We start from the raw sequence: 51,848 nt of genomic DNA, 5'->3' as shown, positions 1-51,848 counted from the left end.
TCCAGGACAACCTTCGGGTGCACGCCGGCCTGGGCGATCTGTTCGGTCAGCGCGGCGGGGCTGTTGTCGAACCGCGCCTTTCCCAATCGCTCGCCACTCTCGGTCATCCGGACGAGGACCGAGCGGTGGCGGTGCAGGTCCATTCCGACGATCTGTCGCCCGTCGTAGTCTTGGTTACGGTCCATCAGGGGCCTCCTGCCTGTGGACGGTCGAGGTTCTTTTCCCTGGACCGAGCATCGTCCGCGCCCGGCCGGAGCGGGAGGCCCCGCTCCTTCATCGCATCAGCCGGTGCGCGCTGAGTGATGGATTCGGGGCGTGTGGTGACGGCCGGTGACCGTGGCGGTCGTCGGCTGGCAGGGCGTCAGGCGCGGGCTGCGGGTGGGAGCCAGGTGGTTCCGGTGAACGCGTCCCGGAGCACGGCGAGGGGGTTGACCGCGTGCTTGACGGCGGTTGAGAGCACGCCGCGGATCAGGTAGCGGTCCTTGGCGCGGTCGGGGTCGGTGAGCCGGCCGGAGATGTTCTCCTGGATCTTCGAGGGCCGCAGGTCGCGTTCTGCCTGGTTCGAGGTGGGTGGGATGCGCAGGTCGGTGGTGAAGCGCAGGAAGTCGTCCTCGCGGTTGCGGAGGGCTTCCAGCAGCAGGCGGGTCTTGCGGGCGCCGGGCCGGGTGTCGTCCAGGTGCTCGGTCGCGGCGAGTCCGATACGGACGGCGGCGCGCAGGCCGCGCATGCCCAGGTCCTTGATCCGCTCGGGCAGCGTGGTCTCGCCGCGTGTGCGGCCTCATGAATTCACCGGGCGGGCGGCTGCTGGTGACGGAGTGTGAGATCGGCAAAGGAGGGTGCCTCGACCTGCGATGATTCAGCTTCTCTACGACTGGATCATGCTGGGAAGGAGGCACCCTCCGGGTGTCGAAGCTTACTGGGTGGGCGGAGGGCCTGTCGCTGTCGACGGGCGGGCGGAAGCTGGTGGGCAAGGCAGGGATCGTGACGGTGCGGCGTCTCGCGGACAAGGTCGGGCTGACCGACGCGCTGTCGTCGGCGCTGGTGCGGCGGGACTTCCATCCGGTGCATGACCGGGGCGGGGTGTTGGTGTCGGCGGCCTGCGCGGTGCTGCTGGGGTCACGGTCGATCGCGGGGATCGATGTGATGCGGCAGGCCGCGCTGGTCCTTGGCCATCCGGCCTCCGCCTCCACGCTGTACCGCACCCTGGACGGGATCGGCCCTCTCCAGCTCGACAAGATCGCCTCGGCGCTGGCCAGGACCCGCTCCAGGGTGCACGACCTGATCGACCTGCGCCCCGGCGGGTTCCCCTGGATCCGGGTGGACGGCCGGCCACTGACCGGCTGGACAGTCCTGGACATCGACGCCTCCTTCGTGCCCGTGCACTCCGACAAGGAAGGCGCCGAACCCCACCGCAAAGGCTTCGGCCTGCACCCACTGCTGATCTTCCTGGACAACACCGACGAGCATCTGGTGTGCCGGCTACGGCCGGGCAGCGCCGGGTCGAACACCGCCGTGGACCACATCGAGGTCGGCGCCGAGGCGATACGCCGGCTGCCCACCCGCCGACGCCGCAAGGTCCTCTTCCGCGCTGATGGTGCCGGCGCCACCAAGGAGTGGCTCACCTGGATCACATCAGGCGGCAGAAACAAGGCCAACACCTGGGAGTACTCGGTGGGCTGGACCCGCGATGACGACTTCTGGACCGCGCTGGCCAAGGTCCCCCAGAAGGCATGGACGCCCGCGCTCGACGCGAAGGGAACGCCACGCGAGGACGCCGCCCTGGTCGAGATCACCGACCTGCTCGACCTCACCGGCTGGCCCGGGAGTCTGCGGATCGTCGTGCGCCGCGAGCCCATCCACCCCAAGTACGAAAAGGACCTCAAGCCCTACGAAGTGGCCACCGGCTTCCGCTACACCGTGATCGCCACCAACACCCCAGGCCGTCAACTGCAGTGGCTCGACGCCCGTCACCGCGTCCACGCACACGTCGAGTCCGGCATTCGAAGATCAAAAGCGCTCACCCTGACCCGGCTGCCCTCGGCCAAGTTCGCCCTGAACCAAGCCTGGTGCACCCTGCTCGCCCTCACCATGGACCTGATCTCCTGGCTGCAGCTCCTCGCCCTCGACGGCAAACTCGCCCGCGCCGAACCCGCCACCCTGCGCAGCGAACTCTTCGACATCCCCGCCAAACTGGCCGACCACGCCCGCAGCCGAGAGCTCAAGTTCGACCCCGCCTGGCCCGCCGCCCACCGGGCCGTCGCCGCATGGGACCGCGTCCAGGCCCTGCCCGACACCGGCTGACCACCAGCCCGCCGCCCCAACAACCCGGAAGGAGAAGACCCGCAGCACCCTCGGACCGTGGAAGCCGACGCCCACCGCGACGACACGCGGCACACCGCCCTGACCGGCACCGATCACACCGCGAAACGAACCGCTAGAAACCGGACACCCCAGCCGACCCCCTCAGACCGGCGCGCGCACGTGAATGATCGAGGGCGGGCCTGGTTGGCGCGGTGGATCAGCTCGCGCAGTTCGTCGGCGAGCTGGACGGGCCAGGTGTGGTCGGGGTAGAGCTCGGCCGCGCCGGCCAGGTCGCGCAGGACGTGGGCCAGGCACAATTGGTGGTCCAGGTCGCCCAGTTGGGTGCTGTCGTAGGTGTGGTAGCGGTCGTGGACGGTGACCGCGCCGGGTTCGAGGTCGGCGAGCACGGTCTGCCGGAACGTCTTCATGGACCGGTCGCCGAGCAGGAAGTGGGTGTAGAGGTCGGTGCAGGCGACGTGCAGGTAGCCCTTGGCCTCCTTCTTCCCCTCGGCGGGGGTGGCCGGTCCCACCTTGAGCGGAGTCTCGTCCGCGCAGACGGCGAACGCGAGGGTGATCAGCGTGCGGATCGCGAAGTCGCAGGCGTGAAGCGCCCGCGCGGCGCGCCGCAGCAGGGAGTGGACGAACCCCGCGGACGGCTCGGCGCCGGTCAGACAGGTGAGGATCTCCGCCACGCGGTGCACCGGCACGAAGTGGACGACCAGCAGGTAGACCGCGTAGGCGCGCAGGTTCGGCCCGTACTCGACGCGGCCGCCGCCCGCGCCATCGGGCCGGGCGGCGGTGTGCACCTTCCCGCAGGAGCAGGCCACCGCGTGCTGGTCGTACTGGGTGACGGTCACGGTGACCAGCGGGATCTCGTGCTGCTGGTAGCGGTCCACCACGCCCAGATCGTGCGCCGTGGCGAGGTCCACACCGCAGACGCAGGGACCCTCGGGGTAGCGGTCGCGGCGATCGTCGAGCTCGTCCTCCTCGCGCCAGCGCAGTGCGGTGCCGGGCGCGCCGGGCTGCTTGCCCTTACCCCGCCCGGACGGCTTCGCCCGCTGCTTACGCGGTGGGATGCGGCCCGGCCCGTCATCTCCCGAGGGCGGCATCGACGAGTTCGAGCTGTTGCGCGAGACCAAGTGCCGCAGCCGCTCCAGCTCGGCCTGCTGCTTCTCGAACTGCTCCATCAGCATGGACAGTTGCGCGGCCATCGCCTGGATCTGGCTGTTCTGCCGCTCGATCACCGCGTCCTGCTCAGCGATCCGGGACGCCTGCTCGCGGGCGAGCTCGACCAGCTCACCACGCGACAGCGACTCCAGACCAGACACACCATGATCCAACCACAGGGCGCCACCAGGACGCTCACGGGGTGTCAGGAGACCAGCACTCCCCGATTACCCGGTGAATGTTTACGTTTTGTGATCTTCGTTCAGGCGGTGCGGCCGTGCTCGAGCTGGAGCAGGACGAGGGCGGCTCGGGCGATGCGGGTGATGGCCGCGGGGTCGAGGCTGACCCTGCGCAGGGCCTTGAAAGTGACCTTCAGCAGGGCGTTGGCGCGTTCGGCGACAGCGTGGACGCCTCGGATCACGGCGTTGAACGCCTGGTCGCGCTCGGCGAGTTCACCGCCCTTGGGCTTCTTGACCGGGTGGCGGAAGCCGGGCCCGGCGTTCTCGTAGCCGAGGTCGGTCAGGGTAGGGGCGCCCAGGGTGGCGGCGAGCCGGTTCAGGGCGTCGACCAGTCCGTGGGCCCGTGCGCAGGTGGTGTCGTGCTCGCGGCCTGGGCGGACCGGGGAGACCCAGAGGGGCCAGCCGTCCGGGGCTGCGATGACCTGCACGTTTCCTCCGTGGTGCTTGTGCTTGCCGGACCACCACAGGTCCGCGCCGTTGGGGCCGGCGGCGGCCACGCGGTCGGTGCGGATGACCGTGCCGTCCAGGTTGAGGTGGGTGTACCCGGCTGCCGCCGCCCTCTCCAGCGCGGTGGACAGATCGGGCGCGTGGTCGGCAAGTACTGTCAGTCCTTCGTGCAGGTAGCGGTAGGCGGTCGGTACCGAGATGCTGTTGTCCCGGGCGAGTTGGGCCAGCCGGGTACCGTCGACGAACCAGCGCAGCACGAACACCGCCTGTTTGAAGACGCCCAGCGCGCGAGTGCCCTTGCGGGTCCCGAGCTGATCGCGGTGCCCGCGCAGCAGCTTCGCGAGATGCTCGGCGGTCGCCCTGCGGACATCGAGCACGGCGGTGTAGGTGATACTGGACGCCACGTGGAGCCTCTGGTTGTACGGAACGTGATCTTCGCAGACCCGTTCCTACCAGGGGCTTCACTCATGTCTGACGCCGGGTCACCATCCCACCGTCCCGCGTCATCACACACCGCAACCGTCACATTGCCGAGAAGACTTCAATGAGCTTCTTCGAGCTGGCCTCCGATCAGGTGATGGTCCATGAAGCGCAACAGGCGGGGCCCCCGGGCTGTTGATCGAGATGTCTGACGTCTCAATCACGTTGCTCGGGGGCCTCGTTGGTCATCTATCCTGCCGCACTTGACCTGCCGCATGCACTCGTGGAGTGGGTCACCATGCTGATCGTCACTCGTGAGGGCGACCGGCGCTGCAAGCTCCGCCCGTCACAGCGGGCGATGGTGGCACTGGTGTACCTGCGCGAACACACCACCCTGGCGAAGATTGCCGCCGGGTTCGGGGTCAGCGAGTCCACCGCCCACGCCTACACCCGCGCGGTCGTCGACCTTCTCGCCGCCCGTGCACCGGGCCTGCTCAAGACGCTGCGCGACCACGAACCCGACTTCGTCCTGCTCGACGGCACTCTCGCCGAATGCGACCGGGTCGGCGACGGCCGGGCCGACTACTCCCACAAACACCGACACCACGGCGTGAACGTGCAGATCGTCACCGATCCCGGCGGTCGGCTGCTGTGGCTCTCGTCCGCCCTGCCGGGCCGCACCCACGACCTGACCGCTGCCCGCACCCACCGGATCATCCGGATCTGCGAGCGCCAGGGCGTTCCGATCGTGGCAGATCTCGCCTACCCGGGCGCCGGTCCGTGGCTGACGACGGGCATCAAACGCAAGCCCCTGCAGGAACTGGCCCCCACCGACAAGACCCGCAACCGTGCCTGGCCGCAGCACGCGCACCCGTCGAACGCGGCGTCGCCCGCCGGAAGTCCTGGCGGATCTTCCGCAGGGCCCGTTGCAGCCCCAACCGCATGACGTCAATCGCCAAGGCCGTCCTCACCCTTGAGCTGCAACGCTGAAGAAGCTCAATGAATCAACGGAACCGCCTGGGGCAGCGATCACACCAAGCCCGGTGGGATCTCGGCGACGAGGACAACTGCGGTCGGCACCATGTGCTCGGGCAGCCACTCCCCTGCGTAGCGCCGCAGCGCCTCTGGCAGGGCCTCGAACTCCCGCGCCGCCATGGGATCGTTCACCAGAGGCCGTTCCGCGTCGGCGGGGGGAGGAGGAAGGGACACAGAGACCGCCCTGTTCTGCATCGGTCCGTCCGGAAGTAGCACCACATCGAAGCGGTCGATCCCCTGTGCCGACCAAGTCAGCACCGCCTCCCAGCCCATGTCGACGGCAAGATCGCGCAGATGCTGCGGGTCCACACAGGTCGTGGTGCCGGCGGCCGCGGGGAACAGGGGCGGCAGTCCGGCCTCGTCGGCTTCGCTCGCCAGCCGTGCGTTGGGTACACCACAGATCCGTACAGGCCGCCCCGCCCGACGGGAAACCAAGTCCGCCACCTGGCCAAGACGCTCCAGGTCGCGGCCCCACGTCACACCAGGGGCCGCATCGTCGAGCGTCACCAATTCGGTCGGCTCCTTGTGGAGAACGACCTCGTAACGGTGCCTGGTCAGCTCGTTGTGTTCGTCGCCGGGTTTCAGCCGGATCTCTGCCGCACAGGTTTCGCGTGCCGCTGCCCAGCGAGAGAACCATTCCGGCTCGATGAGGAGTTCCTTCTCCGCAGCGATAGCTTGCTCGGCGCGGGCGCTGCGCACGGCCGGTGAGAGTTGCGGATGCCTCGCCCCCTGGACGGCGGTCTGCAGCAGGCGCAGCGAACCGTTCCTGCGCACATCGCCGACGATGACGCGCCCGTGAGCGGGCAGGAGATCCCAGGCCCGAGTGAGTACTCGGTCCAAATACGTTTCGCTAGGAAAGTACTGCACCAGCGAGTTGAGCACCACAGTGTCGAAGAAGTCGCGCGGCAATCCCGTCATGTCATCGGCGGCCTGGCACCGCAACCGCACACGGTTCGACAGACCGCTCGCCGCCACCTGGGACCCCAGCCGGTCGATGACCACCGCCGAGAAATCCGTGCCCCAGTATTCCTCCACACCGGAGGCCACGCGAGCTAGCAGCAGTCCGCTGCCGACTCCGAGTTCCAGAACCGTGCGAGGCGACCACCGCGTGACCTGGTCCACCGCGGCATCTCGCCAGGCGCGCATCTGCTCCATCGGGATAGGGGCACCGGTATAGAGCGAAGTCCAGACGCCAAAGTCCTCGCCCAATTCCACTTCTGGCGAGTCCGCGTATACCATGTCGTAGACTTGCTGCCACTCGTCCAGTTGCTCACCCGATGCCGCAGGCTCAGCGCTCCCGCTCCACGTTGCCTTCGGAACGACATAGGCGACCGGCTTCCTCTCACCCCGAGGACCCTTCCGTATGGCCACAAGGACTCGGCCGACGTTCGGATGACCAAGGAGCGTCTTTTCGATCTCTACGGAGTCGATGCCGCGGTGCTCGTGCTTCGGGCGGGGGCCGACAGCGCCTGCATTCCGGCCCGAGTACTGAAGTCCGTCCGATGACGATGAGTTCATCGCGTTCACCTCGTGCTCATCAGCGAGTATTCAGAGAGCGGACACAGTGTCTTGCTCTCCAGCGGTCAAGAAGGGAACGATCTGGGCGAGGACACGAGTGATTTCCGCTATTCGTTCCGGGCCAGCATCCGACGTGAATTCCGGTGCACGCGCGGGCCCGTGGACGACAGTGAGCGGTATCGGCGAGTGGGTGAGGTCGGCCACGATCCGACCCGATACTTCCGCGCCACGCGGAGGCGAAGGTTCAGGCGGCCGCATCGAGGGGAACCGACGCGAAGCCGGGCCAGTTCTGTCAGACCGTTGTCTCATTGCCGGCACCACTCCAGAACTGCCATCGCGCTGTGCATTTTGTTCGTTGCCTGGTCGAAGGCGATGCTTGCCGAACCGTCCAGCACGTCGGCACTGACCTCGTCCCCCCGATGAGCGGGCAGATCGTGCATGAACAGGGCCTTGGGCGAGTGCTGCCAGAGGTGGGTGCCCACGTGAAACGGCCGAAAGGTCTCTCGCCAGTCCGGGTCGGCCTTTGTGGTGCCCGTCGTCTGCCAACGCGTCGTGTAGATGACATCGACATCCGTAGGAAGCTCGTCCATGTCGTGACGTTCGGTCACAAGCGCCGAGTTCTGCTCGGCGTGGAGCAGTGCCCTGGCACGGACCGATTCGCTGAGGCCGTAGCCAGGGGGCGTACGAAGGTGCAGTTCCGTGCCTTCGAACCGGCTGAGAGAGAGCGCCAACGCAGCCGCCGTGTTGTTGCCCTCTCCGATGTAGAGCACCCTACGGCCCTCCAGGCATCCGAACCTGCAGAGCATTGTGGTGAGATCGGTCAGGGCTTGCGTGGGGTGTTCCTCGTCGCTCATGGCATTGACGACGGGCATCTGCCGGTGTGCCCCGAGAGCTCGCATCTCGGCTGGGTCTCCGGCGGTTCTGGCCACGAGGACATCCAGCATCCCGGAGAGGATGCGCCCCGTGTCCTCGTACGACTCACCGGTGTTGGTCTGCCAGTCGTCGGGACCATAGCTGATGATCCGGGCTCCGAGACGCAGAGCACCGCTGGAGAAGGCGGTGCGTGTGCGGGTGGACGTCTTTCGGAAGTAGATGCCGACAACGGTACCGTTCAGGGTGTCGAACTGCCTCTGCCGACTCTGCGCTATTTCGGCCCCGCGCGCGATGACAGATCGGAGATCCGCGGCTGAGAGGTCGTCGAGCGAAATGACGTTTCGGCCGGCGGATGTCATGAGTGAACCTTTTCTGTTGTGGGTGATGGGGGCGAACCAGTTCCGTGGCTGTTGCGGGTTTCGAGGGGGTCGCTCAGCGGAGACGGCGGCTCGTCGCGCCCGCCGGACCGATATGCGTATATGGCGGCTTCCAGGCGGTTGCGGAGCCCGAGCTTTCGGAGGATTTCCTGCACATGTGACTTCACCGTCGAACTGGACACTGTCAGGTGGCTGGCTATTTCCGAGTTCGAAAGCCCTCGAGCAAGGTGGGTCAATACTTCGTTTTCGCGGCGGGTGAGCCGACGGGCCGCCGGAGTCGTGTCCGTGCGCAGCGCCGCGACTTCGTGTGCAAGGTGCCGGGCCAGTCCGCTCTCTACAGGCAGATAACCTGCCTCGATCATGTGGATCGTCGCGGCAAGCCCTTTGGCACTCATGCGCGAACGCGCGACGACGCAGGCGCCCAGTTGGAGAACGCCCAGATCCAACTGGGGTTCCTTGTCCGCCAGTAATATGATGGGCTCCGCCGACCTCTCGTTCACTCCCCTGATCTGTCGAACAATATCCGCTGCCCCCCATTCTAGTCCCGTCATGTCGACGAGAATCACGTCGACTTTAAGGCGATGATCGAGTTGGCGAACCATGGCTGCGTTTGCTATTTCGGCGGTTACGCGTAGCGATGGATCGGAGTCCAGTATCAGCTTGATCCCGTCACGCGAAATACTGTCCCTAGCGACCAGCAGAACATTCGTCTCGGACATTACTCTCATGTTTCCCCGTTGTGTGATTTCAGATCAGATGATCGGGATCCTCAGCCATGTTCTGAATAATTTGCAGAATAGAGAAGCTCATTCTCTGCACGGTGGCCACCTTGAAGAGGGAGACGGGATAGGTCAACACCCCTCGCAGGTTGCCATCGGGTTCGTTGACCATCGACAGCGTGAGGTCGAGTTTGGCTCTGTGCCAGTCCAGATCCTCGTCACTGATTCGAATCGTTTCATCGAATGCCAGTCCGCCGTCCGAGACGTCCTGCCACTCGAAAAGAATCTGGAACAGCGGGTTTCTGTTGAGGGTGCGCTCAGGGCGCAGGTCTTCGACGAGTTTTTCGAAGGGGAGGTCCTGGTGGGCGTAGGCGTCGAGGCAGGTGGCGCGGACCTGCCGCAGGATGTCGCGGAAGGTGGGCTGACCGGCAAGACGTGCGCGGATGATAATGGTGTTGACGAAGAACCCGATGAGGTCCTTGGTTTCCGGGCGGCTGCGGCCGGAGGTGAGCGTGCCGACAGCGATGTCGTCCTGGCCGGTATGCCGATGGAGGAGCGTGATGAACGCAGTGAGGACGGCCATGTAGAGCGTGGCGTCGCTCTGGCGTGCCAACGCGGTGAGGGAACGGGTGAGGTGGGGCGGCAGGGAGAACTCCACCGTGTGCCCCTCGGACTGCCAGACAGGGGGGCGGGCAAGGTCGGTGGGAAGTTCGACCGGTGTGTGCCGATCGAGTCTGCCGCGCCAGTAGACCAGGTGGGCCTCCAGTTCTCGGGGGGTGAGGTTGGCTGCCTGCCAGGTCGCATGGTCGGCGTATTGACCGGGGAGCGCGGGAAGCTGTGGCGGTCGGCGGCCGACGGTGGCCCGGTACAGTTCGCCCAGGTCGCGGGCGAGGATATCGAGGGACCATCCGTCGCAGGCGATGTGATGGAGACAGAGGGCGAGGAGGTTCCGGTCCTCGGCCAGCTGGATGAGGGTGGCCCTAATGGGGCCTTGAGTCGCGAGGTCGAAGGGCTGGGCGAGCGATTCGGCGAGCACGTCCTGGACACGGGTGTCGGCGGGCCCGTCGGGTTCTTGGGCGAGGTCGACGACGCCCAGGGGCAGCTCAGCGGGGAGATCGGCGGTCGCAACGGGTATGCCGTCGGGGGCGGTGATGCGGGTGCGCAGCACCTCGTGGCGTGCGACGAGCTGGTGGAGTGCCGACCGAAGGACGTCGGTGTCGAGGTCGCCTTCCAGGCGCCAGACGACGGGCACCAGGTACTCGGCCCCGTCCTCCCGCAACTGGTCGATCAGCCACAACCGCTGCTGGCCGAAGGACAAAGGCCGTCCGGAACCCTCCTGGCGTTCCGACTCGGCGGGGGCGTACTCGATCCGCTCGTCCTCCAGCGCCCTGGCGATGCCGGCCACGGTGCCAGCGCGGAACACCAGGTGAGTGGGGATGTCTCGGTGCAGCTCTGTGGCCAGTCTGAAGGCCATGAGCGTTGCCAGCAGGGAGTTTCCGCCCAGAGTGAAGAATCCGTCATGCACACCGAACCGGTCGGTGTGCAGCAACGTGCGCCACACCTCCCAGATCGTCTTCTCCAGCGGGCTGCTGGGGGGGACGTGCGGTTCCTGCTCGTGGTTCTGTGGACCTTCCATCGCGAGCAGAGCCGCTCTGTTCAGCTTGCCGTTGGGCAGCAGCGGGAACCGGTCGACGAAGACGATGCGTGAGGGGATCATGGTTCGTGGCAGTCGAAACTGGAGATGGGAGCGCAGGTCGCTCATTTCGCCGTGACTGCGACTGCCTGTCACGTAGGCCGTGAGGTGTTCCTGCCCGTCGGCCCTGGCCACCATGACCACGGCGTTGTCGACGGCCCGGTGCTCTTCCAGGACCCGCGCCACCTCGCTGGGTTCGACGCGGACGCCGTGAAGTTTCACCTGGTCGTCGATCCGTCCCACAAATTCGAGAAGCCCGTCCGATCGCCAGCGCCCGAGGTCGCCCGTCCGGTACAGGCGACTGCCGGGCCGGTCGCCGCAGTAATCCGGAACGAAACGCTCGGCGGTCAGCCCGGCCTGTCCCACGTAGCCGAGAGCGAGACCTTCCCCGCCGAGATAGATCTCACCGACGACTCCGTACGGAACGGGTGTGCCCTCGGGGTCCAGTACCCGGATCTCCGTGTTGTGCAGCGGGCGTCCTAGGGGCGCGATGGAGTGCGGCTCCCCCTCCTGAGAGGACCAACTGGCCACGTCGATCGAGCACTCCGTGGGACCGTACGTGTTGGTCACCTCGATGCCCAGGCGCTGCCTAAGGTCGTCGCACGCCTCGACGCGCAGCGGTTCGCCCGCGCAGGACACCAGCCGCAGCGAGTGGCACGCGTAGATCTCACCGAACTCGCGAAACAGCCGCAGCACGGAGGGCACCAGTTGCAGCACGGTGACGCCGTGACGCGTGATGCACCCGGCCATCGCTGCCGGATCGGACTCGGCTCCCACCGGGGCGAGGACCAGCCGGGCTCCGGCGACCAGGGGAGCCAGGATCTCCCAGGCAGCGGCGTCGAACGAGAGGGGTGTCTTCTGCAGGACCGTGTCCGATGGAACCAACTGGTGCCGCTCTATGGCCCACAGGACGTGGTTCCGTATGCCGCGGTGCGGGATGGTGATCCCTTTCGGGCGTCCCGTGGAGCCGGAGGTGTAGATCACATACGCGGGATCGCCAGACTCGACCCGGATGTCCGGCGTCTGCGAGGACTCGAGCGAGATCCGGCCCGCCACCTCGGGACTATCGAGAACGATGGACCGGCACGGCAGGGAACCGAACACGTCGGCCACGGCCGCCTGGGTGAGAACGGTGGCTGCCCCCGCCTCGGCTGTCATGCTCGCGAGACGGGCCCCGGGGTGGCTGGAGTCCAGCGGAAGGTAGGCGCAGCCCGCCTTGAGGACGGCGAGGAGGGCGACGATCATGTCCGCGGACCGGAGCATGCCCAGCGCAACGACGTCGCCGAGGCCGTGCCCTGCGGCCCTGAGATACCGTGCGAGACGGTTCGCACGGGCATCGAGTTCGGCGTAGGACAGGGACTCGTCCCCGACCGTTACCGCGATGGCGTCTGGGGTGCGCGCTGTCCGCGAGGCGACCAGGTCGTGCAGGCACAGGTCGGGACGTTCCACCGACGGGCCCTCCCCTAGTGCAAGAACGGCCCGCTGTTCCTCCCTCGGCAGAATGCCCAGCTGCGTCACCGTCGTGTCTGGGTCGGCGCAGGAGCTGCTTAGCAGGCTGCTGTAATGCCCGGCCAAGCGTTCCACCGAAGAGCGCTCGAAGAGGGCGGAGGCGAAGTTCACGACTCCGTGCAGACGGCCGTCGGGGTGCTCGGTCAGCTCGAAGGCGATGTCGAACATCGGGCTGTCGACCAGGAGGCCGAGGTTCTCCGCCCTGACGCCTGGCAAGTCCAGCTCCCTTTCGCTGTGGGTGCCCATGCTGAACAGGATCTGGAAGAACGGATTTCGGTTCGGCGTACGTTCGGGAGCCAGGTTATCGACGAGCTTTTCGAACGGTATCTGCTGGTGGGCGTAAGCGTCGAGGCAGATAGCACGTACGTGGCGCAGCACCTCGCGAAATGTGAGCTCGTCGGACACCTTGGCACGGATGGTGAGTGTATTGACGAAAAAGCCGATCAGGTCAGTGGTCTCCTCGCGGTTGCGGCCGACCGTTGGGGTACCGACAGTGATGTCGCTCTGCCCGGTGCGACGCGCGAGCAATATGAGGAACGCGGTGAGCAGGACCATGTAGAGGGTCGCGCTGTTCTCCCGGGCAAGAGACGAAAGAGCGCGGGTGAGGCCGGGAGGCAGGTCGAATTCGAGAGTGTCCCCGTGGGGATGCCAAATTTCGGGCCGTCGGTGGTCCGTCGGGAGTTCGAAGGGTGCATGCCCGCTCAAATGCCCGCGCCAGTACTCGAGGTCGTCATGCTGCCTTTGAGGAGTGAGGTGACTGGTCTGCCAGGCCGCGTAGTCGGCGTATTGGATGGGCAGCGCGGGAAGTTGCGCGGGTTGCCCGGTCGCGGCAGTCCGGTAGAGGCCGCCGAGGTCACGGGCGAGAAGGTCGAGGGACCATCCGTCGCAGGCGATGTGGTGCAGACAGATGACGAGGACGTGCTGGTCCGCTGCCACTCGTATGAGTTCGGCCTTGACGGGCCACTGGGTGGCGAGATCGAAAGGCTGGCCGAGTATGTCAGTGAGGCAGTCCCGCAGTCGTACTTCCGGGGATCCACGGGTTTCGCCGGTGTGGTCCGTCAGCGTGAAGGGGACGTCGGCCGGCGGGTCAACGATCTGGACGGGAACACCGTCAGGTGCAGTGATGCGGGTGCGCAGGATCTGGTGACGTGCGACTAGCTGGTTGAGCGCCGACCGGAGAGCGCCTGTGTCCAGAGAGCCGTGCAGGCGCCAGGCGATAGGCACCAGGTACTCGACCCCGCCCCCACGCAACTGATCGGTCAGCCACAACCGTTGCTGACCGAACGACAAGGGCCAGGAACTACGCATCCGATCTCCTTCTGTCAGCGCCGGATGGCGGGATGGAAGCTCTCCCCACCCCTGGCGAGCCAACCGGGGTAGCGACTGTCACGTCTGAAAACAAACTCCGGGGAGACGGGGAAAAATCACCAGAAACGACGGCTCCCATGGCGCGTACTTCCTCTCATGGCGCTCAAGGTGCTCGTTTCGAACGGCCCGGCAAGGTTATGAACTGCGCCTTTTACGAGATATTTAGAGATCGGCCATCGCGAACCCAGTCCGATTGAATCATGCGTCCGTTGAAGCATTCAACAGAGTGTGTGCGACCTGTCGCTGGATCAACAACTGTGCGACCCATGACAACCAGGGAATTCAAGCCACTTGGCTTGCAGGCCCATAGGCGAACAAACAGTGTGATTCCTCAACGCGCCTCAGCACTGCCACGAGACCCGCATAGCCACTGACCAGGGAGGCGGTCGACCGACCTGGACGATTCGTCCTTGATCGCGGGTGGCGGCGAGGAAGCCGTCCGAAAACGTGTGGGTCACGCCCTGGCCGCCCGACACCGGATCCGAGCTGATGTCCTCTACACAACCGGAATATCGGCAACCCGCCATTGGGAGGATTTTGGCGCAGAGATCCGCCGCACGGATGGTAGCCGTTGGAGAGGTGCCCTGGGCATCTTTGATCACGATGCCACGTACCTGACCTCGCTGGCGTATCCCGAGACCCGGTGGAGCCCTGATGAGCGACGAGCGTCATGACGACCGCGACTACAGCGTGGTCGTAAACGAAGAGGAGCAGTACTCGATCTGGCTGCTCGACAGGCCTGTGCCGGCGGGATGGCGCCGTGAAGGGACCACCGGCAGCCGCTCGGATTGTCTCGCCCACATAGAGGAGATCTGGACGGACATGCGCCCGCTCAGTCTGCGAAGGCGCATGCAAGCACACAATGGCACCGCGACATGAGCGTCCCGGCTGTGGGAGAACCGCTGTCGTACGCCCAGAAGCGGCTGTGGACGCTCGACCGGCTCCCCCACACGGAGACGTTGGCTGTCCCGATCGCTATCGGACTCGGCGGTGTCCCGGTCGACCGCGGTGCCCTCCAGGACGTGCTCCACGCGCTGGCCTCGCGGCACGAAGCACTGCGCACTCGGTTTCCTCTCGTGGACGGTCAACCGGTACGAATCGTCGAGGCGATACCCTCGGTCGGACCGCTCCCCGCGCAGCACGAGTCAGTGGACCTGTGCGCAGCCATCGCTCGCGAGACCGCACGGCCCTTCGATCTCATGGCCGAGCCGCCGTGGCGGGCGGGAATCATTGACGTACCGCAGCACGGTCCCGTCCTGCTGTTGACGGTGCATGCCATCGTCTGCGATGCACGGTCGGCCACCGTGATCCGGCGCGACGTCCAGGAACTGCGCGAGGCGCAGGCCCAGGGCAGACGGCCGCGGCTGGCCGAACTGCCCACGTCCTACGGGGCCTATGTGGTCCGGCAGCGCGAACTCCTTGCACGAGCGGAGTCGGCAGGCCGACTGGCGGAGCGCCGCGCGTCGCTAACTGGTCTTCCGCCGCTGCAACTGCCCACGAGTCGCACCCATGCGGCCGTACACAGTCCGCGGGCGGACGCAATCACGGCCGCTCTCCCCGCCGACACGTTGTCCGAGACTGCGAAGGTGGCTCGGCGACACGGCGTCTCCACCTCCACGGTCCTGCTCTCCGCGTTCGTCGGGCTGCTGGCCAGGTACTCCGGTCAGAGCGACTTCGCCGTCGGCAGCCGTGTCGACGGACGCGCTGACGCTGGTTGCGAGGGGATGGCGGGACACTTCGCCAACACTCTCGTCCTGGGTGTCAACACCACAGGCGCCCCCGTCTTCGACACCCTCGTCGACTTGGTCGCCGCCGCCGAGCGGTCGGCCCGTGGGGCCGGAGATATCCCCTTCGAACAACTCGTGGAATCGCTGGAAACGGACGGTGACCATTCCCGCAACCTGCTGTCGCAGGCCGTGTTTGACCACCGTGTGGCAGGCGGCACGACGACGCCGAGCGCCGGCCACGACGGGGGGAGCGTCCCGGACGTCCCCGACTTCGACCTGTCCCTCGCCGTTCTTACCGATCCTGACACTGGACAGGGCACGGTGCAGGTGCGCTACGCGGCCACCAAGTTCGACTCCGCGGTCATGCGGCACTTCGCGGAGCACTACAGCCGGCTGCTGACTCAGGCTATTGCCGAACCCGGCCGACGACTGTCCGACATCGATATCCTGACGCCGGTCGAACACGACACCATGCTCATCGGCTGGAACGACACCCGGACCGCTCGACCCGCTGCCATGGTCCCTGAACTCATCGCGCGGCAGGCCGCGCTGACGCCTGATGCGGTGGCCCTCGACGACGGCACGACACGGCTCACCTACCGGGATGTGCAGGAGCGCAGCGATTTGCTGGCCGCCCGGCTGCGGTACCTCGGGCTGGCGCCGGAGCAGGTCGCGGGTGTCTGCCTGGAACGCGGCCATGATCTAGTCACCGCCTTCCTCGCGGTCTGGAAGGCCGGGGGCGCCTACGTCCCGCTCGACCCCGCTTTGCCCGCCAGTCGACTGTCCTACATGCTCACCGACTCCCGGGCGGAGCTCGTCATCACCACGGGTGCTCTTCTCCCGGCGCTTCCGTCCGACTCCGGCATTCGCCGGCTTGTACTAGACGAAGCGCCCGAAAGCGATGCTGTTGACAAACAGGTGTGCGGCGACGCTCCGGCGACGGATCCCGACAGTTTGGCGTACATCATTTACACCTCCGGCTCCACGGGAAGCCCGAAGGGTGTCATGATCAGCCATCGGGGGCTGCAGAACTACCTCATGTGGGGCATCGAGGGGTACGCCCGCTCCGGACCGGCCGAGGGGGCTCCCCTCTTCTCCTCCGTCGCGTTCGACATGGTCATTCCGAATCTCTACGTGCCGCTCATGATCGGCCACCCAGTCCGCCTGCTGCCGGAGAAATTCGACCCGGCCGCGCTGGGATCCCTGCTCGTGGACACCGGCCCCTACTCCTTCATCAAGCTAACGCCGGGACACCTGGACATCCTCACCGACCAGTTAACGTCCGAACAGGCCACGGGACTGGCCGATCTGCTCGCGGTCGGGGCCGATTCCTTTCCCGGAACGGTGCTGGAGCGATGGCTGGCGCTGGCCGGTCCGAACGGCCCGCAGCTATTGAACGAGTACGGTCCGACGGAGATATCGGTGGCGAACTCCACCTACCCGATCACCGGGCCCGAAGGACCCGGAGTGCTGCCGATCGGCCGTCCCATCCCCAACACGACCGCATACGTCCTCAACGAGCACGCCATACCGCAACCCGTCGGTGTGCCCGGCGAGCTTTACATCGGAGGACTGGGCGTCGCACGCGGGTACCGGAACATGCCCGCAGTAACCGCCGAGAACTTCCTGCCCGACACCTTCTCCACGGCCCCCGGCAGCAGGCTCTACCGCACGGGCGACCGGGCCTCCTGCCGTGCCGACGGCACAATCGAGTTCCTCGGCCGGATCGACGACCAGGTCAAGGTCGGCGGTTACCGCGTAGAGCCCGCAGAGGTGATCGGGGCCCTCGTCGCCCACGCCGACGTGACCGATGCCCTCGTTGTCGCGGACGGGGACGGAGCGGCTGCCCGGCTCGTGGCCTACGTGGTGTCGCGCTCCGCCGAACGGTTCGATGCGGATGCCATGGCCCGGCACTGCGCGTCTCTGCTGCCCGCATACCTGGTGCCGGCCCTCTTCATGTCCGTCGACCGGATCCCGCTCAACGCCAACGGGAAGGTCGACAGGTCGTCTCTTCCGGCGCCTGTCGTCCCCGTCAACGGGCCGCACCTCCCGAGCAACGAACTGGAGACCACAATCGAGTCGATCTGCAGGGACCTGCTGGGTGCCGAGAAGCCGCTGGACGTGTCACTGCCCTTCTTCCACTTGGGTGGTACCTCGATCCTCGCGGCGCGCCTCGCCGCCCGGGTGGGCGCCGAGTTCGGCACGACCGTGCCGCTGCGTGTGGTCTTTGAGCAGCCCGCGATCAGAGATCTCGCGCAGTTCGTCGCCGCCCAGCTGCGCGACGAGATCACCCACCTCACGGACGAAGAGGTGATCGCCCTCGCCGGGGGCGAAGCGAGGGGCGGACGATGACAGACAACGTCGAAGCACTGCGTGCACAACTGCTGAGGCGCCGCATGGCCGGCGGTGGTACCGGCAGCTCCGACCCGGTCATCAGGACGACCGATCGGCGCACGGGCATGCCGCTGTCATCGGGCCAACGCAGACTGTGGTTCCTCGACAATTTCCAGCCAGGCAGCACCGACTACCTGGTGCCCTTTGTGCTGAGGCTGTCGGGGAGGGTGAACGTCGACCTCTTGCGACGGGCGTGGCTGCGCGTCATAGACCGCCATGAGATCCTGCGCACGCGCTACCGGCTCCAGGCCGATGAACCCGTCCAGGACGTGATGGCCACCGGTGGCGACAGTTTCGCTTTCACCCATGTGCGGGCACCGGCGGACGGTGAGGACGGCCCGGAGGCCGACGCCCTGCGGCTCGCTGAGAGCCTCGCACGGTCGCCCATGTCGCCCTCCAATGGTGACTGCGCGCGGATGCACCTGGTCACTGCTTCCGCCGAGCGTCACTACCTGGTGATTCTGTTCCACCACATCGCCATCGACGGGTGGTCCGAGCGCGTGCTCTGGCGCGATCTGAGCGCCTGCTACCAGGCCGAATCGCTGGGCACTGAACCCGACCTCGCCGCTCTGCCCATCCAGTACCGCGACTACGCGGGGTGGCAGCACGAGTGGCTGGCCTCCGCGCATGCGGCACGGTCGCTCCGTCACTGGGACGAGCGGCTCAGCGCTCTCGTACCCCTGGAGCTTCCCACCCTGCGGGCCCGCCCACGTGTCCGGTCGGCCGCCGGTGACGTGGTCCGCTTCGCTGTCCCCGAAGCGCTGACACGAAAGGTTCACCGGCTTGCGCAGGAGCAGAACACGACGCCGTTCGTCGTCCTCCTGACAGCATTTCAGTTGCTGCTGGCCCGCTACACCGGTCGTGAGGACGTTCACGTCGGGATCCCCGTCGCGGGGCGCGATGAGATCCGGACGCACGAACTGATCGGCTTCTTCGTCAACACCGCCGTCGTTCGTACCACTTGGAGCGGAAACCCGACCTTCACCGAACTGCTCGCCCGTGGGCGCACCGGGGTGCTGGACGCGCTCGAACACCAGGCGATTCCCTTCGAGACACTGGTCGAGCGCTTCGATCCGGAACGGGATCCCTCCAGACTCCCGCTGGTCCAGGTGATGTTCGGGTACCAGGAGGCAACCCCCGTCGAACTGGACCTGCCCGGAGTCGCTGTAGAACCGGTCGAAGTGACAGGACAAGGGGCGAAGTTCGACCTAAACCTCCAGATCGAGGACATCGGCTCGCAGTTGCGGTGCGCGCTTGAGTACGCCACCACGCTCCGCACCGCCGAGGAGGCCGAGCGCACAGGACGCCACTTCATGCGGCTCTTGGAGAGCGTCTGCGCCCAGCCGGATGCGCCACTGTCCGACCTCACCTACGTCACCGACACGGAACTGCACAGCTTGGTGACCAAGGCAAACGACACAGCCAGGAAGCGCTCGTGGACGCCCCTCCACGAGGTTGTCTCCGCGCAGGCCCGGCTTCACCCCGAAGCTCCGGCGGTGATGACCCGCGACGAGGTGCTCGACTATGGCGAACTCGAAACGCGTGCCAACCGGCTCGCACGGCATCTGCGGGAGTGCGGCGCGGGGCCCGAAACCCTGGTAGGTGTAAACCTGCCGCGGAGCCCCTCCCTCCTCGTCGCGTTCCTCGCGGTCCTTAAGGCGGGCGCGGCCTACCTGCCGCTGGAGACCACGGATTCGGCGAACCGCAAGGCGTACATTCTGCATGACGCCCGGGTGCATCTCGTGATCAGCGACGAGGAGCACGCGACCGGCCTGGCCGAAGCCACCGGCGCCACCTGCGTTCTGCTCGACCGAGATGCCGCTACCATCGACCGCCGACCGGGCACGGATCCGGCCGTGCACGTCGATCCTGACACCTTGGCCTATGTCATCTACACCTCCGGCACCACCGGCCGCCCCAAGGGGGTGATGAACAGCCATCGAGGGCTGATCAACTACCTGTGGTGGACGACTGAGGCGTACCTGCGGGCGGACGGCGGAACCGCCCTGTTCTCCTCCGCGGCCTTCGACCTCGTGGTGCCAAACATCTACACGGCCTTGATGACCGGTCGTCCAGTACACCTCCTGCCTCAGGACTTCGACGTCTCCGAACTCGGCTCCCTGCTCCTCAAAGCCGGTCCGCTCAGCTTCCTGAAGATGGCTCCTGGCCACCTCGAACTGCTGGCTGACCAGCTCGACGACGGACAGCGCACCAGGCTCGCCGGCCTGGTCATCGCGGCGGGCGACCGGTTCACCCACCACTTGGCCGACAATTGGCGCTCCGGTACGGACCGGCCCCTCGCGGCGGAGTACGGTCCCACCGAGATCACCATAGGGAACTCGGCCCACTTCATCGACGGACCGGTGGAGACCGACCTCGTGCCGATCGGCAGACCGATCCCCAACACCACCGCGTACGTACTCGACAGCCACCTGCGCCCGGTACCCGTCGGCGTGGTCGGAGAGGTGTACGTCGGTGGAGTCGGCGTGACGCGTGGCTACATCCATCAACCAGGACTGACCGCGGAGAAGTACCTGCCAGATCCCTTCTCGGCCGAACCCGGCTCCCGCCTCTACCGCACCGGCGACCTCGCGCGCGTCCTGCCGGACGGCGCCTTCGATTTCATCGGCCGCGTGGACCGCCAAGTCAAAGTGCGTGGATACCGAGTCGAGCCGGCGGAGGTCGAGAACGCACTCAGCAAGCATCCGCAGGTGCAGACGGCGGTGGTGGTCGCTCACCGCGGCAGGACCGGATCGCACGAGCTGAACGCCTACGCCGCGCCCACCGCCGATACGCCCATGCCCGACCAGGCAGAACTGCGTGCCTTCCTCGCGGATCGGCTGCCCGCGTACATGGTTCCCACGGCAATCGTCGTGCTGGCGGAGTTCCCGCTGACCCGGAACGGCAAGATCGACATCAGTGCCCTACCCGAGCCCGGCAGGGACGCCCGCGTGGCCGACAGCCCGACGATTCTCCCCAGCACCGCCACCGAAGCGGAACTCGCCGCAGTCTGGTGCGAGGTGCTGGGTGTGCGGGGCATCGGCGTACGGGACAGCTTCTTCGAGCTGGGCGGGGACTCTCTTCGGGCGGTCGCGCTGGTAGGGGCCCTGCGGCGGCGAGGGTTCGACGTCTCGGTCAGGGACGTGTTCGAACACCGCACCGTGGAGGATCTCGGACGCACCGTCGGCCCCCGCGCCGAACAGAATCTGGAGGAGCGCGGAGTCCGCCCTTTCGAACTGCTCGGCGGGGCGGACCGGGCCCTGCTCCCGGACGACGCTGTGGACGCCTACCCGCTGTCACGGATCCAGCTCGGCATGGTGCTGGAGATGATGTCGTCCAAGGAGGAAGGCAACTACCACAATGTGACGTCGTATCTCATCCGCGACTCCCGACCGTGCGCGCACCAGGCGTTCCAGGCCGCCGTCGACTTCGTGGTGGCGCGCCATGAGGTGCTGCGCACCTCCATGGACCTCAACAGGTACTCCGAGCCTGTCCAGTTGGTGCACCGACACGCAAAGCTCACCGTCGGCCTGATGGATCTCCGGGGCCTCGACGAGGCGGCGCAAGACGCGCAGCTGCGCTCCTACATGAGCGAACAGCGCAATCAACTATTCGACCTGGCTGATGCGCCGCTGTTCCGGTTCTTCATCCACCAGTACGACGAACACTGGCGGATGACCTTCACCGAGTTCCACCCGATCCTGGAGGGCTGGAGCCTCCATCTGATGATCATGGAGGTGCTCGACTGCTACCGGCGGCTCCGGGACGGTCTGGAACTGCTCGCGGCGCCGGCCCCGGCGATCCGCTACGCAGACTTCATTGCGCTGGAACGCCGCGAGCTGGCGGACCCCGTTCACGCTGCCTACTGGAAGGAAGCCGTCGCCGAGCATCCCCCGCTCGCCCTGCCCGAGGCATGGGGTGACACCGAGAGCGGCCCGGTCAAGCGGATCTACATCCACTACGCCGATCTGCAGCCCGGACTGCGCGAACTGGCGCGTCGGGCGGACGCCTCCATGAAGAGCGTCATGCACGCGGCCCACCTGCGTGTGATGGCGTCGATGACCGCGGACGCCGCGTTCTCGGCGGGCCTGGTGTGCGACACCCGGCCGGAAGTGGCCGGGGCGGACCGGGTCTACGGCATGTATCTCAACACGGTGCCCTTCCCCTACCCCGGTACCAAAGGCAGCTGGATCTCGCTGGTACGCCAGGTGTTTCGCACCGAGATCGAACTGTGGCCGCACCGGCGCTTCGCGCTCGGCAGCATTCAGCGGCAGAGCGGCGGACGACGTGCCGCAGACGTCTGCTTCGCCTACCTCGACTTCCGCACGGTCGACACCGAACTGGTGGACCTCGACGCGGGCATCGACGACAGTCCCAACGAGTTCCCTCTCATGGTCGCCACCCACGGCGGCTGGGTCTCCCTGTCGAGTCGACCGCAGGATGTGAGCCCGGCCCGTCTGGACGCACTCGGGCAGATGTACCGCCAGGTCCTGGCGGCCATGGCCGCCGATCCGGAAGGTGCCGCGAATCTGCCCCTGCTCTCGGACGCGGACCGCGCCGTCCTCCTCCGCGAGCCCGCCCCCGCGCGGGCCGGTATCGCGGATGTCGTACCGGCTCACCGACTCGTGGAACAACAGGTCGCACGGACGCCGAACGCCATCGCGGTGACCTTCGAGGATCAGAACCTGACCTACGAGGAAGTGAACGCACGGGCGAACCGGCTCGCCCACCGGCTTCAAGCCCTCGGGGTGACGCCGGAGTCCGTGGTCGGCGTCCATCTCGAACGCTCCGTCGAACTTGTCGTGTGCCTGCTCGCCATACTCAAGGCAGGTGGAGCCTTCCTGCCGATGGATCCGGAGCACCCGGCCGCGCGCCACCGCCACATCGTCAAGGAGGCAGCACCCGCGCTCGTCGTCACCTTGCGCAAGTGGGCGGGCGCCCTCCCCACGGGAACCCGGGTGCTGTGCCTGGACGTTGATGGCGCCGATATCGCGGTGGGCCCTGCAGACAACCTGCCTCCCACCGTGCACAACGGCGATCAGCTTGCCTACGTGGTGCACACCTCCGGGTCAACTGGCCGCCCCAAAGGCGTGCAGAACACTCACCGCGGTCTGAGCAATGAACTGCGGTGGACGCAGGCGACCTATCCGCTCGGCGGCACGGACTCGATCATCCAGAAGACTCCCATGAGCTTCGACGTTTTCGTCGCGGAACTCTTCTGGCCGCTCCTCGCCGGAGCCCGTCTCATCGTGGCCCGTCCGGGCGGCCACCGCGACGCGGAGTATCTCGCGGATCTGGTCGAACGGGAGCGCATCACCACGCTGCACTTCGTCCCGAGCATGCTGGCGGCGTTCCTGGCCGGCCCGGAGCTAGCCAGGCAGTGCGCGCGCCTGCGCCATGTGGTGTGCAGCGGCGAGGCGCTCACGGCCAGTTTGCGGGAACGCTTTCACCAAACGCTGCCGTGGGCCAGGCTCAGCAACCTCTACGGTCCTGCGGAAGCCGCCATTCACGCGACGGCCTGGGACTGCCGCCAGCAGGACACCGGCTCGATCGTGCCCATCGGCACTCCGATCGACGGGGTGCGTGCCTACGTCTGCGACCACAGACTCGGAATCCTCCCGGTCGGCGTACCGGGCGAACTCCTGCTCGGCGGTGTCGGAATCGCGCGCGGGTATCTGAACGGACCCGGACAGACGGCCGACCGGTTCGTGCCAGATCCCTTCTCCGGGACTCCTGGCAGCCGTCTCTACCGCACCGGCGATCTGGCACGCGTCCTGCCCACTGGTGATCTGGAATACCTCGGCAGGGCCGACCGTCAGATCAAGCTGCGCGGCGTCCGCATCGAACCTGCGGAGATCGAGTCGGTGCTCCGATCCCTCAATTCCGTCTCCGACGCGGCTGTGGTGGCAAGACGGGACGACGCGGGCGACCCCCGTCTGGTCGCCTACGTGGTGCCTGCGGCCGGAACGGAGCGGGAGACCCTCCCCGATAGCCTGCGCACCCGATGCCGTGGCGAACTCCCCGCGCCCATGGTGCCAGCCTTCTTCATACCGTTGGAGCGGATCCCTGTCTCGGCGAACGGCAAGCGAGACCTCGAGGCCCTGCCCCCGCTCACCTCCCTGGAGCTGGACCGGACCGGCGCGGCACCACCGCGCAGCCGTACAGAGCTGGTCCTGCTGGACATCTGGGAGGAGATCCTCGAAACGTCCGGCATCGGCACGGACGACAACTTCTTTGCCTGTGGCGGCCACTCCCTGAGCGCCGTCCGGCTGCTGACGACGCTCCACCAACGCGTCGGGGTGCGGTTGCCGATGTCGGCGCTCTTCGAACGCCCCACCGTGGCCGGTCTGGCGGAACTGATCAGCGAGGACCGGGTGACCGGCTCACGCGCCCTGGTCACGTTGCGCGCCGGGGCGGGAACCCCTTCGTTCTGGGTGCACCCCATGGGCGGGACGGCCTTCTGTTACCGCGATCTGGCTCGCGCGCTCCCCGAAGGTACAGCCGTGCACGGGTTCCAGTCCGTCGGCCTGGAACCGGGACAGTCGCCCCATACCTCCGTACCCGACATGGCTGCCTCCTACCTGGCCGAGGCCAGAGGGTCGCACCCCGGCGGTCCCTGGCAACTGGGGGGTTGGTCCTTCGGCGGACTCGTCGCCTACGAGATGGCGCGACAGTTGGCCGTGGCCGGGGAGGAGGTCGCCCCGCTGATCCTGATCGATCCCGGCCATCCCCTGGGCGACGGCGAACTCTCCCTTGACGAACCTAGCGTCATGTCCGCCTTCCTGCGCTTCTTCGGACGGCTCAACGGCATCCCGCTGGAGGTGGATCCGCAGACCCTGGCCCGTCTGTCTCCGGAGGCACTCCGCGCGGACGTGCTCTCCCGCGTCCGAGGCGCACACCTGCTCCCGGCCGTGGAAGAGGACGAGACGCTCCACCGCCTGTTGAACGTCTTCATCGCCAATTACCACGCCTACGCCCGCTACCGCCCCGAACCGTACGACGGCGCGGTCCGGCTGCTCAGCGCGGCGGACGAGGATCCCGCCGCCGCGCTGGAGCGATGGTCGAGGGTGTGCCGTGGCGAACTGAGGGCGGCGGAGCTGCCGGGCGACCACTTCGGTGCCGTCAGACCGCCGAACACACGGACTGTGGCCGCAGGGCTGTCGACTGTGTCGCGCGGCCCGTCAGACGAGATGAGGCACCCATGAAAACCGACGACGGGTCGGACGCGAATCCCAGTGGTCACCTGATCCTCACCCTGCAGGAACGCGACGAACTGCGAGCTCTTGTGCAGGACCTCGTAGACGCGCCGCCCAACCGGCTGGAAGACCCAAAATGGATTGACGCGGCGCGCGAACGCTCCTGCCATCTGCCCGTCCGCCTGCGTGAGGCGGTTCGGCTCTTCCGCGCCGACCCCGGCCTCGGCGGCGTCCTGCGGATCAGCGGTCTGCCCACTGGAACCGTGCCGGCAACACCCACCGAGAAGGACTCGGTAGAGCACCAGACCACCGTCGCGGCCGCCGCACTCGTGCTCTGTGTGATGGGGCTGGGCGAGCTGGCCGCCTTCCGTCCCGAGAAGCACGGCGCTCTGGTGCAGAACGTCGTCCCAGTTCCCGGCCGCGAGTCCTCCCAGAGCAACGCAGGCTCACAGAACCTGAAGATGCATGTGGAGAACGCGTTCCACACGATGCGGCCGGACTACGTCGCCCTCTCGTGCCTGCGCAACGATCACGATGGAAACGCCGGGCTGCAGGTGGCCTCGGTCCGGCTCGCGTTGCGCGAGGTGCCCGAAAAGCACCAGCGGATCCTGCGGGAGGCACGGTTTCGCACCTGTCCCCCGCCCTCGTTCAACGGCGGGGGAAATCCGGTCGTCCACCCTGTGCTCGACGGTGCGGCGGACGATCCGAACGTGCGGGTGGACTTTTCGAGCACGAGCCCGCTCGACGACGAGGGCGCAGCTGCCATGGGCGCCCTGCACGACGCACTGGATTCGGTACGTGTGTCCCTGCTCCTTGCCCCCGGGGACCTGGCCGTCATCGACAACCGTCTCGTGCTCCACGGCCGGACCGCCTTCTCGCCCCGCTACGACGGGAACGACCGGTGGTTACACCGATCCTTCGTACACCTAGACCCTCGCAGAACGCGCGCGCTGCGAACAGGTGGCGGATATGTCATCGACTGACCAGGAGGATCTGTTGTGACGCCATTGACGGTCAACCAGGACCGGGTCCTGAAGGACATCGCTGAACTGGCCTCCTTCGGTGGCCGTGAGGACGGAGGCGTGGACAGGGTGGCCGGCAGCGCCGAGGATCTGGCCGCCCGGGAATGGCTGGCACGCCGTATCCAGGACGCCGGTCTGGAAGCGTGGACCGACAAGACCGGAAATGTCTTCGGAAGGCAGAAGGACAGCAGCGGGCCCTTCGTCCTCACCGGCTCGCACACCGACACGGTGCCCGCAGGCGGCCGTCTGGACGGGGCTTACGGAGTGATTGCCGCGCTGGAGGCACTGCGCGTCCTTCATGAGAACGGACATCCCGCAGCCGCCGCCGTGGAGATCGTCAGCTTCTGGGACGAGGAGGGCGTAGCGTCCGGCGGTGGACTGCACGGCTCAACGGCCCTGTGCAACAGCGACCACATCCTTGACGTGGCGGCGTTCGTCGAACTGCACATCGAGCAGGGGCCACGGATGGAGCGGAAGGGCTTATCGCTGGCCGTAGTGGAGGGGATCGTCGGCATCGACCGCTACACGGTCACCGTCCGCGGCGAGGCCAACCACGCCGGTACGACCCCCATGGATCTACGGACCGACGCCGGACGCGTCGCGGCCCGGATCGTGGGCGACATGCATGAGATGGCACTCGGTGTCGATAGTGAGATGGTCGTCAACGTGGGGGTCATGGAGTTCCACCCGGGCTCGCCCAACGTCATCCCCGGCGAAGCACAGTTCGTTACCGAACTGCGTGCCCCTACCGATGAGTTGCTCGTCGAGGCCGCCCGACAGCTGGAAGCGCTGTGCGAGCGGCACGCCGGACCCGAGGGATGCCTGGCGACGCTGGAACGCCGGTCGCACAAACCCGTCGCCGAATTCGACTCGGACGTACTCGCGGTGCTCTCCGCTGCATGTGACCGCCAGCCCGCTCGCGTCGGACACCTCAGCAGTTACGCGGGCCATGACGCGGGCCCAATGAGCGCAGTGGTGCCGACTGGGATGCTCTTCGTGCCCAGCAGCGGCGGGATCAGCCACTCGCCTGCCGAGTGCACGCCGGACGCCTCTCTGGTCCAGGGCGTGCAAGCGCTACTGGAAGCCCTGGTCGACCTGGAACGGGCATTCTGCCGGAGGCCGCCCGCGAGCGGCAGAAGAAGGTGAAGACAGTGCTGCGGTTCACGGAGTACCCCGACGAGGAACTCCCCTACCTGTCGCGTCGAGACGTCATCACGTGCTGTGAGGCCATCGACGTCTGCGCGGTGGTGGAGGACGCACTGCGGCAGCACGCGTCCGGTGCGTCGATCCTGCCTGATGAGGCATGCCTGCGGTGGCAGACGGCGGAAGGCATGGCCGCCCGGTCGCTGGCGATGCCCGGAGCGGTGACCGTCGAGGAGCGACTGCGGTACGGCATCAAGATAATCAATGGGTCACTGGCCAACCTGGCCAAGGGCATAGCCCGGTCACAGGGCTTTCTCATGCTCTTCGACCCCGAGACCGCCTGGCCCGACCTCCTTATGGAGTCCGCCTATGTGAGCGCCATGCGGACAGCCGCGGTCACCATGATCAGCGCCAGGTATCTCGGCAACGGGCCCGCGCGGAACGTGGCCCTCCTGGGCTGCGGCACCTTGGCCCGAGCCCATCTGACGTTGCTGCTCAAGGAGCTCCACGTCCTGGAGTCAGTTCGGCTCTTCGACACCGTGCCCGAGCGGGCCGCGGCTCTGGCCCAGGAACTTAAGGACGCGAGCAGTGACCTGACAGTCGTCGCGGCGACCAGTCCCGAGGACTGCGTGCGCGGGGCAGACCTCGTCGTTCCCGTCACGACGGTGACGGCCGGCTACCTCAGGCCCGAGTGGTTCGCGCGAGGTGCCCTGATCGCACATGTGTCACTGGACGACGTGCTCCCGGACGTGGTCCGCGCGGCCGGCCTGGTGGTGGTGGACGACTGGAGTCTCGTCAGTCACGACCGGACCCGGCTGCTCGGCCGGATGTACGGGCAGGGAGCATTGCGCGGTCCGGCCGGAGAGTACTCGGACAGCGAGGAGCGCGACCTTTCTGCTCCGCTGGTCCACACCAGCCTCGGCGAAGTGATTATCGGCAGTCATCCGGGGAGGGCCGCACCCGAAGACCTCGTCCTCTGCAACCCATTCGGCATGGCGATTCTCGATGTCGCGCTGGGCAGCGCGGTGGCCGACGCAGCCAGAGAAAAAGGCTTAGGCCAGCTAATTCAGCGCTAACAGATGGGACATAAAGTGTCGTTGGGCGAGACTATTCATAGCGATGGCTCGCTGGCTACCCCCATCGTCGATGTCCAGATGGAATGCCAGGGGCGCCATACGTGGCTTGCGCTCAAACTTGAGAAATACAATGCCACGGGCTCGGTGAAGGACCGAACCGCGCGAGGACTGCTGCACTCCCTCGCAAGCGATCATCCGTTGCGACCCGGAACCGTTGTCGTGGAGTCGACTTCCGGAAATCTGGGTCTTGGATTGGCCGGAGTTCTGAACGGGCTGGACTGCCGACTCATCGCCGTTGTGGATCCCAAGACTTCGGAGCTCACGTGCGAAGCCATGAGGTCCATGGGAGCAGAGATTCATCTGGTGGACGAGCCGGACGGAACCGGTGGATATCTACTGAGCCGCCTGCGCAGAGTGCGTCAACTGTGCGCTGAAAATCCCGACTACCGGTGGACCGACCAGTACGACAACGTGGCGAATCCGCGGGTGCACGAGGAGTTCACCGGTCCGGAACTGCTGAGCCAGCTATCCGGAAACCTGGACACCCTGTACGTTGCCGTGTCGACCGGGGGTACACTGTCCGGCATTTCGGCCTACTTAAGGCACGCCGCACCAGAAGTCCGGTTGATAGCTGTCGACTCCGTCGGCTCGCACGCCACGGGCTGGCGCACGGACGGCGACCGGATCATTCCGGGAATCGGCTCCAGCCGTCGTTCCACCTTTCTGGAGCCACAATCCTACGATCGCGCGGTCAAGGTGGACTCAGCAGCCTCGATAGCCATGTGCAGATTATTCAGACTGCAGACCGGAATATCTCTCGGAGGGTCAAGCGGTGCGGTTATTCACGCCGTTCTCTGCGACCAGATGTCCGGTGAGGAGACACAGAGACCGGCGGCTCTGTGCGCCGATGGCGGGGAAGCGTACGAAGACACGATCTACAACGATGAATGGCTAGAACGGATAGGGGTCGCGAAACAGGTCGACGATCGGCTTGCATATTTCTGTGAGAACGGTGTGGGTTTTCGGGCTCAAGGGACGGTCATCGAGTCGGGATTCACAGAACGGAACGGCTCGTGCACGCATCCGACACGGTGAGGACCTACAACACAGGAGACGCCATGGACGCCCAGCAACCGGTGCCGCGCCATCAGCCGACGGACACACCCGGGCCCTGGTGCGAGACGCCGGCCGGCGGGCACCGGCTGAGCCTCCCGGCCGATCGCCCTCGCGCATCGGGCGGCCGCGCGAGCCGGGACGAGCACCACTTCGTCATCACACCAGCGGAGACCGTCTCCGTGCAGGCCGTCGCCGCCGCGCACGGTGTGCCCACGCACGCGGTGTACTTGGCCCTGCTGCAGACCGTACTGAACAGGTACGACGAGCCCCACGACATCACGGTGGCTGCTGCGCCGCACCGGGACGATGTCGCTGCAGTTGCCGACAGTCCCATGAACGTGCGGGCCGATCTATCGGATCTGTCGGACGATCCGACGTTCGGCGACTTGGTACGGCGAACCGGCGAGCGGCTCCGGACGGCCGCTGGGTATCAGGTGCCCGCTGAGCGGACCAGCGCCGTGGAGACGCCGGACGGTTCCGTACCGAATCCCGTGGAGGTGCTGTTGGCATGGCAGACCGATGCCGTACCAGAGGCGCCGCGCGGCTCGGCGAGAGGCTTCGACCTCCTTCTGGAGCTGGAGGACCAGGAGCACCAGTGCACCGGACGTCTTGTGTACCGGACCGATGTGTTCACCCCACCGAGGATGGAGCGTCTGGCCGGGCAGCTGACAACCGCGTTGATCCGCTGCTGCACGCAGCCGCGGACCCGCCTGAGTGAACTGGACATCCTTCCAGACGACGAACTGGCCCAGGTGACACAGGTTCTCACCAGGCCAGGCCCGCAGAGCGCAAGCCTGGAGCCGGTCCACCGGCTGGTCGAGCGCCAGGCCCGTCTGCATCCCGACGCACCAGCTGTCGTCTGCGGGAAGCGCACGCTCACATACGGCGAACTGTCCATCCGGGTCGGTCAGCTGGCGCACTGGTTGCGTGAACAGGGGGTAGGCCCGGAGAGTGCCGTTGTGGTCTGTCTGGACCGCGGACCCGACCTGATCGTCGCGCTGCTCGCCGTCCTCACGGCCGGCGGCACGTACGTCCCGCTGGATCCGCAGCATCCTGCCGAACGCATCGCGTACACGGCACAGGATGTGTCGGCCGTAGCGGTCCTCACCGAGGAGCGACTGCGTCAGCACGTTCCTGTCGACGACCGCCCGACTCTCTGTCTCGACAGTGAAGCGGATCGGTGGACCGAGCGGCCGGTCGCCGTCCTCGACATCCCGGTGGAACCGGGCAACGCGGCATATGTGATCTACACGTCCGGATCGACGGGCAGGCCCAAGGGCGTACAGGTCACGCACGGCGCACTGGCCAACTACCTCCACTGGGCCGTATCGGACTACGTACAGCACCAAGTCGGCGGGACTGTGCTGCTGTCATCCGTGGCGTTCGACATGGTGGTGCCGGTGCTGTACACGCCGCTGCTCACCGGACGGGCGCTCCACATCCTGCCCCCGGACCTGGACTTGGCGCGTCTCGGTGCTGCGCTCGCGGACAGCGGGCCGTATGCCTTTGTCAAACTCACACCCAGTCAGCTAGTCCTGGTGACGGAGCAGTTGTCCGACGCGCAGATGCGTGCGCTCACCAGCACCCTGGTGGTGGGAGGCGAGCCGCTGACCACTGAACTAGCCGGACGCTGGTGCAGCCCGCACGAGGATGTGCGAGTCATCAACGAGTACGGCCCCACCGAGGCCACCGTGGGCAGCAGCGTGTTCACCATGACGCGCAGAACCCCACAGGACTTTGTGCCCATCGGCCGCCCCCTGCCTGGCACCAGCCTGTACGTCCTCGACGAGTCACTGCGGTGGGTACCCATGGGTGTCACCGGTGAGCTGTGCATAGGAGGGGCGGGCCTGGCACGCGGGTATGCCGGGCAACCGGGCATCACCGCGGAGAAGTTCGTTCCCAATCCCTTCGGGTCGCCCGGAACACGCCTGTACCGCACCGGAGACCGGGCGCGGCTGCTGGACGACGGCTCGCTCTACTTTCTGGGACGCGCGGACGACCAGGTAAAGATCCGTGGTTTCCGGGTGGAGTTGGGTGAGGTCGAGTCGGTGCTCGGTGCTCTTCCCCAGGTCGCGGAGGCGCGCGTGGTCACCCACGAGCCCCGTCCTAACGACAGGCGGTTGGTGGCCTATCTAGTACCGTCCCGCGCCGGAACCCTGGTGGAGTCGGAGGTACGCGAAGCCGTTGCAGCCAAGCTCCCCGCCTACGCGGTGCCCTGGGCGTTCGTGACGTTGGACGCACTGCCGCTGACAAGCAACGGCAAGCTGGACGCAGCGGCACTTCCCAGGCCCGACGGATTCCACGCACGGCCCCGGTCGACGCAGGCCGATGAGCGCAGACCGGTCGAAGAGGCGGTGTGCAGCATGTGGCGGGACGTCCTGTCGATCGAGCAGGTCGCCGTGGACGATGACTTCTTCGCCCGCGGCGGAGACTCAATGTCAGCGGTCCGGCTCATGTTCCGGATCCAGAAACGGTTCAATGTCGACCTCTCTGTGCAGGTGCTCTTCGAAGCGCCGACGGTGGAGAAGATGGCGGCGGCCATAGCCGGTGCGGAACCGATGGAGAACATCAAGAGGGTGTCCTCATGAACGGCGGCACGGACCCCGTCACGGGACACAGTCCGGGGATTGTCGCAGGCTGGGGCGCACGCGCGGTCCCACAGACACCCGGCACGCCGCCGGGACCGCCCGGCCCGACGGCTGCTGAGAGGACGAAGCGGCGCCCAAGAGTGCGGCGTGGTCTGCACGTGGGTGTATTCGGCAGTTCCGGAAGGGAGACGGCGGAGGAGCACCTGAACCTCGCACGCTCCTTCGGCAGCGCACTGGCGGCCCGCGGAGCCGTACTCGTCTACGGCGCCAGCGGCGCCGGGCTCATGGGGACGTTGGCCGGCACGGTGTTCGACCGGGGCGGGGCAGTGATCGGGATCGTCCCGTACACGCTTCAGCGGCGTGAAAGCGTCGAGGATGCCCGAGGGGAGATCTTCGTAGTGCGGGGAGAGGCCGAACGTTTTGACCTCCTGCACCGCACTTGTGATGCCTTCGCGTTCCTCCCCGGAGGCATGGAAACGCTGAGCCGGCTGTTGGAGATGGCCATGGTGAACGAACCGGGCCCGGTGGCGAAGCCCATCGTTCTAGTCAACATCGGCGGCCACTTCGCCCCACTGCTGGAGCTGTTGGACCAGTGGGCCGACGGAGGCTTCATCTCATCGGTGGAGCGCTCCCGCATTCACTGCACCGACGATGCGGAGACCGCGCTGAGTCTCCTCGGCTGTGGGGCGGGGCTTTCCCCGGACCGCTGTGAGTCCGGTGTGACATGACGACCGATCCGTTGATCGACCGGGGCAGCAGCATGCCGACAGCACCGATTCGTAACCGACGGGCGGTAGGGAATTGATGGAGACTGAACGCCTTGTCCGCACCCTGGTATTGCAGGCCCTCCCGGAGGGCGCTGATGTCAGGGAGGGCTTCGTGAGCGCGGGCGGCAATTCACTCGCCGCTCTGAGGTTGGTCACCACCCTGGTCAAGGAGTGCCACATTCGGGTGCCGATCACCAATGTGCTCCGCAGCACCAGTGTGACCGCTCTTATCGGCGAGCTCATCGGCGCGCTCCAGATCGAGGCGGACCAAGGCAGTGAGGACACCGCACCGGGTGCGCTCTCGATCGCCGAACGGCAGATGCTGCTTGAGCAGACCCTGGGGCTGACCTCGGCCCATCTGGTCGCCGTGGAAATGGAGTTTTCAGGAAAACTCAACGTACTCGCTCTGGAGAGCGCGATGCGCGACGTCGTGGCCCGCCACGACGCCCTGCGTACCCGCTTCTGGTTCGACGGGGACGAATTCCGCAGGGAAGTGGTTGCCGACGCGCTTCCGGAAATCAACCATCACGTGGCAGCGTCCGAAGACAATCTTCCTGGGTTGCGGGCGCGCGAACTCTCCGCCCGGACAGACCCCGACGGGCCGCGCGTTCCGCGCTTCGCCCTGGTCCGGCTAGCGGACGACCGGCATGTGCTGATCACGGTCGTCCATCACCTGACCTGCGACGGCTGGTCGCTGAATCTGCTCTTCGATGAACTGGCCGAACTGTACTCGGCCCGCATCGATCACCGTCGACTCGCGCCCCCTCCGTCAGCTGTCGCACCGAAGGCCACGTACTCGGCCACCGGCCTCGACTTCTGGACCGCTCGGCTCGCCGACGTGCCCGACCCCGTCACGATACCGCCGGACCGGCCGCGGCCGAACGTCCAGAGCTTCGATGCGCGCCGGGTCACGATGGACCTTTCAGGGGCCTTGCTGGACAAGCTCAGAGCTGCGGCCCAGGCCGAGGGCGCCACGGAGTTCGCCGGCCGGCTCGCCATATTGATGCTGCTCTTGTCGTCGCGGGCGGGAGCGCAGGACATCTGCGTCGCCGTCCCCGTCTCCGGCAGGACCTCCGCAGCCCACGCGTCCACCCTGGGCATGTTCGTGAACACAGTGGTGATCCGCCAACGGATCGCCGGATCCATGCCTTTCACCACGTTCGTCAGGAGCGTGCACCAACGCCTCATGGAGGCACAGGATCACCAGGACGTTCCCTTCCCCGACGTCGTGAACGCGCTCGTCCCACGCCGGACCCTCGACCGCCAACCGCTGGCGCAGGTGATGATGGCCATGCAGCCGTCCGGTCGGCGGCGCTACACGCTGTCCGACGGCGTCATCGCCCGTGCCACGATCAACCTCGACATTGCCGAACACTCCCGTTTCGACGTGGTACTGCACTTCGACGGGTCCGAAGGCATGCAGCAGGGCTGGATCGACTACGACTCCGCTCTCTATCGGCGTGAGACCATTTCGCGGCTCGGCGCCGACTACAGCGCGATGGTCTCAGCGGTCGCCGCCGCACCGTCCACCGCGGTCCACGACCTCGTTTCGGCGATACGGACGAGTCCATGAGAGCACCGGTCGCCGATCCGCTGCCACCGCGATGGGGCTTCAGCAGCCGGGCACACCGGGTCCGGTCCGAACCGACGATGACGCCACCCCGGACGCGGACCACCAGGAGGAAGCCGGCCTGGGCCGGACCGAAGACCGTGGGGAGGAAACTGACTCATGCCCTCGCTGTACGAGAAGTTCACCGAAAGCGCCGAACGCAACCCCGACCGCCTCGCCCTGGACCTCGAGGGTTCCTCGCTGACGTACGCCCAAATGTGGCGGGGCGCCGACCGACTGGCCGCCGTCATCCGCGACTCACTCGGCAGGAGGCCCGCGCGGGTGGGGCTCCTCGCCTCCCGCAGCCGGCTGGCCTACCTTGGCTACCTCGCCACACTGCGCTTGGGTGCGACCGTGGTACCACTGAACCCGGCCTTCCCGGCCACGCGTAACCGGGCCATCATCGAAGCCGCCCAGGTCGAACTGGTCCTCAGCGACGAGACCGCCCCGCGACAAGACTTGCCCGCCGTCCGGCTGAGAGTTACGGAACAGGAGCTCTCCGCACTGCCGGATCGCCCGGTCGAGTCACCTGACGTGGCGCTGGACGACACTGCCTACACCATGTTTACCTCCGGCTCCACCGGAAGGCCGAAGGGCGTGCCGATTCACCACCGCAACGTGCTGGCCTACGCTGATTACATCGTCGAGCGGTACGAACTGGGCCCAGGTTGCCGGTTGTCCCAGAACTTCGACCTGACTTTCGACCTCTCCGTTTACGATCTGTTCGCGGCCTGGACATCGGGAGCGACTGTCGTTCCGCCCAGCTACGACGACCTCATGTCCCCCGTTGACTATGTCAACGGTCGTGGCCTCACCCACTGGTTCTCCGTCCCTGCCGTGGTCTCCTTCGCGCAACGCCTGGAGCTGCTGGAGCCCGGCAGCATGCCGGGGCTGCGCGCCAGTATGTTCTGCGGTGACCAGCTGACCACGGGGCAGGCGAGGGCCTGGCAGCGGGCCGCTCCTTCCGCCACCCTGGACAACCTGTACGGCCCGACCGAACTGACCGTCAGCTGTGCCAACTACCGGGTGCCAGCCGACTCGGCTGCCCTGCCCACGACGTCGAACGGCACGGTGCCCATCGGCGAGGTGCATCCGTCCATGGAGTCGATCATCGTGGACGAGTGGGGCGGCCGAAGCACCGACGGCGAACTATGGGTGAGAGGGGCCCAGCGTTTCGCCGGATACCTGGAACCCGCTCACAACATTGGCCGCTTCGCCACCTCCGACGGGGACTCCATCTCTGTGTACGACGGTTCCACACCCCTCGCCGACGCCCACTGGTACCGCACAGGTGACCGGGTCCGCGTCGAGAACGGCGTGCTGGTACACATCGGGCGCATCGACAACCAAATCAAGATACGCGGTTACCGGGTGGAGCCAGGCGAGATCGAGTACGCACTGCGACGGCATCCCGCGGTACGCGAAGCCGCGGTGGTCGCGATCACCTCCGCCGACGGAGAGACGGATCTCGCCGCCGCGTACACCGGCGTCCCGACCGCCGAAGCCGAACTCGTGCGAGCCCTGCGCGACCAATTACCCCAGTACATGGTGCCGCGTTACTTCAGCTGCATGGACGACCTACCGAAGAACACCAACGGCAAAACCGACCGCCTCGTACTGACGACCCAGCCGTGGAAATAACGTTCTTCCTGCACCTCGAAAGTGAAAGGAAGTTCGATGCGTGACCAAGAAATCAAAAAGCGCTCAAGACCTAACTGCAGTCGATCTCACCAGCGATAGATTGGACGGTCATTGAAAACTCGGGGCCGGAACACCGACACTGCGCACCGGACCGACTATTTTTCCCAGTCGAATCGGGCAGACGGGACCATTCCCGTTGCCGTCATCGGTATGGCTTGCCGTTTCCCCGGAGCCCGGAACGCGGAAGAATTCTGGCGCAATCTGGTAGAGGGACGCGACACAATAACCCGTGTGACCGGTCCGCGCGGCATCGCAGCTCGCGGACTCCTCGACGATCCCGAGCACTTCGATGCTGAATACTTCGGCATATCCCCGCGTGAGGCCCGTCTCGTCAATCCGCAGCACCGGGTCTTCATGGAGTGCGCGGTAGAGGCCCTGGAGAACGCGGGCGTGGACCCGGCCCGCCACCCGGGAAATATCGGCGTGTACGGAGGTAGCAGCGAAAATGTCTATGCACATGTCCTCACCGCACAACAGGCGCGGCAGCCAACGGTATCGGCATACGAGATCCGGATGGGCAACGGAGCCGACTTCCTCTGCAGCCGCGTCGCCTACAAGCTCGGCCTGCGCGGCCCCACCGTCGCAGTTCAGGCGGGTTGCGCGACCTCTCTGGTATCCGTGCATCTCGCGGTCCAGGGGGTGCTCTCAGGCGACTGCGACCTGGCACTCGCGGGAGGAGTGACCGTGCGCTTTCCCTTCGTTCCGGACGAGGCGACGGAGGCGGGCATCCAGGCACCGGACGGCGTCTGCCGAGCGTTCGCCGCTGACGCTCGCGGAACGGTGGGAGCCGACGGCGTCGGTCTTGTTGCACTGAAACGCCTCGACCGGGCCTTGACCGACCGCGACCGGATCGACGCGGTTATCCTGGGCTGCGCGGTCAACAACGATGGCGCCAACCGCATGGGCTTCGCCGCGCCGGGTGTCGAAGGACAGGCCGCCGTAGTCGAGGCGGCCCACCACGCCGCTGGCATCGCCCCATCCACCTGCACCTATGTGGAAGCGCACGGCACTGGCACGCCACTGGGCGACCCTGTCGAGATCGCGGCACTGACCAAAGCGTTCCGGCACGGCGGCAAGCGCCGTGTCCCATGCGGAATCGGGTCCGTGAAGACCGGTATCGGGCACACTGACGCCGCAGCCGGCGCAGCCGGGCTGATCAAGACGGTCCTGGCCCTCAAGCACGGTGTGCTCCCGCCGAGTTTGCACGTCACCGCCCTCAACCCGCAGATCGACTTCGAGGCGGGCCCGTTCCACGTCATCACGCAGCCGCAGGAGTGGCGACCCCAGGGCATGCCGCGCCGCGCCGGAGTCAGCTCTTTCAGCCTCGGCGGCACCAACGCACACGTCGTCCTGGAGCAGCCGCCCGCCCGGGAGACCTCGCCGGCGTCAGGCCGCTCCTGGCACATCCTCCCACTCTCCGCGAAATCCCCCACCGCGCTGGAGCAGACCGTCGTCCGCCTCGCCGCGCATCTGCGGGACCGCCCAGGGACGTCGGTCGCGGGTCTGGCCTGGACGCTCCAGACGGGCCGTATGGAGCATGCGCGGCGGCGGTTCGCGGTCGTGCACGGTGTTCATGACGCCCTGCAGGTGCTCTCCGGGGAGGTACCCGAACGGCTCGTCGGCGCCGCTGGCGACTCCACCGGCACCGCGCCCGGGCCGGTAATTTTTCGGTGCACGCCGGTGACCAGCGCCAACATGGTGCGGGAGCGGGATGCCGCGGCCCGGTTATACGCCTCCGAGTCGACCTTCCGGAGCGCCGTGGGCGCGTGCGGCCTGAGCGACGTCTTCGCTGGGTCTGCGACGACGTGGACGGTCACGTTCGCCATTCGCTACGCGCTCGCCCGTCTGTGGCAGCGGCGCGGTGTCGTGCCCGCGTCGGTCATGGGCGAGGGTGCGGCCGGAGCTCTGGCCGCCGCCGTGGTGGCCGGAGTATTCGGGGCGGCGGAGGCAGGACGGCTGGCGGCGGAACTGGCGGAGCGTGGACCTGCGGATTCCAAGGACGAGCAGGCCGCGTGGCTGGAGTCGGTCCGGCGGGCCGACCCCCGGGTACCCGTACTCCCTCTCTGGGTCGCGATAGGCGGTAGGCAGGCGCGGCGGCTCACGGCGAAGGAGGCAGTCGAACCGATTCACTGGGTCGAACTCTTGGAAGAGTCGGAGATCTCAACGGACGTTCAGGACTCGTGCGTGGCGGTGGGCGAAACCGGCGCTCGCGGCCCGAGGGGCATCACCCTCGATCTGCACGCCGAACGGACCGACACCGACGAACAGGCCGTGCTCGACGCCGTCGGACGCCTATGGCTCGCGGGCGCCCGCATCGATTGGTCGGCACTACACGATGCCGCCCCCGAGCGCCTCGCCCTCCCGGCCTATCCCTTCGAGAGACAGCGCTACACGGTGGCGACAGAGGAACCCGCACCCACCTTCGTGCGACCGACCGGCCCGTCTCCCAGCGCGCCGTCGCGGCTGGCACCGGCATCAGCCCCGGCAGGAGACAGCGACAACGTGGACCGCGTGGCCGCTCTCTTCGCGGAGATCCTCGAACTGCCCTACGTGGAGCCGGACGAGAGCTTCTTCGACCTCGGCGGTGACTCCCTCATCGCCGCCAGGTTCGTGGCGCGGGCCCGCGAAGTCTTCCGAGTCGAACTGACGCCCGGTGCCCTTTTTCAAGCGCCGACCGCCCAGCAGCTCGCTGCCCTCATGGCAGAGCGCCTGACCGGACAGAGCACCCGATGAGCGGCTGGACAGTACGTCGGCACCGCCGACCGGACGCTCTCTCCTCCTTGTTCTGCTTCCCACACGCCGGCGGATCGGCGGGAGAGTATGTCCGCTGGGGCGACGACCTGCCGGACATTCAGGTCTGGGGAATCCATCTGCCCGGCCGCACCACCCGCCGGGCCGAACCGCCCTTCACCCGCATCGGGCCGCTGGTAGACGCTTTGGTGACTGCCGTCCCCTTCGACAGTGACGGGCCGTTCGTCCTCTTCGGACACAGCCTCGGCGCGCTGCTCGCCTTCGAGACGGCAAGGGAGCTGCGTCGCTGCGGTCGGCGGGGCCCCGACCGCCTGATCGTCTCCTCGTGTCCGGCGCCACCACTGCCGCCGCTCAGTGAACCCCTCCACCTGCTGCCCGACGAGGCGCTCCTACGCGAGATCGAGCGACGCTGGGGCGAGCCCCTGCACCATCTACGCGGTCACCCGGACCTACGCGCCGACGCCCTCAACAGTTTCCGCTCAGACTTCGCGCTCCTGGACAGATACCGGCCCACCCCTGACGCCTCACTGTCCTGCCCGGTCACTGCGGTCGCCGGGACGGACGAGCCGGGCGCCGACACCCTCGCGGCTTGGTCCCGGCACACCACAGGCCCCATTGACATCCGGCTCGTGGCGGGTGGTCACTTCTACTTTCGCAAGAGCCGGACCGCAGCCATGAGCGTCATCCGGGAGACCGTCCTGACGCGTTCCCGAGAACTTCCCGACGAGACGAAAGGAGGCCCGGAGTGGAGCGGATAGGGGTTGTGGGCGCCGGCACCATGGGCCGTGGAGTCGCGCAGCTTTTCGCCGAGCAGGGGCACCAGGTCGTTCTGGTGGACGTCGCGGACCAAATTCTCGAATCCGCGCGAGCAGAGATCGGCCGGGAGGTTCGCTTCGCCCGGCTGCTGCGGCCCGGGGCACCGACCCGGGTACCGGAGGAGGTCGTGGGCCGGATAGCGTTCACCACGGATCTCACAGAGGTCAGACAGGTCGACTTCCTCTTCGAGAACACCATCGAGAATTGGGATCTCAAGCGCTCTCTCTACGGCAAACTTGATTTCCTGTGCGCCCCCGGCGTGCCATTCGGCGTGAACACCTCCGCGATCCCCATCACCCGGGTCGCCTCCGCCACCGGGCGGCCCGACCGGGTGATCGGTACGCACTTCATGAACCCGGCACCCACCAAACCCACCGTCGAACTGATCCGCGGCCACCACACGTCCGATGAGACTCTGGCGCTCATCCAGGGCCTCCTGGATCGCACGGGCAAACGTCACATCGTGGTCAAAGACTCACCGGGCTTCGTGACCAACCGAGTCCTGATGCTCACGCTCAACGAGGCGATCTTTCTGCTCCACGAAGGCGTCTCCGGCGCCGCCGAGATTGACCGCCTGTTCAAGGAGTGCTTCGGGCACACCATGGGGCCGCTGGAGACCGCCGACCTCATCGGCCTCGATACGGTGCTGTTCTCACTCGACGTCCTCTGCGACAGCTTCGACGACCCCAAGTACCGGCCGTGCCCGCTGCTACGCAAGCTGGTCGATGCGGGCATCCTCGGCAGAAAGACGGGCCAGGGCTTCCACCACTACGACGACACCCACCGCAACGACGACACCCAGGAGTCGGGAGATCGACGGTATGAGTGAGGACGACAAGCGTCTGATCCGCGCGTTCATCGGCTCGCACGTCGGCGAGGAGCCCGTGGACGACGACGTGGACCTGTTCGCGAGCGGATACGCGACTTCACTCTTCGCCATCCAGCTCGTCTTGTGGGTCGAGCAGACCTTTGACCTGGTGGTGAGCGACGAAGACCTGGATTTCGCGAACTTTTCGTCGATCGATGCAGTAGCGGCCTTCGTACATAGCAAACGCGCCGCCTTCAGAGGTGGGACATGGACTTCGAACTAGACTCCGAGCAGCGCAAGTTACGTCAAGACGTCATCGCCTTCGCTGAGCGGGAGCTCGGTAAGGAGACCTTGGCCGACGACCGCGATGCCCATTTTCCACGCGCCGACTGGGAGCGATGCGCCTCGTTCGGGGTGCTCGGCTGGCCTGTACCCGAGGAGTATGGCGGCGTGGGCCTCGACCCGCTGACGACGATGATCGCACTGGAGGCACTCGGCTACGGATGTCGGGACAACGGCCTCGTCTTCGCCGTCAACAATCACCTGTGGGCCTGCACCATTCATCTGCTCCTTCACGGCAGCGACGAGGTGAAGCGCGCGTACCTGCCATCCCTGTGCGCCGGGACTCTGATAGGCGCCCAGGCCCTCTCCGAACCCGAGGCCGGCTCCGACCTGCTGGGGATGACGACCGCGGCGCGCCGCGATGCCGACGTATACCGGCTTGACGGTACTAAGTGCTTTATCAGCAACGGCCCGGTGGCCGACGTCTTCGTCGTACTCGCCCGCACCGGCGATGAGGGCAGAAAGCAGAACCAGCTCACTGCGTTCGTCGTCACCGCCGACATGCCCGGCTTTATCAAGAAGGCCGAGCTGTCGAAGATGGGCCTGCGATCAGCCCCCATGGGCGTGATCGAGTTCGACGGGACGCCGGTGCCCGCCGCCAACGTCCTCGGCCGGGAAGGCGGCGGTTACGGCGTCTTCACCTCGTCCATCGAGTGGGAGCGTTCCTTTACGTTCGCGCCGCAGGTCGGCGCCATGGAGCGACTCCTCGACGCGTCCGTTCGGCACGCCAACTCGCGTGAGCAGTTCGGACGTTCGATCGGCAACTTCCAGGCCGTCTCTCATCAGATTGCCGACATGAAGATCCGTCTCGAACTGGCACGGATGCTCCTCTACCGGGTCGGCTGGCTGAAGCGTGAGGGCAGGCTCGCGCTCCTGGAAGCCACCATGGCCAAGATCTTCGTCAGCGAGAGCCTGGTGCAAACCGCCATGGCGGCCGTCGAGGTACACGGCGCCCGCGGCTACCTGACCGATGAGGGCTTCGAGCGGGAACTGCGCGACGCGCTCGCAGGGCCCATCTACGCCGGAACCAATGCCGTGCAACGTGGCATCCTCGGCGAACTCATAGGTGTGCGCGGCGCATTGTCGACCGGAGGGCCGCGATGACCCTGATAGAGCTCGACGCGTTGGTCCCCGCCGCGCTCGCCGACGAACTGGCCAAGCGGATCTACTTCATCTCCGACCAGATCACCGACTTCACCCTGATCCGCTCTGGGGACACGGTCACTGCGGTCGACGTCACTACACAGGACCCGGACGCGACCGATCTCGACGCGCTCACCCGAAAGCTGCGCCTGGTCGTCCGCAACGATGTCCTGAACCAACGTCAGGTCGTGCCCAAGGTGGTTTGGCGCTCAGCGGAAGAGGGTGCGGTCCGGGACGTCTTTCCCGAACTCCTGACGCGAGGCATCGCCGCGGAGCTGGGCGAGGGGCAGATCGCGCTCGGCGAACCCGTTCTGTCCCTTATGGACTACCTCGACGCCGAGATACGCGCCCTCGTTCTCGACGAATTCGAAGCCCACGAGTTCCGTTACCCGACCCTGATGTCCGCCCTCGCGCTGCGCCGCACTGGCTACTTCGAGTCCTTCCCGCAACTACTGATGCTGGTATCGCGGTTGCACGGCGACGTCGACTCGTACGGTGCGTTCTTGGACACGCTGACCGGGGGTAGCGAGGACAAGGACGGCGATCTCGCGGCTGCCTTGCGCGATCACACCGGCGACACTGACCACGTCCTGCCGCCCACCATGTGCTTCCACACCTATCACCAGTACGCCGACGGCCCGCCTCCCGCACGGAACACGGTGGTGACCTCTCGTGGCAAGGCGTTCCGATACGAGTCCCGCTACCGCCGCTCCCTCGAACGGCTCTGGGATTTCACCATCCGCGAGGTCGTCTTCCTCGGCAGCCCTGACTTCGTCCTCACCTCCCGCTCCCGGCTGATGGAACTCGCCTTCGCCTTCACAGAGTCGCTCGGACTCAGCGGCCGGTGCGAGGTCGCTGGCGACCTGTTCTTCCTCAACAGGGCCGCAGCCGTCCGCGCCTGGTCCCAGCGACTCCTGGAGATGAAGTACGAGCTCCGGCTGCCCCTGGAGGACGAGCGGGATGTAGCCGTCGCCTCTTTCAACTACCATGAACAGTTCTTCGGGAAGTCGTTCGACATCCGTGTTGAGGGCGAGCGGCCCGTATTCACCGGCTGCGCCGGTTTCGGCCTCGAACGCCTCGCCTACGCCTTCCTCTGCCGGCACGGCGTCAGCCCCGCGCTCTGGCCCGCCCACGTGCGCAGGGCGGTGGACCGATGAGCGGACCCCTTCGACTGCTGACGCTCAGCGCACCGACACCGGACGCTCTTGAGCTAGCCAGCGACGCGCTCGCCGACCAGCTCCTTTCCCTGGACGAAGGCGCCGTGGTCCCGGCATCAACCCTTCCCGAGGCCACGGCGCCCCCAGGAGCCATACGCCGCGTGCTCGTCGCTACCTCGGCGGCCGACGCAGCACGGTGGTTGCGCCGACGCGACCCCCGCCGCGTCTTCACCGCGGGCCCCGGAGTCTGTGCCTCCCGCGTCTTCCTGTTCTCCGGGGTCGGCGACCACTACCCGGGCCTGGGTGCCGGCCTGTACAGGTGTGTGCCCGCCTTCCACCGTGCACTCGACGACTGCCTGCGTCTGCTCGCCACCGACCACGACCTTGACCTGCGCCCGGTGCTCTTCCCACCGGAAGCCGACACGGCGGCCGCTGGCGCACGGCCCGACCTCGCGGCCCTCTTGGGCCAGCGCGAGAAGACCCAGGGGATCGATCGCACCGTCGTCGCCCAGCCGCTGCTCTTCGCGATGCAGTACGCGCTGGCGAAGGCGTTGTCGGACTTCGGAGCCGAGCCAACCGCCCTGGCCGGGTACAGCGTCGGTGAGTACGTCGCCGCCTGCGTCGCCGGGGTGTTCTCCCTTCAGGACGCGTTGCACCTGGTCGCAAGTCGCGCCCGGCTCGTGGAAGCGCTGCCGCAGGGCGCGATGCTCGCCGTTGCAGCCGGAGCCGACGAGGTCGCCAAGCACCTCGTGCCCAGGGTGTCGATCGCCGCTCTCAACAGCCCGGAACAGACCGTGCTCTCCGGTCCCGTCGAGGCCATCCAGGAGAGCGCGCAGATCCTCGCCGCACACGGCGTTGCCTGCCGCCGCCTCGCGACGACCCACGCCTTCCACTCCACGATGACCCTGCCAGTGGCCGAGCCCCTCGAAGCCCTCCTCACGACGATGGCAATCTCGGCCCCCCGCCTGCCTTTACTCTCCAGTGTCACCGGCACCTGGCTGCGCGACGACGAAGCGACCGATCCCGGCTACTGGGCCCGGCAACTGAGCCGCACCATTCGGTTCTCCGGCCAACTGACGGAGGTCTGGCGGCTGCCCGATCCGATGCTGATCGAACTGGGCCCGGGCCAGGCGCTCTCCCGCTTCGCACTCGCCCATCCGGGACGCCCCGAGGACGCCGCCGCCCGCGTGGTACAGACGATGCCGGGCCGTTTCGAGAGCCGTACTGATCGTGAACTGCTGCTCGGCGCGGCAAGCCGCCTGTGGGCCGCTGGAGTCGAGATCGACTGGACTGCTGTGCGATGGGAGTGAAACGCATCGGACAGCTGGAAGCAGAAGGAGTACGCACAGTGAGCGATCGGAACATCCGCACCAGCAGAACAGCGCCCGCGTTCCGCGCCGGCCCCCGGCCGGATTCCATTCCTCTGTCGTGCTCGCAGGAGCGACTGTGGTTCCTGCTGCACCTCAATCGGGGTATGCGTGCCTATCAGTTCCAGGCAACCCTCGAACTCACGGGAACGCTCGACACAACCGCCCTCACCGAAGCACTCACCGAGGTGGTCAGGCGCCACGAGGTGTACCGCACGACCTTCGAGGACAGCCGCGAGGGGCCGCAGCAAGTCGTCCATCCGCCGTTCCCCGTCGAGCTGCCCGTCCATGACCTGCGCGACGCTGCTGATCCCGAGAAGGCTGCCCGCGCGGCGGTGCGCGAGGCCGTTCGCGTCGATATCCCCTTCGACCGGCTTCCGCTGGTCAACTGGCGGCTACTGCGAACTGGGCCCGACCGGCATATCCTGCTCCACCTCGAACACCACTTGATCCACGATGGCTGGGGCTTCAACGTCTTCATCGAGGAACTCTGCTCCCTGTACGGGGCCTATGCACAGGGCCTGCCGTCACCACTGCCCGAACCCGCGATTCAGTTCGCCGACTACGCTGTCTGGCAGCACGAATGGCTTCAGTCGGCCGACGCCGAGCGGCAGTTGGCATATTGGGCGCACCAACTCGACGGTGTAGCACCCTATTTCGATCTGCCTACCGACCGGCCGCGCAGCGCGCGTCGCCGGTTCATCGGCGACACCCTCCGCGTCACCGTCCCGGCCCGTGTTGCGAACCAGATCCGTGCCCTTGCCCGGCGCGAACGTGTCTCCCTGTTCACGGTGATGCTCGCTGCCTTCCAACTCCTGCTGCACGCCTGGTCTGGCAAGGACGACTTCCATCTCGCGACCGGCATCGCGGGCCGCAGCCGCCCCGAGACGGAGAGCCTTCTCGGCATGCTCGTGAACACCGTCGTGCTCCGCGCGGATCTCCGCGACTCTCCCACTTTCCAGAACCTTCTCACACGCGTTCGCGCGACCACACTCGGCGCGGTCCAGCACCAGGAACTCCCCTTCGACCAGGTGGTCGCCGCGCTACGTCCGCCACGTATCCCGGGCCGACAACCCCTATCTGAGGTCGCGTTCGCATTCCACGACTCGCCACTGGGCGCCGTGCGGATGCCGGGACTCGATGTCGCGGTGACCGTCGGCGTCACCAACGGCAGCGCCAAGTTCGACCTCAGCGTCGTCGCGATCCCCCGAGCCGAGCAGTCGATCGGCAAGGGCGAGAACACCGATAGGGACATCGAGCTCGTCTGGGAGTACGACCAGGAGCTGTTCGACGCCGAGACCATCGTGCGCGCGGCCCGACGCTACGAAGACTTCCTGGTCGCCGTGGCCGCTGACCCTCACCAGTGCCTCACCGCCTTGATAGCCGCACAGGGGGAACGATGACGGAGGACGACGCCCTGCGCGCAGTGCGCGACGCCTGGGCCGAGACCTTGGCGGTCGACCCCGCCGACGTACCGATCGACGTCGGCTTCTTCGACGTCGGCGGCAACTCGCTGCTCCTGGTGATGCTCGCCGAACGACTCGGGGACGATATCGGGCGCCCCCTGCCCGTCGTGGACCTCTTCCAGCATCCGACCGTGCGTGCCCAGGCGGATCTCCTCTCGGATGACCAGTGAGCAGCACCCTGTACGAGGTGTTCGCCGATACTGCCGAGCGCAGGCCGGACGCACCGGCCGTCGAGTTCCCCGAGCATAGCCTCACCTACCGCGAGCTTGGACAAGCCGCCGATGTCGTCGCCCAGCGGATCAGATCAGTGCGGCCAGCGGCCGCACGCGTCGGGCTGCTGGCCACGCGCAGCACGGTCGCCTTCGCCGGCTATCTGGCCGCGCTCCGGCTCGGTGCAGCTGTCGTGCCCCTCAACCCCGAGCACCCCGGCGACCGGCTCGCCGGAATCCAGGCACAGGCCGCCGTGGACGTCGTCGTGGCCGACGCCGCCATCCGCAGCAGGGACCATGCGTGGGCAAACGGCCTTCCGGTCCTCACACTGACTGACGACGACGTCCTCGGCGCCGCACCAAACGGCACGCTGCCGCCGTACCGCCCGGACCCCGACGCAACCGCCTACGTTCTGTTCACCTCCGGTACCACCGGACGCCCCAAGGGCATGCCGTTGCGGCACCGACACGTCCTGCCGTTCGTCCGCGAGTGCATCACCCGGTACGAGGTCGCACCGGAATGCCGTATGTCTCACACCTTCGACCTGACCTTCGACCCATCCATCTACGACCTCTTCGTCACCTGGGGCGGCGGCGCCGTCCTGGTGGTACCCGGCCGCGGCGAAATGTTCAGCCCCGTCGACTACGCTGCGGGACGGGCCCTGACCCACTGGTTCTCCGTACCCTCCGCCATCTCCGTCAGTGCCCAACTCGGCCAGCTGCCCCTCGGGCCGACCGCCGAGGCCACCCGACCCGGATCGATCATGGCCCTGCGCTACAGCGTCTTCGGCGGCGAGCAGTTCACCCTCGACCAGGCACGCGCTTGGCACGCCGTCGCCCCCCACTCCCTTATCGACAACGCCTACGGCCCAAGCGAGGTCGCCATCGCCTGTGCTGCCTACCGGCTGCCCCGCGATCCCGCACACTGGCCCTGCACCTCCAACGGCACCGTCCCCATCGGCCAGGTCTTCGACCATCTTGAGTCGCTGCACGATGCGGGCGGCTCCGAGTTGTGCGTACGCGGGCCACAGCGCTTCGACGGCTACGTGGACCCCTGCGACGATTCTGGACGATTCCTCGGCCCTGCCAACGGCGAACGCCCGGGGCCCGAACACTTCTTCCGCACTGGCGACCGGGTCGGCCTTGAGGGCGGTCAACTCGTCCACCTGGGACGCCTCGACGAACAGGTGAAGATCCGCGGTCTGCGCGCCGAACCAGGCGAGGTGGAGGCGGCCCTGCGTCGCCTGCCCCAGATCCAGGACGCTGTTGTGACCGCAGTGCGCCGAGGCGACATCGCCGAGTTGGTCGCCTGCTACACCGGGATAGCCGTACCGCCGCGCGATCTTGTCCGCGCCCTGCGCGCGTGGCTCCCGGTCCATCTGGTGCCGCGGTGCTTCCTACACCTAGCGACCCTGCCCCTCAACGCCAACGGCAAGACCGACCGGCAGGCGCTGCGGACCCTCGCCGATCGAGCCGCGCGTTCCCGGACGCCCTGACCCCCGCCCGGCCGACCCGGGCCGGTGCGGCCACCTGAACCAGGTAATGGAGGAGCTGACATGGGCCTGCTGCGTGGCGCCACGACCCCCTACCCCGCCGAGTCGACCATCCCCGAACGCTTCGCCGAACAGACGCGGGCCCGCCCCGACAAGGTCGCCATCGTAGACGGCGCGCACTCAATCACCTACCGGGAACTTGACCGACGCTCTGACCGGCTCGCTCACGTGCTGCGCGAGCGGGGCGTCCGCGAAGAAACTCGGGTGGGAGTTCTCCTCGACAGCGGCCACGAAATGATCACTGCCCTCCTCGCCGTCCTGAAGGCCGGGGGCGCCTACGTGCCCGTCAACCCCGGGTATCCACACATCCGTCAGGAGGGCATGCTGGCCGACGCGGGCGCGAGCGTCGTCGTGCGCGCGCAGGACGTCCAGGCCGCGGTCGCCACGGACACGGACACGGCCGGCAGTATCGAACGGGCGTCCGATCCACACTCCCTCGCCTATGTCATGTTCACCTCGGGATCCACCGGCAGGCCCAAGGGCGTGATGATCGAACACCGGTCCGTGCTGTGGCTCGCTTGCGGCAGTGGTGTGGCCACGCTCAGTTCCGACGAGCGGATCGCACAGGTGGCTGACCCGTCCTTCGACGCCTTCACCTACGAGGTCTGGGGCGCCCTCCTCAACGGTGCCACCCTGGTCGTCCTCCCCCGGGAGGTGGTCCTCGCCCCCGGCGAGCTGAAGCGGGCCCTCGGCACGCACCGCGTCACCACCCTGATTCTCACCTCGGCCCTGTTCTCCGAGGTAATGGCGGACCAGCCCGACACCTTCGGAGGGCTGCGCAACCTCGTCGTGGGCGGCGACGTGCTCAACGTCGCCCGGGCGCGCCAGCTCATCTCCGGCACACAGGCCGACCGGCCCCGGCGCTTCGTTAACGGATACGGACCCACTGAGGCGACTGTCTTCGCGGTGTGCGGGCCGATCGACACCGTCCCCGCCGACGCGACGGCAGTGCCCATCGGCGGACCCGTCGCGAATACCTCCTGTTACGTCCTCGACAAGGACCTCGAACCGGTGGCCAACGGCGCCACCGGTGAACTCTTCATCGGAGGCCCCGGAGTCGGCAGAGGCTACGCAGGGCGTCCCGACGAGACACTGGAGCGCTTCCTGCCCGATCCCTTCGCCGACGAGGGCCGATCCTTGATGTACCGAACCGGCGACTTGGTCAGCATCCGTGCCGACGGCACCCTCGACTTCGTCGGCCGCGCTGACAACCAGGTCAAGATCCGCGGTTATCGCGTCGAGCCCGGTGAGGTGGAAGCCGTCCTCACCACCCACCACAGCATCCGGCAGGCGGCGGTCACCGTGGATGAGTCCACCGGCGACCGGCGCCTGGTGGCCCACGTGGTTCCCACCGGCGCCGGCGGTGTCCCCGGCGGACTGCGCGAGTTCCTCGCTGGCGTACTGCCCGAGTGGATGCTCCCAGCCGCATTCCTCGCTTCTTCCCAGCTTCCCCTTACAGCCGCCGGAAAGATCGACCGTCTCGCCCTCCAGGGACTGCCGGTACCCGCCCCCGACGCCGCTGCCGAAGCCCCCCTCACCGACCGCGAACGCCGTCTCGCGGCCATCACCGCCGACATCCTGGGCCTTGCTTCCGTCGGCCTGAGAGATGACTTCTTCGCACTCGGCGGGCACTCGCTGCTCGCCATGCGGCTGGTTTCCCGGGTCAACGACACCTTCGACGCGGATGTGGACCTCGGGGCGTTCCTGTACGACCCGACCGTGCTCAGGCTGGCCGCCGAGGTGTCCCATGAGCGATGACCGCGAGATCTCCCACGCTCAGCGGAAGATCTGGATACTCGATCGTTTCCGCCCGGGATCGGCCGTCTACACCATCCCCCTGATCTATCACATCGACGGCAACCTGGACGTCGCGGCACTCGAGCACGCCCTGACCAAGGTGGTCCGTAGACACGAGGTACTGCGGACCGTCTACCGAGTGCGGGCGGGCACCGTGCTTCAGGTCGTCCGTCCCGCCGAGACGGTGAACGTCACCGTCGTGGACGTCTCGGGACACCCGGACCCAGATGCCGAGGCACACCGCCACGCTGACGCGGAGGGCAGGCGACCGTTCGACCTGACAGTAGGACCGGTCATCAGAGCGTTACTCCTACGCACCGCGCCCAAGCGGCATCTATTGTGCCTGACTGTTCATCACATTGCCTGCGACGGAGAGTCACTACAGATCCTGGAGCACGAACTCTCCGTCTGCTACCGGGCGGCAGTGCAACGGAAGCCATCAGGACTTCTGCCCCTCCATGAGCAATACGCCGACTTCGCCGCCTGGCAGGCGAGCCGGATGACGCAGATGAGGACCGGGCAATTGGTCGAGCACTGGCGCACCCACCTCGCTGGGCTCCCAGCCCCTGCGACCCTCCCTGCCGACCGCGAGCGCCCGACCATCCTGGGGATGATCGGCGGAAATGTGCGCTTCGCTGTCGAACCGGCAGTGACCGACCGGACAGTGGCGTTCGCCAAGGCGTGCAGGGCGACGCCGTTCGCCGTGCTGCTCGCGACGTACGCGGCTCTCGTGCGGATGCGCGGCGGCGGTGCTGATGTGGTGATCGGGGTGCCGGTCACATCCCGGCAGCGCGAAAGCCACTACCGAATGATCGGCATGTTTGTGGACATCCTCGTCCACCGCATCGACACGTCGGGGCAGCCTACCTTTGAGGAGCTCGTGCAGCGGGCGCGTGACGAGAGTCGCCGCGCGATGGCTCACCAAGCGGTGCCGTTCGACCTACTCGTGGAAGAGTTGAAACCCGCCCGTGCCCCGGGCTTCAATCCCGTCTTCCAACTCATGCTGGGCTATCAGGAGATAGCTTCCAAGAAGGACACGGGGCGCGGCCTCACGCTGTCCGGCTGCGCGGTGCGTGGGGAGTTCGGCGACACAGCGACGGCCAAAGTCGACCTCTCCCTGACCCTCACCCGCTCGGACACGGGGTGCTCAGGGCGCCTCGAATTCAACACCGACCTCTTCGAGGCGGCGACAGCACGGGAGATCGTCGAACAGTTCCGTACGATCCTCGCCGCAGGCACCACCGAACCGCAGCTGAGACTGGGGAGTCCGGGCCTGAGCGTGGGCGAAACGGCGACAGTTCTGCGCGACGAGGGGTGCGTTCAGGCGTTGGGAGCGGTGCGCCGGAACTCGTAGAGCACGTAGACGAAGGACGTCGGGCCGCCGCCCTCGCCGTCGCTGGCGCGAGGCCCCGCGTAGTCCGCCGGGAGGGCGATCTCCTCCTTGCGGTACACGGAAGCCGTGAACCCCGATTCTGCGGCGAGTGCCTGCAGGCGCTGTGGATTTCCGAGGGTCTCACTGAAGCCCAGGAAGACGCGCGTGGTCTTGGACATGTGCTGTTCGAGGCCGGCGAAGAACGCGCCATGCACCTTGTAGTCGGAATCGAAGGCCGCGTAGTCGATCTGGCTTCGGTAGTCGTGCCCGGCCGGCGCCTCGACGAAAGGTGAATTCCAGTAGATCAGGTCGAACGTGGTGTCCTCGTCCAGCTCCGAGAACAGATCGCTGGTCAGTGCGGTGACCTTGTCGCTCACACCATGCCGCATTGCGTTCAGTCTGGCCGTTTCGGCCGCCGCCGGATTGATGTCGAGGGCACAGACCCGTGAGCAACCCCGCATCGCCGCGATGATGGCTGTCACGCCGGCACCGCAGCCGACTTCGAGGAAGCTGTCGATCTCGTCGTACGGCAGCCAGGACGTGAAGAGCTTCGTGGCGATCGCGTTCCCCGGCCACACGTCGGGGAGCAGATGCCATTCGAGATCGAAGACCGTGAAAGAGTCCTGCGGCGGACGCTCCCGGAAACGGGAGATGTCCCACTGCCCCACGTGGTAACCGAACTCATTTAGCATGAAAACTCCTGTCGGATTTCACAATTGGCCGGGCGTGCGTCACGAGCTCCACTGCGGTTCCAACGGATCATCCACGCCACTGAACCCTCCGTCAACGGCGTTCTAGGGCTGGTGCCGGACGGCTGAAAACAATCTGCCGGACAGTGAGCACTCTTCAAAATCCGATGGCGGCGCTGCCGAGGCGGGCCGCGGTCGGAACGGCGCCACCCTGCGCTTCGGATTGTCTGGTTCCACGGGATGCGCGGCCGTTGACGGCAGACGATGGCGGGCAAACATTGGTTCTGGATCACTTTCCGTGCAGCGCTGACGGACGGTCACGGGCCCGCCCCGGTCGCCGTGCAGTCACCCGGCCAGGAGGACGCGCTTGCGG

At 66.9% G+C, this 51,848-nt stretch carries 33 protein-coding genes and 1 pseudogene; 25 read left to right on the top strand and 9 right to left on the bottom strand.

The features are described 5' to 3' along the window. Positions 1–185: hypothetical protein (locus AB0N07_RS32845; protein ID WP_365841325.1), on the bottom strand; the 185-nt coding region annotated here is incomplete at its 3' end. A gap of 176 nt (positions 186–361) precedes the next feature. Then, positions 362–727, bottom strand: coding sequence for a transposase (locus tag AB0N07_RS32840; protein ID WP_365841323.1), 366 nt, complete (start codon positions 725–727; stop codon positions 362–364). A 176-nt stretch (positions 728–903) separates the two neighbouring features. Here AB0N07_RS32840 and AB0N07_RS32835 point away from each other — a divergent pair, with 176 nt between their 5' ends. Further along, positions 904–2,301 carry an IS1380 family transposase gene (locus AB0N07_RS32835; protein WP_365841321.1) on the top strand — a complete coding sequence of 466 codons (1,398 nt, stop codon included), beginning with the start codon at positions 904–906 and terminating at the stop codon, positions 2,299–2,301. Positions 2,302–2,414: 113 nt separating this feature from the next. On the opposite strand, the gene AB0N07_RS32830 is transcribed toward AB0N07_RS32835, so the two are convergent. Both AB0N07_RS32830 and AB0N07_RS32825 read right to left on the bottom strand, forming a co-directional pair. Beyond that, the gene (locus tag AB0N07_RS32830) at positions 2,415–3,629 is read right to left on the bottom strand and encodes a transposase (RefSeq protein WP_365841319.1); all 1,215 of its coding nucleotides are present in this window, start codon (positions 3,627–3,629) and stop codon (positions 2,415–2,417) included. A gap of 101 nt (positions 3,630–3,730) precedes the next feature. Then, complete coding sequence (locus tag AB0N07_RS32825; RefSeq protein WP_365841317.1) at positions 3,731–4,558, bottom strand: transposase family protein; 828 nt, start codon at positions 4,556–4,558, stop codon at positions 3,731–3,733. 257 nt (positions 4,559–4,815) lie between these two features. On the opposite strand from AB0N07_RS32825, the pseudogene AB0N07_RS32820 reads away from it, so the two are divergent. Beyond that, positions 4,816–5,564 (top strand): annotated as a pseudogene (locus tag AB0N07_RS32820) (transposase family protein). A 39-nt stretch (positions 5,565–5,603) separates the two neighbouring features. On the opposite strand, the gene AB0N07_RS32815 reads toward AB0N07_RS32820, so the two are convergent. From AB0N07_RS32815 to AB0N07_RS32800, 4 genes are all read right to left on the bottom strand, one after another. Further along, positions 5,604–7,127 carry a methyltransferase domain-containing protein gene (locus AB0N07_RS32815; RefSeq protein WP_365841327.1) on the bottom strand — a complete coding sequence of 508 codons (1,524 nt, stop codon included), beginning with the start codon at positions 7,125–7,127 and terminating at the stop codon, positions 5,604–5,606. A gap of 305 nt (positions 7,128–7,432) precedes the next feature. Beyond that, positions 7,433–8,359 (bottom strand): ornithine carbamoyltransferase, encoded by a 927-nt coding sequence (locus tag AB0N07_RS32810; protein ID WP_365841315.1) that lies wholly within the window; start codon positions 8,357–8,359, stop codon positions 7,433–7,435. Beyond that, positions 8,356–9,096 carry a response regulator transcription factor gene (locus AB0N07_RS32805; RefSeq protein ID WP_365841313.1) on the bottom strand — a complete coding sequence of 247 codons (741 nt, stop codon included), beginning with the start codon at positions 9,094–9,096 and terminating at the stop codon, positions 8,356–8,358. Before AB0N07_RS32805 ends, AB0N07_RS32810 begins: the two co-directional genes overlap by 4 nt. 28 nt (positions 9,097–9,124) lie before the next feature. Further along, the gene (locus tag AB0N07_RS32800) at positions 9,125–13,606 is read right to left on the bottom strand and encodes an amino acid adenylation domain-containing protein (RefSeq protein WP_365841311.1); all 4,482 of its coding nucleotides are present in this window, start codon (positions 13,604–13,606) and stop codon (positions 9,125–9,127) included. A 714-nt stretch (positions 13,607–14,320) separates the two neighbouring features. Here AB0N07_RS32800 and AB0N07_RS32795 point away from each other — a divergent pair. From AB0N07_RS32795 to AB0N07_RS32685, 23 genes are all read left to right on the top strand, one after another. Then, on the top strand, positions 14,321–14,545 hold the full coding sequence (locus tag AB0N07_RS32795) for an MbtH family NRPS accessory protein (protein ID WP_365841309.1): 225 nt from the start codon (positions 14,321–14,323) through the stop codon (positions 14,543–14,545). Beyond that, on the top strand, positions 14,542–17,745 hold the full coding sequence (locus AB0N07_RS32790; RefSeq protein ID WP_365841307.1) for an amino acid adenylation domain-containing protein: 3,204 nt from the start codon (positions 14,542–14,544) through the stop codon (positions 17,743–17,745). The genes AB0N07_RS32795 and AB0N07_RS32790 overlap by 4 nt, the downstream gene beginning before the upstream one ends. Continuing rightward, positions 17,742–24,992: an amino acid adenylation domain-containing protein gene (locus AB0N07_RS32785; protein WP_365841305.1), complete on the top strand. Its 7,251-nt coding sequence runs from the start codon at positions 17,742–17,744 to the stop codon at positions 24,990–24,992. The genes AB0N07_RS32790 and AB0N07_RS32785 overlap by 4 nt, the downstream gene beginning before the upstream one ends. Further along, entirely contained in the window at positions 24,989–25,966 is a 978-nt protein-coding gene (locus tag AB0N07_RS32780; RefSeq protein WP_365841303.1) for a TauD/TfdA family dioxygenase, read from the top strand. Before AB0N07_RS32785 ends, AB0N07_RS32780 begins: the two co-directional genes overlap by 4 nt. Positions 25,967–25,981: 15 nt before the next feature. After that, on the top strand, positions 25,982–27,151 hold the full coding sequence (locus AB0N07_RS32775) for a M20/M25/M40 family metallo-hydrolase (RefSeq protein ID WP_365841301.1): 1,170 nt from the start codon (positions 25,982–25,984) through the stop codon (positions 27,149–27,151). 5 nt (positions 27,152–27,156) lie between these two features. Continuing rightward, positions 27,157–28,224: an ornithine cyclodeaminase family protein gene (locus tag AB0N07_RS32770; RefSeq protein WP_365841299.1), complete on the top strand. Its 1,068-nt coding sequence runs from the start codon at positions 27,157–27,159 to the stop codon at positions 28,222–28,224. 21 nt (positions 28,225–28,245) lie between these two features. Further along, positions 28,246–29,319, top strand: coding sequence for a pyridoxal-phosphate dependent enzyme (locus tag AB0N07_RS32765; RefSeq protein ID WP_365841297.1), 1,074 nt, complete (start codon positions 28,246–28,248; stop codon positions 29,317–29,319). Positions 29,320–29,342: 23 nt separating this feature from the next. Next, entirely contained in the window at positions 29,343–31,928 is a 2,586-nt protein-coding gene (locus tag AB0N07_RS32760) for an amino acid adenylation domain-containing protein (protein ID WP_365841295.1), read from the top strand. Continuing rightward, positions 31,925–32,656 (top strand): TIGR00730 family Rossman fold protein, encoded by a 732-nt coding sequence (locus AB0N07_RS32755; RefSeq protein WP_365841293.1) that lies wholly within the window; start codon positions 31,925–31,927, stop codon positions 32,654–32,656. The genes AB0N07_RS32760 and AB0N07_RS32755 overlap by 4 nt, the downstream gene beginning before the upstream one ends. Positions 32,657–32,732: 76 nt before the next feature. Next, entirely contained in the window at positions 32,733–34,268 is a 1,536-nt protein-coding gene (locus tag AB0N07_RS32750; protein ID WP_365841291.1) for a condensation domain-containing protein, read from the top strand. A 156-nt stretch (positions 34,269–34,424) separates the two neighbouring features. Beyond that, the gene (locus AB0N07_RS32745; RefSeq protein ID WP_365841288.1) at positions 34,425–35,945 is read left to right on the top strand and encodes an AMP-binding protein; all 1,521 of its coding nucleotides are present in this window, start codon (positions 34,425–34,427) and stop codon (positions 35,943–35,945) included. Positions 35,946–36,056: 111 nt separating this feature from the next. Then, the gene (locus tag AB0N07_RS32740; RefSeq protein WP_365841286.1) at positions 36,057–38,738 is read left to right on the top strand and encodes a beta-ketoacyl synthase N-terminal-like domain-containing protein; all 2,682 of its coding nucleotides are present in this window, start codon (positions 36,057–36,059) and stop codon (positions 38,736–38,738) included. Continuing rightward, positions 38,735–39,514: an alpha/beta fold hydrolase gene (locus AB0N07_RS32735; protein ID WP_365841284.1), complete on the top strand. Its 780-nt coding sequence runs from the start codon at positions 38,735–38,737 to the stop codon at positions 39,512–39,514. The genes AB0N07_RS32740 and AB0N07_RS32735 overlap by 4 nt, the downstream gene beginning before the upstream one ends. Further along, positions 39,502–40,401 (top strand): 3-hydroxyacyl-CoA dehydrogenase NAD-binding domain-containing protein, encoded by a 900-nt coding sequence (locus AB0N07_RS32730; RefSeq protein ID WP_365841282.1) that lies wholly within the window; start codon positions 39,502–39,504, stop codon positions 40,399–40,401. The genes AB0N07_RS32735 and AB0N07_RS32730 overlap by 13 nt, the downstream gene beginning before the upstream one ends. Beyond that, positions 40,394–40,663 carry a phosphopantetheine-binding protein gene (locus AB0N07_RS32725; RefSeq protein WP_365841280.1) on the top strand — a complete coding sequence of 90 codons (270 nt, stop codon included), beginning with the start codon at positions 40,394–40,396 and terminating at the stop codon, positions 40,661–40,663. The genes AB0N07_RS32730 and AB0N07_RS32725 overlap by 8 nt, the downstream gene beginning before the upstream one ends. After that, a complete protein-coding gene (locus AB0N07_RS32720; protein ID WP_365841278.1) occupies positions 40,648–41,826 on the top strand; it encodes an acyl-CoA dehydrogenase family protein in 1,179 nt (392 codons plus the stop codon). The genes AB0N07_RS32725 and AB0N07_RS32720 overlap by 16 nt, the downstream gene beginning before the upstream one ends. After that, positions 41,823–43,022 carry a hypothetical protein gene (locus AB0N07_RS32715; protein WP_365841276.1) on the top strand — a complete coding sequence of 400 codons (1,200 nt, stop codon included), beginning with the start codon at positions 41,823–41,825 and terminating at the stop codon, positions 43,020–43,022. The genes AB0N07_RS32720 and AB0N07_RS32715 overlap by 4 nt, the downstream gene beginning before the upstream one ends. Next, the gene (locus AB0N07_RS32710; protein WP_365841274.1) at positions 43,019–44,332 is read left to right on the top strand and encodes an acyltransferase domain-containing protein; all 1,314 of its coding nucleotides are present in this window, start codon (positions 43,019–43,021) and stop codon (positions 44,330–44,332) included. Before AB0N07_RS32715 ends, AB0N07_RS32710 begins: the two co-directional genes overlap by 4 nt. Positions 44,333–44,370: 38 nt before the next feature. Next, positions 44,371–45,792, top strand: coding sequence for a condensation domain-containing protein (locus tag AB0N07_RS32705; protein ID WP_365841272.1), 1,422 nt, complete (start codon positions 44,371–44,373; stop codon positions 45,790–45,792). After that, entirely contained in the window at positions 45,789–46,025 is a 237-nt protein-coding gene (locus AB0N07_RS32700) for an acyl carrier protein (RefSeq protein WP_365841270.1), read from the top strand. Before AB0N07_RS32705 ends, AB0N07_RS32700 begins: the two co-directional genes overlap by 4 nt. After that, a complete protein-coding gene (locus AB0N07_RS32695) occupies positions 46,022–47,560 on the top strand; it encodes an AMP-binding protein (RefSeq protein WP_365841268.1) in 1,539 nt (512 codons plus the stop codon). The genes AB0N07_RS32700 and AB0N07_RS32695 overlap by 4 nt, the downstream gene beginning before the upstream one ends. Positions 47,561–47,620: 60 nt before the next feature. Then, positions 47,621–49,375: a non-ribosomal peptide synthetase gene (locus tag AB0N07_RS32690; protein WP_365841266.1), complete on the top strand. Its 1,755-nt coding sequence runs from the start codon at positions 47,621–47,623 to the stop codon at positions 49,373–49,375. After that, positions 49,365–50,768: a condensation domain-containing protein gene (locus tag AB0N07_RS32685; RefSeq protein ID WP_365841264.1), complete on the top strand. Its 1,404-nt coding sequence runs from the start codon at positions 49,365–49,367 to the stop codon at positions 50,766–50,768. Before AB0N07_RS32690 ends, AB0N07_RS32685 begins: the two co-directional genes overlap by 11 nt. On the opposite strand, the gene AB0N07_RS32680 is transcribed toward AB0N07_RS32685, so the two are convergent. Continuing rightward, positions 50,735–51,478, bottom strand: a complete 744-nt coding sequence (locus tag AB0N07_RS32680; protein ID WP_365841262.1) for a methyltransferase — start codon at positions 51,476–51,478, stop codon at positions 50,735–50,737. The genes AB0N07_RS32685 and AB0N07_RS32680 overlap by 34 nt on opposite strands. Positions 51,479–51,848 lie beyond the last annotated feature (370 nt).

The organism is Streptomyces sp. NPDC051172 (assembly GCF_040682555.1).
GTDB lineage: Bacteria > Actinomycetota > Actinomycetes > Streptomycetales > Streptomycetaceae > Streptomyces.
Note: the sequence above shows the minus strand (reverse complement) of the source record. Positions and strands in the feature narration are given on the sequence as shown.

Bases quoted from the DNA above. Each gene is read 5' to 3' on its own strand.
- AB0N07_RS32690 (WP_365841266.1), top strand. From the start codon at position 47,621: ATGGGCCTGCTGCGTGGCGCCACGACCCCCTACCCCGCCGAGTCGACC.
- AB0N07_RS32755 (WP_365841293.1), top strand. From the start codon at position 31,925: ATGAACGGCGGCACGGACCCCGTCACGGGACACAGTCCGGGGATTGTC.
- AB0N07_RS32790 (WP_365841307.1), top strand. From the start codon at position 14,542: ATGAGCGTCCCGGCTGTGGGAGAACCGCTGTCGTACGCCCAGAAGCGG.
- AB0N07_RS32760 (WP_365841295.1), top strand. From the start codon at position 29,343: ATGGACGCCCAGCAACCGGTGCCGCGCCATCAGCCGACGGACACACCC.
- AB0N07_RS32725 (WP_365841280.1), top strand. From the start codon at position 40,394: ATGAGTGAGGACGACAAGCGTCTGATCCGCGCGTTCATCGGCTCGCAC.
- AB0N07_RS32800 (WP_365841311.1), bottom strand. From the start codon at position 13,606: ATGCGTAGTTCCTGGCCCTTGTCGTTCGGTCAGCAACGGTTGTGGCTG.
- AB0N07_RS32785 (WP_365841305.1), top strand. From the start codon at position 17,742: ATGACAGACAACGTCGAAGCACTGCGTGCACAACTGCTGAGGCGCCGC.
- AB0N07_RS32680 (WP_365841262.1), bottom strand. From the start codon at position 51,478: ATGCTAAATGAGTTCGGTTACCACGTGGGGCAGTGGGACATCTCCCGT.
- AB0N07_RS32750 (WP_365841291.1), top strand. From the start codon at position 32,733: ATGGAGACTGAACGCCTTGTCCGCACCCTGGTATTGCAGGCCCTCCCG.
- AB0N07_RS32780 (WP_365841303.1), top strand. From the start codon at position 24,989: ATGAAAACCGACGACGGGTCGGACGCGAATCCCAGTGGTCACCTGATC.
- AB0N07_RS32700 (WP_365841270.1), top strand. From the start codon at position 45,789: ATGACGGAGGACGACGCCCTGCGCGCAGTGCGCGACGCCTGGGCCGAG.
- AB0N07_RS32840 (WP_365841323.1), bottom strand. From the start codon at position 727: ATGCGCGGCCTGCGCGCCGCCGTCCGTATCGGACTCGCCGCGACCGAG.
- AB0N07_RS32735 (WP_365841284.1), top strand. From the start codon at position 38,735: ATGAGCGGCTGGACAGTACGTCGGCACCGCCGACCGGACGCTCTCTCC.
- AB0N07_RS32745 (WP_365841288.1), top strand. From the start codon at position 34,425: ATGCCCTCGCTGTACGAGAAGTTCACCGAAAGCGCCGAACGCAACCCC.
- AB0N07_RS32805 (WP_365841313.1), bottom strand. From the start codon at position 9,096: ATGTCCGAGACGAATGTTCTGCTGGTCGCTAGGGACAGTATTTCGCGT.
- AB0N07_RS32810 (WP_365841315.1), bottom strand. From the start codon at position 8,359: ATGACATCCGCCGGCCGAAACGTCATTTCGCTCGACGACCTCTCAGCC.
- AB0N07_RS32815 (WP_365841327.1), bottom strand. From the start codon at position 7,127: ATGAACTCATCGTCATCGGACGGACTTCAGTACTCGGGCCGGAATGCA.
- AB0N07_RS32795 (WP_365841309.1), top strand. From the start codon at position 14,321: ATGAGCGACGAGCGTCATGACGACCGCGACTACAGCGTGGTCGTAAAC.
- AB0N07_RS32720 (WP_365841278.1), top strand. From the start codon at position 40,648: ATGGACTTCGAACTAGACTCCGAGCAGCGCAAGTTACGTCAAGACGTC.
- AB0N07_RS32715 (WP_365841276.1), top strand. From the start codon at position 41,823: ATGACCCTGATAGAGCTCGACGCGTTGGTCCCCGCCGCGCTCGCCGAC.
- AB0N07_RS32710 (WP_365841274.1), top strand. From the start codon at position 43,019: ATGAGCGGACCCCTTCGACTGCTGACGCTCAGCGCACCGACACCGGAC.
- AB0N07_RS32685 (WP_365841264.1), top strand. From the start codon at position 49,365: ATGAGCGATGACCGCGAGATCTCCCACGCTCAGCGGAAGATCTGGATA.